The organism is Thalassospira sp. A40-3 (genome assembly GCF_015871485.1).
Lineage (GTDB): Bacteria > Pseudomonadota > Alphaproteobacteria > Rhodospirillales > Thalassospiraceae > Thalassospira > Thalassospira tepidiphila.
Window position 1 is genome coordinate 1,503,358 of sequence record NZ_CP065428.1, and the last position, 54,143, is coordinate 1,557,500.

Here is a 54,143-nt window from a genome sequence, read left to right on the forward strand (position 1 = left end):
TAAACGCCAAGGTCGCTATAGGTCTGCCCATGGGTCGGGAATTTGCGGATCGCGGCAAACAGGATTTGCTGAACGAGATCATACCGGCCTGCACTGGCAAAAATGCCGGCAAGTTCACGGAAATAGTCAATTTTACTGTCAGGCAGATTGCAGGCGGATTGCAGTAACTGTGCGGCTTCGTTCAGATTGCCCGTTGCGCGGTGGATTTGCGCCATCATCATCAAGGCTGGGCCGTAGCCTGGCGCGGTTGACATCGCCTGCTGTGCGCGTCCCTTGGCATCTGCGGCGTTGCCTGATGCAAGGGCGCTTTGCGCGGCCTGGATCAGTTTGTCAGCCTTTTGACGGTTGCGCTTTTCGGCGAAACTCGATGGTGATGCTGGCTTGGTCATGAAGCTGATTTAATCCCGATGCGAAAGGTAAGGTCAAGCTTAGCGGCAAAGGGGTAAGCAAACTGTTAGGGCAGGGACGGTGAAACGAAAAACGCCCGGCCAATCGGCCGGGCGTTTCGCGTAAGCAATGTCTTCCGGATGGAAGATTAGCCGCTGTAGTACATGTCGAATTCGACCGGGTGCGGAGACTGTTCGAAGCGAACAACTTCTTCCATTTTCAGGGAGATGTATGCGTCGATCAGGTCGTCGGTCATCACATCGCCTTTTTTCAGGAATTCGCGGTCTGCATCAAGGCTGTCGAGAGCTTCGTGCAGCGAACGGCAAACGGTCGGAACTTCTTTGAGCTCTTCCGGCGGAAGGTCATAGAGGTTTTTGTCCATTGCTTCGCCCGGGTGGATCTTGTTCTCGATACCGTCAAGGCCAGCCATCAGCATTGCGGTGAATGCAAGATACGGGTTGGCAAGCGGATCCGGGAAGCGGATCTCAACGCGTTTGCCTTTCGGAGACGCGGTGTACGGGATACGGCAGGAAGCAGAACGGTTACGGGCAGAATATGCCAGCAGAACCGGTGCTTCGAAGCCCGGGACCAGACGTTTGTAGGAGTTGGTCGTCGGGTTGGTGAAAGCGTTCAGAGCTTTGGCGTGCTTGATGATACCGCCGATATAGTACAGAGCGGTTTCAGAAAGGTCAGCATAGCCGTTACCTGCGAACAGCGGTTTGCCTTCGTGCCAGATCGACTGGTGCACGTGCATGCCCGAGCCGTTGTCACCGAAAATCGGCTTCGGCATGAAGGTTGCGGTTTTGCCATACTGGTGTGCAACCATGTGGATGCAGTACTTGTAGGTCTGAACAGCGTCAGCATGTTCGATCAGGGTGCCGAAAGCGATACCCAGTTCGTGCTGCGACGGAGCAACTTCGTGGTGGTGCTTTTCGCAACGCACGCCCATTTCGTTGATGTAGTTGACCATTTCGGCACGGATGTCGTTTGCCGAGTCAACCGGCGGTACCGGGAAGTAACCACCCTTCGGACCCGGACGGTGGCCGCGGTTGCCGCCTTCGAATTCGGTACCGGTGTTGTACGGACCTTCTTCGGAGTCAAGCGCGTAGGCCATGCTTTCCTGCGAGGTGCTCCAACGAACGTCGTCGAACATGAAGAATTCCGGCTCTGCGCCGAAATATGCGGTGTCGCCGATACCGGCCGATTTCATGTATGCCAGTGCGCGTTTCGCGGTCGAACGCGGGCAACGCTCGTAACCCTGGCCGGTGGCCGGTTCGATAACGTCACAAACAATGATCAGGGTCGGCTGTGCTGAGAACGGATCAACAACGGCGGTCGACGGGTCCGGCATCAGGATCATGTCAGATTCGTTGATTTCTTTCCAACCGGAGATCGACGAACCGTCGAACATGATGCCGTCAACAAAGACGTCTTCGTCGATGGTGCAGATATCCTGTGCGGTGTGCTGCCATTTACCTTTGGTATCGGTAAAGCGCAGATCGACAAACTGGATGCCTTTTTCTTTGATCAGATTAAGTACAGAAGCAGCGTCAGACATGATGCAACCCTTTAAAACTCATAAACAGTTACCGTATGGTGTTCAACGAAAGGCGTGACCGATCAGATCGCGTCGTTACCCCGTTCACCAGTACGAATACGGATCGCGTCCTCAAGTGAGGAAACGAAAATTTTACCGTCGCCGATACGCCCGGTATGAGCGGCTTGCTGGATTGCCTCAATCGCACGCTCTACCAGCGTGTCCTCGACGACGATTTCCAGCTTTACCTTCGGCAGAAAGTCCACAACGTACTCGGCGCCGCGATACAGCTCCGTATGACCTTTCTGACGTCCGAAACCTTTGGCTTCGGTGACGGTAATCCCTTTGAGACCAATCTCTTGAAGGGCCTCTTTTACCTCGTCAAGCTTGAACGGCTTGATGATGGCTTCAATTTTTTTCATTAGCGCCCTCTGCTTTTTGGCGAGAGTTGCGTTGAACTCTGTAAAGCGTAATGCTTCGCCCGCTGACTATTGCACGGACCATGCCAGTTTTCACCGGCAACGGCATTCTAAGGATTCTCTGTGCGAAAACCCAGCAAAACCCATGAAATTTTTAAGATTTTCTGGTTTGCTGGTGACTGTGTTTTAGGCAAGATGTTCAAAAAATATGCAAACACCCTGTTTGAAGGGCAGGCAGGCCGCATCAAACCTCTCCGGGCTTGCCATTCCGGGGCCATCATGCGACAGGATTTGCTATGCAAGGGTGTTGTCGGGCACAAAAATTATACCCGATGACCGGGACTCGACTGACCATGATACGACCGGGGGCCACCATCCGGTGAACGACCATAATATAAAGGACGCCTCATGACCGAATTCGTCGGCAATCCGCTTTTCGCTTCGGGCGGGATCACGATCTTCGAAGTGATGAACGAACTGGCCCAGAAACATAAGGCCATCAATCTGGGGCAGGGTGCACCGGATGAAGATGGCCCGGCTGATATTCGCGAAGCCGCCGCCAAGGCGACAATGGAGCTGTCCAACCAGTATCCGCCGCTGGCAGGTGTGCCCGAACTGCTTCAGGCTGTTGCCGACCATAACAAGCGATTTTATGGCATCGAGGTTGATCCGAAAAAAGAAGTGCTGGTCTCTGTCGGGGCGACCGAGGGGTTGGCCGATGTGATCCTTGGTCTGGTCGCGCCCGGCGATGAAGTCATCCTGATCGAGCCACTTTATGACAGCTACCTTCCGATGGTGAAGCTGGCGGGCGGCATTCCCAAACTGGTGCGCGTCACCCCGCCGCACTGGGAATTGCCACGCGAAGAACTGGCGGCGGCCTTTTCGGAAAAAACCAAGCTGATCCTGCTGAATTCGCCGCAGAACCCGTGCTCGAAGGTTTATGGCGATGACGAGCTGCAATTCATTGCCGATCTGTGCATCAAGCATGATGTGATTGCACTCTGTGACGAGGTTTATGAGCATCTGGTCTTTGACGGGCGCAAGCACAAACCGTTGATGACGTTCCCGGGTATGCATGAGCGCACCGTGCGGATCGGATCGGCTGGCAAGACCTTCTCGCTGACCGGCTGGAAGATTGGCTATATCACGGCTTGTGCAAAGCTGATGGAGCCGATCAAGAAGGCGCATCAGTTCCTTGTCTTTACCGTCGCACCCGATCTGCAACATGGTGTCGCCTATGGGCTTAACAAGGATGATGCCTATTTCGAAAACTTCACCGCCGAAATGCAGGCCAAGCGCGACTATCTGATGAAGGGACTTAAGGAGGTCGGATTTGACGTCCTTGATTCGCAAGGCACTTATTTCATCACCTGCGATTTCCGTCCTCTTGGCTATGATTGCGATGATGTCGAGTTCTGCCAGATCATGATCAAGGAAGCCGGCGTGGTCGCCATCCCGGTATCGGCCTTCTATCAGGGCGAAGACGGTGGCGTGCGCAACTTTGTGCGGTTCTGCTTCTGCAAGGACGAAGCCAAAATGGCCGAGGCGATTGCGCGGATGAAAAAGGCGTTTGCCAAGTAAGCCGTGGGCGCAAAACAAGGCATTTGAAAGAGCATCGGGCCGACATGTAAATGTCGGCCCGTTTTGGTTGCGCGAGGGCGATAGTGTCAGGCTGTTTGTTCAAGTGTGCCCTGTCCCTGGAGCGGCAGGCCCGCCTCGCGCCAGTCATTCTTGCCTTCGTGATAATCGCGCACATTGTTGTAGCCAAGCTTGGTCAGCGCCATCTGGGCAATGCCGGAATTCTTGCACGGGCCGCTGGCGCAATAGACAACAATCGGTGCATCCAGATCGGGCAGGATCTGTTTGATGCCCTCATCGATGGCATCATGGGGAATGTTGATCGCACCGGGCAGGTGGGCATCAACATAATACCGCGCCGGAAGTGCTTCGATCAGGGTCGGGGCATTGGCGGTGCCAAGGGCCGCTTTCAGCTCGTCACGGGTAATGGTTCTGGTCATTTTCCAATCTCCATCAGAAATATCGTTGGTTGATGGGATCAGTATCGATGTGCATCCGTGCGAAGTAAATTTGCGATATATCGAATAGTATGTGCAATAATGCGAATGAGCAGAAGGCGCGTTCGGAGGATTGCACATGCTGGAATGGGATGATTTGAAACTGGTGCTGGCGGTGGGGCGGGCGCGCAGCATCACGCAGGCGGCCAGACAGACCAGCATTCACCATTCCACGCTGTTTCGCCGCATGGCAGATATTGAAAGTCGTATCGGTGCCAAGCTGTTTGAGCGACAGCAGGGTGATTATCAACCAACGCCAGCGGGATTGGCGGCCATCGAAACCGCCGAGAAGCTTGAAGCCGAAATGGCCGTGCTTGCCCGAACGCTGGCCGGACAGGATATCCGGCCAACCGGCACGCTACGCCTGACCACGACCGACACATTGCTTCATGCCGTGCTGGCAGATGATCTTGCGGCGTTTGCGCAGGCCTATCCGGAAATCACCGTGCAGGTCGTGACCGATAACCGGTTTTATGATCTCAACCGTCACGATGCAGACATCGCCATCCGGCCCAGCAATGCGCCGAATGAAAATCTGGTCGGACGGCAGATTGCCCCGATCCGATCGGTGGTTTGTGCCGCAAAGGGCATGGGTGATCCCAAGGATGGCGATGGGCCATGGATCACCTGTGATGAAAGCCTTGCCCATATCAAGGCCGCCCAGTGGCGCGACAAACATTTTCACGATCAGCATGTCGCGATGCGCAGCAATTCACTTTTGAATGTGGCGCGGTTGGTCAATGCCGGGGCGGGTTATGCGGTCCTCCCGATGTTTCTTGCCGGGGCATTTGACAATATCGCGGTCCTTGGTAATGCGATTGACGGGCTTGATAATGATCTTTGGATGCTGATGCACCGCGATCTTAAAGCTGTGCCGCGCGTTCGGGCCTTCAATGACTTTATTTTCCCGCGGCTCAAGGCTAAATCCGCCCTGTTTGCCGGCGCGTGATTGGCCAAAGAAAAAGCCGGGTTTCCCCGGCTTTTGTGCAGTTGAGTATCGGCAATACGTTGATCAGGATTTGACCATTTCCCAGCTGCCGGTTTTGGCAGAGCGGGCAAATGCATCCAAAATCTGCATATTGGCAATTGCATCTTCAATCGGATAATCGACCGGGCTTTCACCGGCAAATATCGCTGTCGCGGCTTCACCCTGCAGGGTGTATTGGTTGCAGACCGGGAACTTGATTTCGCGCGCGTCGTCAAAGCCCGGCTGTTTCTGACCGGCAACGCGAATGATCGCTTCGTTTTCCGGCACGGGATTGAACGGCATCAGGATTTCAATCCGGCCCTCGGTGCCCAGAATATGCACACGCTGTACCGCGGCGGATTGTGTGCCGCACACAAAGCTTGCCTGCAGGCCCGAACCGAAATCAAGCATGCCAGATACCAAACGGTCGGTTCCGAATTTCGGGTCCTTGTCCATCAGCGACACCACGCGGACGGGTTCCTTGCCGGTGATAAAGCGCGGTCCGACAATGCAATAGCACCCGATATCAAGCAATCCGCCGCCGCCAATGTCCTTTTTATTGCGGACATTATTCGGATCGGCATTGAAATAGGTAAAGATGCTTTGCACCGTGGTGAGCGTGCCGATCTGACCACTTTCGACGATTTTGCGGGCTTCCAGCCATTGCGGATGATGGCGGACCATAAAGGCCTCAAGCACCTGCTTGCCGCTTTTGTCGCGGGCGCTGATTAGGCGTTTGGCATCTTCGGTATCAAGGCCGATCGGCTTTTCACACAGCACATGCTTTCCGGCCTCAAGCGCCTTGATCGTCCATTCGACATGCAAATGGTTGGGCAGGGGATTGTAGATCGCCTCGATTGACGGATCAGCCAGCAGTTCTTCATACGAACCATAGGCGCGCGGAATGCGCATGTTTTCAGCGACCTCACGGGTCTTTTCAAGATCACGACCGGCAATCGCCAGGATTTCAAGCTGTTCGCTTTCCTGCATGGCCGGGATGACCTTTTCCGTGCCGATCTTGGCGGTGCTAAGGATGCCCCACTTCATTCCGATACTCCGTCTGTTTTTCTATTATTCGGCCGTTTCCATGCCAAGACAGGCAAGCAACCCTTTATATATGGTGTCTTGGTAACCTGCATTTGTGGCAATAGCCTGTTATTGAACCAGATTAGGGTCTGAAATCTACTGAATGCTTGAAATGGTCGCGAGGCATTTGTGCGGATATCAGGAGCTTTACCGCAGAAAGGCTCACTGCCTTTCAAGGTGAAGCGACGCAATAGCCCGTGCAAATGCCTCCGATCCGAAGGACATCAGAACAATCTGCGACCTGCCTCGTCAATCACCTTGCTCGGGGATGGCCCCGCGCTTCGGCGATTTCCTTGCATTTCTTGATCGTTCTGATGCCATTACAAGCATTCAGTAAATTCAGACCCTAATTAAGCCATGTGAGCATGGATGCAAGATGTTCAGACGGGTGGGGTGCCCAATTTACGGATAGGAAAGGACAAAGAATCCCGATCAGGATTGCTCAAGCCCGCAAAAATCGGTGCTTTGAACAACTTGGCGGAAATCGGGCTAAAAAATTGAAAATATGCGCTTGACGTTGCGGGCCTCGGGCCATATAAACCGCGCCACACGATGGCGGGTGTAGCTCAGGTGGTTAGAGCACCAGTTTGTGGCACTGGGGGCCGTGGGTTCAAGTCCCATCACTCGCCCCATTTGTGAAAAGGTCAGGCAGAAATGCCTGGCCTTTTGTCTTTTACGCGCATTTTTGCCGCGGCCCCGGTTGCCTTTGGCGGGTGATCGACTAGACTGCCCGAAAATATCAATGTTCGGGGCGATATGGGGCGGCATGGCGAAGCTCAAAGTTGATCAGGCAATGAAGCGCGCAAAGGCGCATATGCGTAAAGGCGAAATGGCCGAGGCGCGCGCACTTTATGAAGCCATCCTTGCCGATTATCCCAAAAACGAACGGGTCAAAACGGCCCTTGCCGAACTCAGCGGCCCAGTGAAGGTTGCAGCGCCTGCAAAGGGGGCTGCGTCTGGTGCGGCAGAGCCACCGGCCGAGGTGTTTGTCAAACTTTCGCAAGCCTATCAGGCCGGTCGTTTGCAAGATGTGCATGCCATGACCGGCCAGCTTTTGGGTCAGTATGGTAATTCCGGCAAGCTTTGGAACTTCCGTGCCGCGGTGAGCAGCAATCTGAACCTGCTTTCCGATGCCGAGCAGGCCTTGCGAAACGTTGTCCGCCTGCAGCCCGATATGGTGGCGGCCAAAAGCAACCTTGGGGTCATTCTGGAACGTCTGGGCAAGCTGGATGAGGCAGAGGAATGCTATCGCGCGGTGATCGCGCGCACCCCCGAATTTGCCGAGGCGCATAACAATCTGGGCAATATCCTTAAGAGTGCCGGCAAGCTTGCAGAGGCGCAAGCCTGTTACCTGAACGCCATTGCGCGCAAGGCCGATTATGTTGACGCGCACTATAACCTTGCCAATACGCTGCGCGAACGTGACCTGCTTGAAGACGCCAAGCAGCAATATTTCAAGACGCTCAAGCTGCAACCGAAATTGGCCGAGGCCTGGTACGGGCTTGGTCAAACCATGGCCGCCCTTAAATCCCTGCCAGAGGCGGTTGAGGCCTATCAACGCGCACTTGCGGTCAAGCCGGGCTATGTCCCGGCCATGGTCGAACAATTGCGCGAACAAAGCCATCTGTGCGACTGGCGGGCGTGTGATCTGTTTGCGCAACATGCCGCTCAGCTTGGCATCACGGGCGATGCGGCCCTGCCATTCCCGCTTCTGCCGTTTGAAGATAACCCGGCCCATCAGCTTGCCCGGTCGCGCAACTTTGCCAAAAGCCTGTTGCCGCCAGCAGCCCCGGTTTCAACGATCAAGCCAACTTCGCCAGAAGGCCGCAAAATCCAGCTTGGCTATTTCTCGGCCGATTTTCATGATCACGCGACCATGTTCCTGATGGCAGGCATTTTGCGCCATCATGACAGATCAAAGTTCGAAATCTTCGTGTTCAGCTATGGCAAGAACAAGGATGGCGCACAGCGCGATCAGGTGCTTGATAACGTTGATCAGTTCTTTGACGTGCGCGATATGTCCGATGGCGATCTGATCACGCTTGCGCGGGGGCAAAACCTTGATATCGCCATTGATCTCAAGGGCTATACCCGCGATAGCCGTCTGGAGCCGTTTGCCGCCCGTCTGGCACCGCTGCAGATCAGCTATCTTGGCTATCCCGGTACGCTTGGATGCGATTTCATCGACTATATCGTCGCCGACCCGGTGGTTGTTCCGCCCGAACAGCGCAGCGGCTATCACGAGAAGATCATTTATCTTCCTGATTGCTATCAGCCCAATGACAATACCCGTGAAATTTCGGCAAATGCGATGACGCGCGCGGAGCTCGGCCTGCCCGAGGATGGCTTTGTGTTTTGTTGTCTCAACAACAATTACAAAATCATGCCAACTGAATTTGCCATCTGGATGCGGGTAATGGCGAAGGTTGAGGGCAGCGTGCTCTGGCTTTGGTGCAATAATGATGTCGCCAAGGAAAACTTGCGCGCGGCGGCGGAAAAGCAGGGTATCTCGGGGGATCGGTTGATCTTTGCCGGTTACATGCCGCAATCCGAACATCTCGCTCGCCTGCGCCATGCCGATCTGTTTATCGATACCTTCCATGTCAACGCCCATACGACCGCCAGCGACGCGCTTTGGGCCGGATTGCCGGTGGTGACACTGGCCGGGAAACAGTTTGCCGCCCGCGTTGCCGCCAGCCTGCTTTCGGCTGTTGGCCTGCGGGAGCTGATCTCCGAGACGCCAGAGGCCTATGAGGAACTCATCCTCAAGCTCGCACAAAATCCGGACATGCTGTCCGATATCCGCACCAAACTTGCCGCCAACCGCCAGATCAAGCCTCTGTTTGATACCGAGGGCTACACGCGCGGGTTTGAGCAGGGGCTGGAACGTGCCTTTGCGCAAAGACTGGCAGGCGAAGCATTTTCGGATATTGCCGTGAGTGTCTAGGTCCTGACCCTGGCTCATGGCCCTGGCTCTGGCTCTGGCTCTGGCTCCTGGCTGGGGGGCTTGTCCGATTGTGATCCGATGTCACATTCCTGACGAATTAATTCCAGATAAGGAATATGTCTTCTGGCTTGCTTGGCTGGAAGGTTGAGTACGCATGTGATCCCGACCGCCAAGGACTGATGGATATGCCAAGCGACAGACGCCATCCGATGCTGACCCGCCGTGCCTTCTCAGTGACCCTTCTGGGTGCTATGGCCACTCCCTTTGTGGCCAGGGCCTTCGCACAAACGCCATCCGACATCCGGTCGCGAATTGCGAACATGTCCCAGCTTCATGCGATCCTGGTCCAACGCGGTGACGAGGTCATCGTTTCTGAGTCGCCGCGTGGGCCGGGCCTGGATCGGGTTGCGAACATCAAGTCCTGCTCTAAAAGCATCATCGGTCTGCTGACGGGCCATGCGATTGCACAGGGCGCGATCCCCTCGGTCGACGCCACCATCGGCGAAATCGCGCCGTCTATCATTCCAGCGGACGCCACCCCTGGTGTGGAAGATCTGACCATCGAAGATCTGGTGACGCTCAGGGCCGGGCTCGAGGGCACCTCAGGGCGTAATTACGGCGCGTGGGTCAATTCCGATAACTGGGTTTCCTTTGCGCTGCGCCGCCCGATGGTCGCAACTCCCGGCGGGCGTATGATCTATTCCACCGGTACGACGCATATCCTTGGTGCGGTGCTTGCGGTTGCAACAGGAAAAAGTCTGCTTGCGCAGGCGCGCGATGTTCTTGGTCAGCCGCTCGGCATTGAAATTCCGGCTTGGACACAGGATCCGCAAGGCTATTATTTCGGCGGGAACCAGATGGCGATGACACCGCGCGGGATGTTGCGCATCGCGACCCTCATGCGGGACCAAGGCCGGTTCGATGGCGATCAGATCATCCCGGCCGACTGGATAGACCAGTCAACCCAAACCCACACACGATCACCTTATTCGGGTCTTGCTTATGGCTATGGCTGGTTCCTGAGCCGCAGCGGCTTCATTATCGCACGTGGCTATGGTGGCCAGATCATCGCGGCACATCCGCAAAAGAACCTGGCGGTGGCCATCACCTCTGACCCGACGTCACCCGCACGATCCGGCGGATATTTTGGGGACTTGACGGATCTACTTGAGGGGGCGGTACTTTCACTGGCCTGACAGAAGCGATAAAGAGCATGTGAAAAGCGTGGCGCGCAGGGCGGGCAGAAAAATAAATTTATCCCCTTCTCCCCATCACTCGCCCCAGTGTGAAAAGGTCAGACAGAAATAGCTGGGACTTTCGCGTTTCTGATCTGGATTAATCCAATTTGATCTTTGAGCCATATTTCTCTAGTTCGGTCTGAAGTTGAAGGGCATTGATAATTCCTAACTCCAAGGCATCGGCCAGTACTTTCCTATGAATTTGGGTGTCTTGCTCTGAAATTGAGATCGGAGTGCTGATGTTGACCTTAAAAACCTCCATTCTGCTGTAGGCTTGAATGATCTTAAGTGGCAGGTCATCGGTGACTTCAGGCAACATCCTGTCTAGATAACCGATTAATTCTCGATCTATTATCGAAGGCTGTTTTTGGCCGTTTTTTAACGCAATGAGCTCATTTTGCATTAGCCGAATAAGAGGGGAAAGGGACGCTCTAGAAAACTCGTAGAACTTGAACGTCGCGATTTTTACTCTTTGTTGCCTTTCCCACCGTGCAGCCAACAAGGCGCACGCTCCGCCAGCTAAGCCAAGGAAACCAGCAAAAATTGTAGACCAGTTAATTTCCTCAAATCTTTGGCCGTAGAGCGCCCCTGTTAGAAAGGAGAAAAATAGGAGGCCGGTTAGTGCGACTAGGTTTGCAATTGGCTTTAGTGATTCCAATTAGGCCCTCCAGTATTTGTTGGTTTTTGATTGAGATTGTGTCCGGTGAATCAATCATAGAGGGTTGTTAGGTGGTCGGGAAAGTTTCAATGAGCAATTCCTTTAACATTCCCAATTCCGCGCCAATCTGCTAGGTAACGCTCCATATTTCCCAAACGGATTCATTGCTTGCCAGGAGATCGCCGCATGTCGACCAATCGCATTACCCTTCGCCGTCCTGATGACTGGCATTTGCATTTGCGCGATGGCGAGATGCTGAAAGGTGTGATTGGCGAGACGTCCGAACATTTTGCCCGTGCGATCATCATGCCCAATCTGGTACCGCCGGTGGTCAAGACCGCCGATGCGGTGGCCTATCGCGACCGGATTACGGCGGCCATCCCGTCGGGCCACGATTTCACGCCGCTGATGACGCTTTATCTGACCGAGGGCAGCAATCCCGATGATATCGAGGAAGGCTACAAGGCCGGTGTGATCACCGCACTCAAGCTTTATCCGGCAGGGGCGACCACGAACTCGGACAGTGGTGTGCGCAATTTCGATAATGCCATGCCAGCGCTGGAGCGTATGGCAGAGCTTGGCATTCCGCTGTGTGTGCACGGCGAAGTGACCGATCCCGATATTGATATCTTTGACCGTGAAGCGGTGTTTATCGACCGGGTTCTGGATCCGCTGCGCAAGCGGTTGCCGGAGCTGCGCGTTGTGATGGAGCACATCACGACCGAAGACGGTGTCGAGTATGTCAAAGCCAATGACAAGAATTTGGGGGCGACGATCACAACGCACCACTTGATCATTAACCGCAATGCCATTCTGGTCGGCGGCATTCATCCGCATATGTATTGCCTGCCGGTGGCCAAGCGTGAAAAGCATCGTTTGGCGCTGCGTGCAGCCGCCACATCGGGTGATGTGCGTTTCTTCCTGGGCACGGATTCAGCGCCGCATACTGACGAGCGCAAGGAAAGCCCGTGTGGCTGTGCCGGGATCTTTACCGCCAACAACACCGTGCAGCTTCTGGCCCACGTGTTTGAGGAAGAAGGGGCGCTGGACAAGCTCGAAGGCTTTGCGTCGATACATGGTCCGCAATATTACGGCCTGCCGATCAATGGCGATCAGATCACGCTGGAAAAACGGGCGGAGCCGGCCAAGTTCGCCGAGAAGATCGAAACCGGCGAAGGCCCGGTCACGGTGTTTAATCCGGGCTTTGATGTGTTCTGGCATTACGCCTAAGCGCAAACGCACGACAAAACAAAAGCGGCTCCATCTGGGCCGCTTTTTTTGTTGGGCTGTCGTCATTCCAAACGGCGCGCAGCGATGGTCCGGAATCTTTATGTCGTGGCCGATAATGGATTCCCGTACCCGCTTTCGCGGGCACAGGCTCTGTGCGGGAATGACGGGGGAGGTGGTTCGGATGCTAACCGCTCAGATCCACTTTGCCCGGCGCAGCATTCAGGCCAAGGGTCATGCGATAGCTTTCTGCCGCCGCACTGGCCTGTGAGGCGATCATTGCCGAGATGTTCTTTGATGCGCCCTTGGCGACGTTGAAATCAGCCGCCGAACTTCCGGGCACCGATGCCGCGCGCGATATCGCGGCCTGATTGGCGATGGCTGCCGCACCATCAAGCCCCTGAATGGGGCGGATGCTTACTTTGCCGCCGGTGGCATAAAGCCGCCCGTCGGGGCCTGCGGTATAGCTATAGCTGATCATGCCGGCATTGGCACCGGCAAGGGTTTGGTGGCTTTCTTCCTCTGTCCGGACAATCGCATCGCGGGCACTGAGTTCACGAACGATCTCGCGTTCCGACGCGGTCAGAAGGGCCGGGTTTGAGGTGGGCTGGCGCGCGTTTTCCGGGGTGGCTTCGCGTTCTTCCTGCTGGCGCTGTGTCGGGCTTTGGGTATTCGCATCGTCCGGTGCAGCACCATGAATATCGCGCGGATCAAGCTGTTGGATGATCGTAACCACCGAGGCCGCACTATTGACCGGTGCGGATTGCGCAGGCGCAGGTGACGGTGGCGGTGCCGGTTGGCGCTCGCCCGTGCTGGAGGATTGCGACGGGGTTGGTTGCTCTGTCCGTGCCGAGGGTTCGTTTGCCGGGGCTTGTGTGGCGGCGATGGTGCTCGAAAGCGGGACAAGCGCAACGGCGGCTGGCAATGTTTGCGGCGCAGACGCAGCTGTTCCGCCCGACCCGTTGGTCGGCGGTTGGCTCCCGGAGCCGAGCAGGGCGCGTGTGGCAATAATCTGGCCAAGTTGCCCGCCACTGCCGGGGATAACCTGTATTGCACCTGCCTGTATCATGACGTCCAGTATAACCCAACTTGGGGTTAAATGTATATAAGCCGATCAAGGAGATGACCGGGCGTGATGAGAGTGATCACGCCGGTTTGATGCGCCGGTTTTGCCCGCAGCGGGTAAGGTGGGATCAAATATGTCGAAATCTGGTTTGGTGATCATGCGTGCGTTGAGTGTTGCCCTGTCCTTTTTGCTGATTGCTGTCGCGGTTGTTGTGTCGGTGCGCCCCGTGCACGCTGCGCCGGATGCCGATTTATGGCCGGATTGGCAGGCCCATGATCCGAGCAGTACGGTCGAGATTGACCATGGCGATTGGCAGGCGGTACTGGATCGATACGTGACCCAACATGCGCCCGGTGTGACCAGCTTTGATTATGCGGCCGCCAGCCGTGATGGCGGGGCGGGGATGGTCGCGGGCTATGTCGATGCCATGACCAAGGTCAATGTCGATGCGCTTAACCGTGATCAACAATTTGCCTATTGGGTGAACCTGTATAATGCGCTGACCGTCAAGGTGGTTCTCGATCATTATCCGGTCGACAGTATACGCGATATCGATATTTCGCCGGGGCTGTTCTCATCGTTGCTGTCATCTGGCCCATGGGGCAAAAAGCTGATCACGGTCGAGGGCCGAACACTTAGCCTTGATGATATCGAACACCGCATCCTGCGCCCGATCTGGCGCGATGCGCGTATTCATTATGTGGTCAATTGTGCGTCGATCGGTTGCCCGGCATTGGCACCGGAGGCCTTTGACGCGGATAAGCTTGAAGCGCAGCTTGATCAGGCGGCGCGTGAATTCATCAACCATCCGCGCGCGGTGCGCATCAACGCCGATGGCGGGTTTGTGCTTTCAAGCCTGTATGACTGGTATAGGGATGATTTCGGGAAAAGTGATGCGGCATTCATCGCGCATCTGAGAAAATTCGCCGGGCCGGAGCTGACGAAAGCTCTGGGCGATATCACGGAACTTGATATCGCCGACTATGAATATGACTGGGCCCTGAACGCCCGATAGCACCGCCAAGGTGGGGCAGGTGCGTTACGCCGCTGTGTTGTGCAGTCCTGGTTTGACAGGGGTGGTGGTTGCCCATGCGTCGGCATGTGCGCCATCCACCGGATTTTCCGGCCGATTCTGATTTACCTGCTCGATCGTGTGACGAACATCACTGGCAGAGACGCCATCATAGCGCATTAATGTCTGAACGATCGGGTCGGCAAGCATGTCTTCGACCGTCAATTCCTGATCAACATAACTCATCATCTCATATCCCGATTTTTTTGTTATGCGTAATGTAATGCAATTGCAATTCATTCGCAACAACTATTCTATGTCGATGGTGACTTTTTTTCATTTTTATCTCTGAAACGCTTTGATCTGCCTTAAGGCAGGGCATCTATGCGAGAATTTCGCAAACTGCATTCAGCGGCCTGCAGCGTGCTGTTATTGGGGCAAAATCTGTGAAAAGGTATTTCCTTGATTAAAAAGCGTATGGGTCTTAACGCTTGATCTGGTCTGTTCGTCATCGCGATAAGGCCCAATAAGTATGGCAAAAATGGGCTGATAAAATGAAACGTCCGGGAATTCGCGAATATGGCTTGCTGTTGCTGCTGGCATTGATGTGGGGAAGTTCATTCACCTTCATCAAAATCGGCGTGCATGCCTATTCGCCGCTGGTGGTGGCCTGTGGCCGTCTGTCCTTTGCCGCCCTTGTTCTGTGGTGTTTCGCTGCTATTCGTAAATCCGAACTGCCCAAGGGGCGGGGTGCCTGGATTTCGACCTTTATGGTCGCCCTGATTGGCAATGCCATTCCGTTCTTTTTGATCAGTTTTGGCGAAACACAGGTCGATGCCGGATTGGCCGCGATCCTGATGTCGACTGTGCCACTGACCACGGTGGTGCTGGCGCATTTCTTTACCCATGATGAAAAGCTTTCGACCGGCAAGGTCGTCGGGGTTATTTTGGGAACGATTGGCGTGATTGTGCTGGTCGGGCCGGAAACACTTTCCGGGCTGGGGGGCGAGTTCCTGTTCCAGTTGGCCATTCTGGTTGCAGCAATCGGTTATGCGATCTCGTCGCTTGTGGCGCGCAATCTGCGTGATCAGCCGCGCATCGGATCGACGGCCGTGATCCTGACATTTGCCGCCTTGATGCTGATGCCCTTTACCCTGATTATCGATCAGCCTTGGACAATGGACTGGGACCCTGAAGGCGCACTTGCCATCATGTATCTCGGCATGTTTCCGACCGGTATTGCCATGTTCCTGATTTTGCAACTGATTGCGGTGGCCGGGGCCAGCTTCCTTGTGTTTAACAATTATCTGGTGCCAGCCGTTGGTGTGGTGATCAGCTTTATCGTGCTGGGCGAAGTGCCGCAGCCCAATGCATTGATTGCCCTGGCGGTCATTCTGGGCGGGATTGCCGCATCACAGATGCGTTTTGGCCGCAAACCGAAGGATGTCGCGGGGCAGGTTTTGAAGTCTGATCCGATGACACCGGTGATGGAAGTTCCCAAAGGCGACAAATCGGGCGGGAAGTGACGGTTTTATATACCGGAAAATCCGCGAATTTTCGCGAAATTTTGAACTTTATTGCCCAACCTTGCGCGATAGGATTTGTCAATATTGTTTGTGCGGGACAAACCTGATACTTTCCGCCTTTCTGGTCCGGCATGTGCCTTCAAATAGGTGTATGTCACGCCGATTGAATCATTTCTGATCAAGCGTTTAAGAGGTCACGGCCTTTGTCCACCAAAGAGACCAATCCCGAGAACCGCGATATCTTCCCGGTTTCCATCGAACAAGAAATGCGCCGCAGCTACCTCGATTACGCGATGAGCGTGATCGTCAGCCGCGCACTGCCTGACGTCCGAGACGGTTTGAAGCCGGTACATCGTCGTATTCTGTACGCCATGCACGAGAACGGGTTTGAATATAACAAGCCGTTCCGCAAATCGGCCCGTGTGGTCGGGGACGTGATGGGTAAATATCACCCGCACGGCGACAGCGCGATTTACGATGCCATGGTCCGTATGGCGCAGAATTTCTCCATGCGCCTGCAACTGATTGACGGGCAGGGCAACTTCGGGTCCATGGATGGCGACAAGGCCGCCGCCATGCGTTACACCGAGGCCCGCATGGCCAAGGCCGCGCACTTCCTTCTCGATGATATCGACAAGGATACGATTGATTTCCGCGATAACTATGACGAAACCACCAAGGAACCGTCAGTTATCCCGGCCCGTTTTCCGAACATGCTGGTCAATGGTGCCGGTGGTATTGCGGTTGGTATGGCAACCAACATTCCGCCGCACAACCTTGGCGAAGTCATTGATGGCTGCATGGCCTATGTCGATGATCCCAACATTTCCGTCGAAGGTCTGATGGAATTTGTCCATGGTCCGGATTTCCCGACCGGTGGCCTTATTCTCGGCCGTTCGGGCATCCATTCGGCCTTCAAGACCGGTCGTGGTTCTGTCGTCATGCGGGCACGTACCCATGTCGAGGAAATCCGTGCCAACCGCGAAGCCATCATCGTGACCGAAGTTCCCTATCAGGTGAACAAGGCGACCCTGATGGAAAAAATCGCCGAACTGGTCCGCGACAAGAAGCTCGAAGGCATTTCCGATCTGCGTGACGAGTCTGACCGTTCGGGCGTGCGCATGGTGATCGAGCTTAAGCGTGATGCCAATGCCGATGTTGTCTTAAACCAGCTGTTCCGCTTTACAGCGCTTCAGACCTCGTTTGGTGTCAACATGCTGGCGCTGAACCGTGGCAAGCCGGAACTGATGAACCTGAAGGAAATCATTCAGGCCTTCGTCGAATTCCGCGAAGAAGTCATTACCCGTCGTACCATCCACCTTCTGAAAAAGGCGCGTGATCGTGCCCATGTCGTGGTGGGTCTGGGTATTGCGGTATCGAATATCGACGAAGTCATCAAACTGATCCGTAATGCAGCCGATCCGACTGTTGCGCGTGAACAGCTGATGGAACGTGATTGGGCGGCGGGCGATATTGTTCCGCTGATCGAACTGATTGCTGATCCGAACCAGGTTGGTTCAACAGATGGCATGTATCGCCTGTCCGAAGCACAGGCACGTGCGATCCTTGAGCTGCGTCTGCATCGCCTGACCGGTCTCGAACGCGACAAGATCGCGGGCGAATTGACCGAGTTGGGTGAGAAGATCAAGGACTTCCTTGATATCCTTGCCTCGCGTGAGCGCAAGTTGACCATCCTCAAGGATGAACTGACCGAAATGCGTAATGAATTCGCCGACCCGCGTCGCAGCGAAATTCAGGAAGCAGAATTCGAACATGACATCGAAGACCTGATTGCCCGTGAAGACATGGTGGTGACCGTGTCGCACAGCGGCTATATCCAGCGTGTTCCGCTGTCGACCTATCGCGCACAGCGTCGCGGTGGTAAAGGCCGTTCGGGCATGGCAACCCGCGAGGAAGATTTCGTTTCCAAGCTGTTTGTTGCCAATACCCACACCCCGGTTCTGTTCTTTAGCTCCGAGGGGATGGTCTACAAGATGAAGGTCTGGCGCCTGCCGATGGGTACGCCGCAATCACGCGGCAAGGCGCTTGTGAACCTGTTGCCGCTGTCAGAAGGCGAATATATCACCACGGTCCTGCCGCTTCCCGATGAAGAAGAATGGCCGAACCTGCATGTGATGTTTGCCACCTCGACCGGTAACGTCCGCCGTAACAGCCTTGCCGATTTCGTGAATGTGAAATCAAACGGCAAGATCGCCATGAAGCTTGAAGAAGAACGTGGTGACAAGCTGATTGCGGTTCAGACATGTACCGATGATGACGACATCCTTCTGACAACCCGTCAGGGCAAGTGCATTCGTTTCCGTGTTGGTGACGTGCGCGTCTTTACCGGCCGTAATTCGGTTGGTGTGCGTGGCATCCGTCTGGCCGATCAGGACGAAGTCATCGCGATGTCGGTTCTGTTTGGCAACCATGTTTCGATGGAAGAGCGCGGTGAATACCTCTCTATCACCGGCAAATTGCGTCGCGAGGAAATCACGGCTGATAACCTTCCGCTCGAACTGCTGTCCGAAGAACGGTATCAGGAAATTCTCAGTGGCGATCAGATGATCCTGTCGGTCACTGAAAACGGTTATGGCAAACGGACGTCTGCCTATGAATATCGTGTGACCGGCCGTGGTGGTCAGGGCTTTGCCAATATCGAGATGTCGGAACGTAACGGTAACGTCGCTGCGTCCTTCGTGATTGAAGAAGGCGACGAGCTGATGATGGTCACCAATGGTGGCAAGGTCATCCGTATGCCGACCCATGACATCCGTATTGCCGGGCGTAAGACCCAGGGTGTGACGCTGTTCCGTACTGCCGAAGACGAACAGGTCGTCGCAGTCGAACGTCTGTCAAACCTTGGTGATGAAGATGATGAGATCATCGATGGCGAGGAAGGTGTGATTGAGGGTGCCGAAGGTGCCGTTGAAACCGCCGACCAGGCCCCGGAAGCATCTGATGAGGATGCGTCTGAGGTACCGGCATCTGATGAAGCGGACCGCGACGAATAACGGGAAGTTCGATGACTGAAACGTCTTCTACCGTATCGCGTATCGGGATTTATCCGGGCACCTTTGATCCGGTAACCCAGGGGCATATGGATATCATTCGTCGTGCGACCCGGATCGTCGATCAACTGATTGTCGGCGTTGCGATCAACGCCGGCAAAGGTCCGATGTTCGGGGTCGATGAACGCTGTGCACTGGTTGAAGGTGCGCTCAAGGCTGCGGGCGGTGAAGTTGCCGCCCGTACCTCAGTTAAGCCATTTTCATCGCTTCTGATGCAGTTTGCCCAGGAAAACGGATCCAGCACGATTATCCGTGGTCTTCGGGCGGTATCGGACTTTGAGTATGAATTCCAGATGGCCGGGATGAACGCCCGGCTGTCGCCGGAAGTTGAAACCGTCTTTTTGATGGCATCAGACAAACAACAGTTTGTCTCTTCGCGTTTTGTGAAGGAAATCGCCCGTCTGGGCGGGAATGTCACTGAATTTGTGCCGGCAAACGTGCTGAAACGGCTGCACGAAAAGCTGGCAGAAGAAAAGGAATAACGCAGGCCATGCGTCTTTTTCGTCTATTTTCAATTATCGCTCTCGTACTAGGATTTATAACCATGTCCAATGGAAACGACGCAGTCGCTCAGGATCTGGAAAACACGCTTTATCTTGACCTGAAAGATGGCCGCGTTGTGATCCAGCTTCGCCCGGATCTGGCACCGAAACATGTTGCCCGGATCAAGGAACTTACCCGTGAAGGCTTTTACGATGGGCTGAAATTCCATCGTGTGATCGAAGGTTTCATGGCGCAGACCGGTGATCCCAAAGGCAACGGAACCGGTGGTTCCGGCCAGAAGCTTGATGCCGAGTTCTCGAATGAACGTCACGTTCGCGGCACCGTTTCCATGGCCCGTTCGGCCAACCCAAACAGTGCGGATTCCCAGTTCTTCATCGTCTTTGCAGATGCACCGCATCTTGATGGCCAGTACACCATCTGGGGCGAAGTGACTGAGGGCATGGAATATGTCGACATGATCAAAAAGGGTGCGCCCTGGGCCAATGGCAGTGTTGCCGACCCGGATCAGATCGTCAAAATGCAGGTTGCTGCCGACGCGCAATAATCGCGATATTCGAACTATTGCAACCGAAAGCCGTCCCTTCATGGGGCGGCTTTCGCGTTTTTGGGGCTGAATGCGCAAAAAGAGCCAAAATATGGAAAACAGGTGTTGACCGATGCCGCCTGTGCCATTAAAACGCGCTTCACCAACCTTGAGGGCCCGTAGCTCAGTTGGTAGAGCAACTGACTTTTAATCAGTTGGCCACAGGTTCGAATCCTGTCGGGCTCACCAATAAGCCCCTGAAACCCAACCGGTTTCGGGGGCTTTTTATTTGTCCGGATTCTCCCTGCAAATCGCGATCTTTTCTGACGCCAGAACCCGTCTTGCCATTGGCGATATTTCGCTGTCCGCAAAGGCACATTCAGGCATGCGATTGGCATGTATTTTTCACCATTTGACGTCTTTTCATGGCTGATGTGCATCTTCGCATAAAAAGGGGGGTTGACCGATCCCGTCTGGCCCATTAAAACGCCGCTCACCAACGTTGAGGGCCCGTAGCTCAGTTGGTAGAGCAACTGACTTTTAATCAGTTGGCCACAGGTTCGAATCCTGTCGGGCTCACCAATTCAAAACCCCCGGAACCCAGAAGTTCCGGGGGTTTTGCATATCTTGGTTTTGGCCCTAGCTTTTGCCATCGTATTTCCCAATCAATCACGCAAACCCTGTCCCGCCCTGAATGACCTGCTCGGTACAGGGGATCAGCATGAAAATGTATTTCGGCCTGTTGGTTGCGATTGCATCGCAATTCTATTTCCTGTAAAGAATGCAAATCAGTTTCAAACGCACCAGAGCAGGACGTCTGGTGGTGATCAATTTTGTGATCGGGAAAGTTACATGTCTGACCCTGTGAATTCATCAGCCGCATCTTCGGATGCGCAAACGCCGCTTTCTTCCGATGGCGCACTCGTCCCGGTGGGGGCTGACTCTGCGACCGGAAACCTTAATGCGGACGGTTCTGTCATGGTGGACCCCAATACCGGGCTTGCCATTGATGCGACGGCAACGACCCAGTCGAACGGTATGCTCGATGGCTTTGTTGGTCTTCCGGTGATTGAACAGGTCGACCGGGCTGGCGTGGTTGGCTGGGTGCTGGCCGCGATGGCCCTGATCGGGCTTATGGTGTTCTTCTATAAGCTGGTCGGTTTCCTGCGCCGTGGTGTTTTTGCCGATGGCTTTGTAAAGGATATCGAACGTCACCTGTCATCGGGTGACGAGCAGCAGGCGGCCGAAATTCTGGCACGCCGTCGCCATCCGGCCGCGCGTATTGCCCTGTCGGGCATGATGCTTCCGGTAAGTTCGTCTGAGGAACGTGAAGCAGCATCGGATCTGATTGCTTCGCGTGCGCGCAAGGAAATCGATGGTCTTAATGGTGGTCTGCGGATCATGTCGGCCATTGCCGTGCTAAGCCCGCTGTTGGGGCTGCTCGGCACCGTCATGGGCATGATCGAGGCCTTCCAGCGCATGGAAGGGGCTGGCAGCCGTATTGATCCGTCTGTGCTGTCTGGCGGTATCTGGCTGGCACTTCTGACAACTGCCATCGGCCTTGTGGTCGCGATCCCGGCAACCGCGTTTCATATGTGGATGCAGGGCGTGATTGGCCGTGCCGCCGCCACGATGGAAGATGTTTGTACCCTGGTGGTCAATCGCGGTGAACTGGCCCGCAAGACGCTTAGCCTTGCATCAAACATTTCCGAACTGCGCCACGCCGCCGAATAAAACCCGTTTCCGAAAGTCGCCCCATGCAGCTGCGCGAACGCAACAGCGGTTCTACACCGATGATCGGTCTGACCCCGCTGATTGATGTTGTCTTTATCCTGCTGATCTTCTTCATGCTGGCTTCAAGCTTCCTTGACTGGAAGGGCTTTGAGATGTCGGTCAGCATCACCGATGGTCGCGCCACCAGCCAAAGCGATACCCGACCGGTCACGGTCGAGGTCGATGTGAATGGTGGCCTGTCGATCAATGGCAATGCGATTGCGCTTTCGAATCTGGCGCCGACGCTTATGCGCGATCATGACGGATCACCCGTTCGCCTGCGGCCGATCAATGGTGCCAATCTGCAACGACTGGTCGAAGTTATGGATACGCTGGGCCGCGGTGGTGTCACGGATGTGGAGTTCATTGAATGAAACGCCGCATCCAGATTGCCGAGGATGGACCGGTTCAGGAACCGATGTTGCCTTTGATCAACATCGTCTTCCTGCTTTTGATCTTTTTCATGATTGCCGGAAGCCTGCAAAAACTCGGTCCCTTTGAAGTTGATCCGCCCGCCAGCCAAACGGCCGAAGGCCAGCCGGAAGACACCATTGTCCTGTGGTTTGGCAGCAATGGCGAAATCGGGATTGATGATCTGACGGGGGGACTTGACCGCCTGTCGTCGATGTTGCCAGCCGATTATATCGGCCGTCCGGTCGAAATCCGGGCCGACCGCGAAGTCGAAGGTGCCAAGGTCGTGACCCTTTTGGCGCGCCTTCAGGAACTTGGCATCGAAAAGGTCCAATTGATGACGGCCATGCAGCCGGGTCAGGAATAGCATGTCCAAACGCGTTGATCTTTTGATTGCAACCGGGCTGACCGGTCTTGTCCTGACTGGCGGGATCGTGCTTGCCATGCCCGATCCGCAGCCATCGGGTTGGGGCGGGGCAGGGGCCGTACAAAGCATCAGCATTTCGCTGGGTGCCGGGCAGGCCGAAACCGGCGAGGCCGAGACAGACACCCAAAGTGCCGACGCCGTCGACAGCATGGCCGCCGAAGTGCCCGAAGAAATCGTCGAACCGGATCCGGAACAGGAAACCCAGCCTGAACCGATCCCAGAGGAAGTGGTCGAGACGGAACCAGAGCCTGAGCCGGAAGTTCTCCCAGAACCAGAGCCGGAAGTCGTCGAGGAACAGCCAGAACCCATCCCGGAACCAGAACCGGTCATTGAACAAGTCGCCGAACCGGAGCCTGAACCTGTGCCCGAGCCGGTTGTCGAACAGCAGCTGGCAGAGGTCCTGCCGGTGCGCATGAAGCCCAAACCACCCCTAGAGCAGGCAGAGGCCCCAAAGCCGACCAAGGCGCCAGAGCCGGTCGCAAAAGCCGCCCAGCCAACGCCACAGCCCTCCGGGCTGACCAACTCTGTCAAGTCAGAGGGCACGACGGGTGAAACCACCCAAAGTCAGGCGGCCAGTTCATCGGCTGGTAGTGGTGGTGGTGCGGCAAGCCAGGCCAAGATGGTTGATTATCAGGCATCGGTTCTTCAAACACTTGCGCGTTACCGCGAATATCCCGAACGCGCCATGCGTCGACGGATCGAGGGCGAAAATCGTATTCGCCTTGTCATTGCGCGCGATGGCACGGTGCTTGAGGCCAGTATGGTCAGTTCAAGCGGATCAAGCATCCTTGATCGTGAAACCGAACGCCTGATCGAACGGGTGCGGAAATTCCCGCCATTCCCCGATGAGATGACCGAACAACAAGTCGTCTGGACCGTGCCGGTCGCCTATCAGCTTCACTAGAATGACAAACGCCAGCCCATGAAGGCTGGCGTTTTCGTTTGCGTAAGGCGCGTTTAGGCATCAGGCGTTTCGCCGTCCTCCCAGTGATAATCAAGTGGTGCCTCGCGCCAGGCGAATTTGTCGAGATGGACGATAATCACACCCTTCATGCTCTCGATACCCTCGGGCTTGTGTGACTGCCCGTCAAAGGTCAGTCGGTCCTCATGGGCGGTAATGACGCACGGCCCCATGGGAAATGCCACATTGCCGGTGGTTTCGCCCAGATCGACTTCGACCTTGTGGGCGAAATGCTTGCACAGCTGGACAAGATACTTGGCGGCCTTATCGGTTTTGACCGATCCCTTTGTGGTAAACATCTGGCGATCTCTCTGTTTGTGTTTGCGGGGCTGGGTCGGTTTATGGCGACGGCGCGTCGTTCAGGCCGATCCAGTACACGCCATTCAGATCAACCGCCTGAAAGTGCTCGAAAAATGTTGCCAGTTCGGCGTCGGGATCAAGGTCGGCATAGATGTCGGGATGGAGCCACTTTGCCATCGCCTGCAGGGCAAACACATTGATCGGATTGTTATAAATGTGATGCCAGACGGAATAGACCTTCCTGTTTTTGACAGCACTCAGAAGCGGCAGGCCGGTCCGTTCCATACTGCGTGCCAAGGACGCACGTGCCTGATCGGCATTTGTCTTTGCACCCAGAACAATGCGCCGCGCATTTGTTTCCGCATCCAGCCCGGACGATCCGATGGCCGTGGTGATATAGACGTCCGGGTCGGTGAAGATCACCTGTTCGACCGATATCTGGCTGATTACGCCGGGAACGGTATCGGCAAAGATGTTTTTACCACCAGCCAGGGTAACGAACTTGCCGATCATCTCGTTGCCCATGGCTTCGCAGCAGTTCTCGGCAAGGCCGACACGGCTTTCAAGGAAGACACTGGGTTTTTCGGTTGTCTCTGTGGCGCGTGAGGTCACCTTTCGAAGGTTCTCCTCATAGAATTTCACAAAGGCTTCTGCCTGTTCTTCCTTGCCCATCAGCTTGCCGAGAAGACGGATGCTTTTGGGGGTGTTTTCAAACGGCTTGGCCCGAAAATCGATCATCGCCACCGGGATATCTGCCGCCCCCATGACTGACAGAACTTCGTGGCTGGTGGAACCGGGCCCATGGCCGCCCGACATGCCGAAAATTGCCACGTCGGGTTCGACTGTCACGGCCTTTTCAACAGAAAACGTTTCTTCGTTCTGACGACCAACCAGCGGAATATCATCAATCTCGGGAAATTTTTCGCGATATTGCGCAAAGGATGCCGGATCAAGCGATTTGAAGTCGCCCATCATTCCGGCAATCCAGCGCACCGGATTTTCCGGATCGAGAATACCGATGGACGGCAGGAAACGCCCTTCGCCAAGGATCATGTGTTTGACCGGCACCTCGACGGTGACTTCACGTCCGGCAATATCAGTTAGTGTGACCGTTTCACCAGCGGACGCGTTTGCACTCCAGATCAGTGTCGCCGCAGCAAGGGCAAGAAGATTGCGAATTTTCATGTCAGGTTATCCTGAAGGTTTGTCTTTTCGTGCATTTCAAACGCCAAAACGGGCAGCACCTGATGTGCTACCCATTTCGGTTTGAAGTGTGTTTCTTCGCGTCCTAGAAATCGACCTTCGCCGAAATCAGGAAAGTGCGTCCGGGTTCGTGGAACGGCTCGCTAATGCGCGTGCTGTCATAACCGGTTGTTGCGCGGTCGATGTAATCGCGATCAAGGATGTTCAGCGCGTCCACACGCAGGGTAACTGCATCGTTCAACACTCCGGGGACCCATTCGGCATAGAGATTGGCAACGAAGTAGCTATCGAGTTTTTCGTTGCCACGTTCTTCGGGGCTGTCATCGGCAAGGGCGAATTCCGCATTGCCGCCAACGCGCAGCCCATAGCTATCAAAGCTGTGACCGGCATCGAAGTTGAACATGTCACCCATGATGACGCCCTGATAGGAGGCCTCGGTGCTCAGCGGGACGCCGCCGTCGGTTTTGACGTTGGTGTGTGAGTAGGTCAGGCGCGCAAACCCCGGACCATAGGAATACATGGCAGACAGATTGACACCACGGGTATCGAGATCGACGGTCGAGTTACGCGTTGCACTGGACAGATCGTGGGATTCATCGATCAGGTTGTAGAAAAGGTTTCCATCCAGCGTCCAGTCATCAAGCGCAAGGCGCGAACCGACCTTTGCGTTATAGGACCGCGAAGGGGCAAAACCGTCATAATTCCAGTTGCCACTGAATTCATAAATTGCCGATTCACCAAGCGGGAGGCCACCAAACGTCGTCCCGGCACCACCATAGACCATCAGCTGTTCGGTCAGATCATATTCGGTGTTGGCATTGCCGCTTAGTCCGAATTCGGAAAAGTCTTCACCGGTCAGGCCTTCGAACCATTGCTGATCGGCACGGCCGCCGAACGACACGCGCCACTGATCGGTCAGGGACAGGCGAGCTTGCGAGAATGCGCCAATATCGGTCGAGGTTTCCGAATAGCTACCGTTGCGCGGGGATCGGTTGTGATATCCGGTTGCCTCATCGCGATAGAAATCAATCCCGGCGGTGATGACACCGTTATCGACTTCAAAATTGTTGGCGACCTTGCCGTTGATGGACTGGATATCGGATTTGACGTGATAGAAGTTCGCACCACCCTGAAGGGCCGGAATGTTCAGAACCGTGCGGCTGTATGCCAGACTGAATTCCGGATCGAACTGGCCAGACGGCATTTCATCGACATAGCTCACCCCAACCGACGTATCGCGATAGGACAGCCATTGTGGCGCTGCGCCGTTGGCCAGAACCGCATAGTTCGGGCGGGACGGGCGGACACCTTCATCTTCAAGATGGCTGGCAAACGCTTCGAAACGGCCACCGTCATTGCCGGTAAAGGCAAACTTGCCCAGTCCGCTTTCGCTGCCATCGGCGGTGCCAATCGCCTCATCACCGTCGCCGTCTTTGTAATTGCCCTGATTGCTGTTTTTCAGATACGCCAGCGCTTCAAACCCGTCTGACTGTCCGGCAACGGTCAGCCATTCGGCAAAGCCCTTGGTGTTTGAGTTGTACTGCAACTTGCCCCAGCCACCGAACGTGTCACCGGCTTCAAGAACGTCCCGGGCATCACGGGTTTCATAAGACATCGATCCGCCCAAGGCATGTGGCCCGGCATCCGCCGGGGCGACACCGGATTCAACATTAACCGATTTCAGCATCGCCGGATCAATGATCGCTGTTCCGATATGGTGGAAGCTTGAATCTACCTGACGGGCGCCATCAACCTGAACGTTGAGCTTGGTATTCTCGATACCCTGCACATAGACCTTCTGAACGATGGCGGTCGGCCCGCCGACTTTAACCGACGCGTCCGATGAAAAGACATCCTTCATGGTCTGCGGGTTTTTGCGATCCAATTCTTCCTGGCCAATCGAAACGCCACCCGGAAGGCCCTGTGCCGATTTGGCCGATGCGGTGACTTCGAGGGGCTTGGTCACGGTTTCATCGTTGTTGGCCTGTTGGGCAAAGGTGATTGATGGCAAAACCGCAAGCGAAAAACCGGCAAGAACGGTTGTGCGCAAAAGGGCGCTGATCCGGGGCGACGAGGTTGGCGAGGGTGACTGTGGCATGTTCATTTCCTGAGAAATATAATTGCAAATGCGAATGATTGTGAATATTATTTTCGCAGGCGGGGATGCAACAGGAATGATGTTTGCCAAATCGCCGGACATGTTTGCGAAATCGTCAGCATGTCTTTGCAAAGGCCGTTCGGCGCCGATTGCATGTTCAAAGATGCTTTGTGACTTCAAAATGATGCAGGAGAGGTTTGTGGGGGTAACAGCACACCGGCAAATAACGCGGCGTGACTCTATTACCAGGAGCCATCTGGAAAAACGCGGCACCCTTATCCAGGAAACAGGCGAGCTCGGCAACGCCTTGGCAAGTCGCGGCGCGTTGATGAGCGGGCGCATGTCATTTAGCGATACGCAGTCGTTTCTTGATATTCACACATCTGACACGATGGAGATGAAGGATGCCATCGCCGACTATCATGTCGGGGCGGCGGTAAAGGTCGCCATTATGCTGAAGGGACGGCTGCAGGCCGAGTTTGACGGCGTGCCGGTTGACCTTGATGCGCGGGATCACCCGGTCGGCTTTATCTGGGCGGTGCCGCAGCCCTCGAAGGTCAGGCGTTATATCCACAAAGGCAGCGAAATCAGCAAGGTGATGATTTCGGCACAGTTTGACTGGGTCTTGCGCCAGCTTGGCAAGTCACCGGCCCGCTATCGTGAAATCGCCGATTTTTTCAATGCTGGCATTTCTGTGCGCAGCTGGCGGCCGTCACGCCGGGTACTCGCACTTGCTGATCAGTTGATCTATCCGCATGCAACGGATCCGCTTATGCGCGAGCTGTATGAAGAAAGCCGCGGGTTGGAGATTTTTGCCGAGGCACTATCCGCCATTCAGAACGGTAAGGACCAAACGGCAACGCTTGGCAAAAATTCCGGCCCGGATGCGCTAGATCGCCATCATCGTGCACAGGAAATCCGTGATTTCATTCTGGCCAGTGACCCGGAACAGCAAACCCTTCCGACCATTGCAGCCGCCATCGGGATCAGTGTCACCAGCATGCAGCGCATCTTCAAGGATGCCTATGGCATGACGGTAAAGGATTTCATCCGTGAAAGCCGCCTCGTCGCGGCCCGCGATGCCATGGAAAAGGACGGCCTGACGATTGCACAGGCCGCCTGGGCAGCGGGTTATAAAAGCCCGGCCAATTTCGCAACCGCCTTCAAGCGCGTCTTTGGTATCACACCGTCCGAGGCACGCGACCGCTAGCAACGGGCTTAAGCAGCACGGCCTCGGGGGTGAAGGCGGTGTTTGATCCTATGACGTCAGCTTCGTGATGAAGGCATCAACATCGGACCGCAGTTTTTCGGAATTCTGCTTAAGCATGCGTGAGACGTCCGAGACGTTTTGCGCCACCGTGCTGGTGCGTTGTGCGGTGCCATTGACGGTTTCCAGGCTGCCGTTCACATCGCGATTGGCCGAAGACACCGCGTTGATATTGCCACTGATTTCCGTGGTGGCGGCGGCCTGTTGTTCGACGGCTGCTGAGATGGCGGTAACGGAATCAACGATGTTGCTGATCTGGCCGGCGACCCCGTGAATTGCATTCACCGCGGCAACCGTGCTTTGCTGCACATTGTTGATCTGGGCGGTAATGTCACCGGTGGCCTTTGCGGTCTGATTGGCAAGGTTTTTGACCTCGCTTGCGACCACGGCAAAGCCTTTGCCCGCTTCGCCGGCACGGGCCGCCTCGATCGTGGCGTTCAGGGCCAGAAGGTTGGTTTGGCTCGCGATCTTGTCAATCAGGTCAACCACAGTGCCGATTTGCTCGGCGGCGGCATTGAGGGTTTCGATCGTGTCTGATGTTTGTTGTACAGACACTTCCACTTCGTTGGAAATTGTCGAGGCCCGCGAAACCTGGCTCGAGATTTCGCGAATGGAACTATCAAGTTCTTCCGCCGCACCGGCAACGGTGGTGGCATTATCGGCAGACAGTTCAGCAGCGCCACGGGCCTTTTCAACTTCGCCCTGGGTTTCTTGCATGCTGGCCAACAGGGTTTCAGATGCCTGTGACATGTCTTCGGCCGAGCTTGAAACAGCGGAAACAACCGTTCCGATGGTTTTTTCAAACTCGTCGGACATTTGCTGAAGTTTGTCGGCATAGGTCTTTTGCGTTTCTTCGTAATAGACCGTAATCGCCATTTCGACATCGATCAGCAGCGCATTGGTCGAGCCGATGATCATCAACGGCAGTTGTGAATCACGATTGAAATTTTTGCACAGCACGGCGGTGATTTCGCCAAGCATGAAGTTATAGGCCGAAACATATGCCTCGGGCGTCAGGCCAATGCGTTCGTGAGCCTTACCGATGCGGCGCACGTCGTCGTAAAAGGATTGATCGAATGCGCCGTCAAAAAGTTTGGCCCAGTGTTTGGCCTGGGCATTCTTCAGGCGATCAATGTTTGACGGATCACCGACAATTTTTGCCAGAGCCGCGTTATTCATCACCTTATGGTAAAACTGATCAAGCATGCCCGGCAGGTTTTTTTCAATCACGGGCCATGCGCGTTTGAGCTGTTTTATTTTAGGTTCGTCCAGTCCGATGAAGTCGAGACGGCTTTTAAGTTCAGGATGTACCACGTTTGATCCCCCGAGAAACAACAAGCAATGTGAACACTTAAAAGATGCTGTTTCTTTAAGTTGGACCTTGGTGGTCTAGTTTAACTATCCAAAAGGTTAGCATGATGCAATTTTATGTAATTAAAATACTGTTTCCATGTGTTAAATTGCGCGGATAAAGAGAAAAAACAGAAAAGATTTCTCATTTCCCGATCTGCTGCGTCATAGGGGTCCTTATACCATTGGTCGAATGGAGGCTCCTATGCCAATCAATGCCACGCAGCTTCGCACCCTTGTCGTCAAACCGGTTCTGGCGGCTCTTGGATTGCCTGCATCAGACGTCGCGGAAAACCTGATCATGGGTACAGCCGCCCATGAAAGTCATTTGGGAGATTATATTGAACAGGTCGGAGGTGGTCCGGCGCTGGGAATTTTCCAGATGGAACCGGCAACCCTGCATGATTGTTATGAAAACTATCTTGATTACCGGGCGGACCTCAAGGCCAAGGTGGACGGGTTTCTTGCCCCGCAACCAGCACAAGCAGACGGCACGCCCGACAAGGATGCACAACTGGCGACCAATCTGGCCTATGCCACGGCGCTTTGTCGCATTCGCTACTACCGGGCACCAGCCGCGATGCCGACCGATCCCAACGACGTCAACGGGCTGGCAGCCTATTGGAAGCAATATTACAACACGCCGCTTGGGGCGGGCACGGTTGAACAGTTCGTCGCCGATTACAATCGCTACCTTGGGTCGTAAGACACTGTTGGCGGACTGAAGGCCAGCATTCCGTAGCGGCAAGAAAAAATATTTCCTGATTTCGGCAAAAATAGTGGAAAAGGACAGTCGTTTTCGACAAAATTCCCCTCCGCAAGTTGGTGGTTGCGCAAAAAACCACCAAAACACAAGAATTTAAGGGGATCGGAATGAAACGTCGTCAGTTTCTAAAAGGGGCCGGACTGGGCGCGGGTGCGCTTGCTGCCTCGGTTGCAGCACCGGCTGTTGTATCCGCACAGGAAACGCTGAATTGGCGCATGGTAATGCCATGGCCAAAAGGAACCCCGGGACTTGGCACCAATGCCGAAAAGTTCGCCGCCATGGTCAAGGAGATGTCGGCTGGTCGCCTGAACATCACCATCTATGGTGCGGGTGAACTGGTGCCGCCGTTCGAATGCATGGATGCGGTCGAGCAGGGTGTCGCCGAAATGGCGCACGGTACCCCGTATTACTGGCAGGGCAAAAACCCGGCCCTTAACTTCTTCTCGACCATCCCGTTCGGTCTGACTGCGTGGGAGCTTTCAAGCTGGATCCGCTTTGGCGATGGTCAGAAGCTTTGGGAAGAAGCTTACGAAGAATTCAACGTTGTGCCGTTCTATGCCGGTAACTCTGGCATGCAGGCCGGTGGCTGGTTCAACAAGGAAATCAATTCGCTTGATGACCTTCAGGGCCTTAAAATGCGCTATGCCGGTCTTGGTGGCGAAGCCATGCGCCGTGCCGGTGCCAACGCGACCATGATCCCGCCGGGTGAAATCCTGCCGGCGATGCAGTCGGGCGCAATTGACGCGGCCGAATGGGTTGGCCCGTGGAACGATATGGCGTTTGGTTTGTATCAGGTTGCCAAATACTACTACACCCCGGCCTTCCACGAACCTGGCCCGGGTCTTGAGATCTTTGTTGGCAAGGACAAGTTTAACGCGCTGACACCGGATCTGCAGGCGATCATTCGCTTTGCCGCACAGGCGATTGCCGAAAACACGTTTGCCGACTTCACCTTTAACAACATCCAGTCCTATCAGCCGCTGATCGACAAGGGTGTCGAGGTACGTCAGTTCCCCGACGAAGTCATCATGGCGCTGGCCGAACATTCCAAGGCCGCTGTTGATGAAATTGCTGGCCAGAACGACCTCGCTGGCCGAATTGCTGCAAGCTACCTTGACCTGGTTAAGAAAGCTGCACGTTACGGCAAGGAATTCGAGGCAACCGGTCTGATGCACCGTGCAAAGGTCTGGGGCTACTAAGACCGGGCTAGAGCACGTCGCGTTTAATCTGCACCATTTTGCCGGAGACAGTCTTCTGTCGCACTAGGAAAGATCCGCAAAGCGTAGCGGGGCTACGGTCAAGGATCCTGACGCAGTGGGGCGGAAGGCTGTCCCGGCCCGAAGGGTTTGATTTTGGCGACGTTTCGCGGCGTTACATCGTTTGACCGATGCGCCGCATCGCTCTGCACGCTGTGCCTTGCCAAACAGTTCGCCAAAAACAAACAAAATGATACAGATTAAACGCGACGTGCTCTAATATCTTTATCGGACCTTCGGTTCGATCCCCGATCAGGGACTGCCATTCTGGCAGTCCCTTTTTGTTTGGCTCTATGGTTGAAAATTTATCGACGAAATGTCGATGTCATGCGCTCAGTGCGATGCTGCATCCCGCAATCGTTAATTGTTGCTTGCGCCAAAAACCGTAACTTTGGACCCAAACAAGGTTACGAAATTATCTTCGTGAACTTTTTACGCAAAATTTTACCAATATTGGGAGCCCCACAATGAAACGTCGCGCGTTTCTGGGCGGTGCAGGCGTTGCCGCAGGCGCATTTGCCGCTACTGCCGCTGCACCATCAATCGTCAAAGCAAATGAAACCATCAACTGGCGCATGGTCATGCCCTGGCCGAAAGGAACACCAGGTCTTGGCGCGAACGGCGAACTGTTTGCCGAACGTGTCAACAAGATGTCGGGCGGTCGCCTGAACATCACCGTTTACGGTGCGGGTGAACTGGTCCCGGCGCTGGAATGCATGGATGCGGTCGAACAGGGTGTTGCTGATCTTGCGCACTCCACCCCGTATTACTGGTTTGGCAAGGACCCGGCTGTTTCATTCTTTACCACCATTCCGTTCGGTTTGATGGGCTGGGAGCTTTCCGGCTGGCTGCGCTTTGGCGGTGGTCAGGCGCTGTGGGACGAGCTTTATGCCCAGTTCAACGTCAAACCGTTCCTGGCCGGTAACACGGGCCTTCAGGCAGGCGGCTGGTTCAACAAGGAAATCAACTCGGTTGACGATCTTAAGGGTCTTAAGGTCCGTTATGCCGGTATCGGTGGCGAAGCCATGCGCCGTCTGGGTGCGACCCCGTCGCTTCTGCCGGCCGCCGACATCCTGCCTAGCTTGCAGTCGGGTGCGATTGACGCAGCCGAGTGGGTTGGTCCGTGGAACGATTATGCCTTTGGCCTCGCATCGGTTGCCAAATACTACTACACCCCGGCATTCGCCGAACCGGGTTCGGGCATCGAAGTCTTTATCAACAAGGACAAGTTCGCTGAACTGCCCGAAGACCTTCAGGAAATCGTCGCGGTTGCCGCACAGGCCAATGCCGAACAGACCCTGTCGGACTTTGCGTTCAACAATATTCAGTCCTATCAGGCGATCCTTGAAAAAGGCACCGAGATCCGTCACTTCAATGACGATCTGATCAATGCCTTTGCCAAGGCCTCCAAAGAGGCGCTTGAAGAAATTGCTGCGAAGAACGAACTCACCGGTCGCATTTATGCGTCCGTGATGGATTTCGCCAAGAAAGCCGCCCCATACGGCAAGGAATTCGAGGCAACCGCGCTGAACCAGCGCGCCAATGTTTTTGCCAACGGCACTTACTAAGCGCCAAGGCAACTTAAATGAAAAAGGCAGGCACCTTCGGGTGTCGGCCTTTTTTGTTGTCGGGTCTTCGCTGCTACAAATGGCTTAGTGCACGGTCGGCGCTTTTGGTGCTGCGGGCAAATCGAACGTGAACCTGTCCTGATCCTTGAGCTCCTCATTGGCGGCCCGTTTGACCAGTTCGGCGGCGAGGACCAGCGACGTTTCAATCGCCCATTTAAGCTGTTCGACCGCGCCCTCGTTTCCGGCATTCAGTGCCTCTGGCAGGATGCGTTCCTGAAGGAACTTGGCGACACCTGCAAAGGCGCGTGCTGCACTTTCGCAATTGTTGCGTTCGACCATGAAGCGACCGCTTTGTTCAATCGCATCGGCAATCCCGGCCAGATGGCCCATCATGATGCGAATTTCGGCGTCATCTGTTTCGGTCTTTTTTGCGACGAACCGCAGGATACCGGCGTAAAAGCCATAATCAGAAGCCATCTGAACCACGCTTTCCTTGATCTTTGGTCTCAAATCGATTTGCGCCGTTTTAGACAATTCACCCGCCGTGGTATAGTCCCCGATAACAGATAATTGTGACCGCCTGAATGGGCGGCGATAACAAGGGCGTTTGCGTCGATGCTTCAGGGCGGACTGATCTTTATTGTTGCCATGACCTATATCGGGTTGTTGTTTGCCATTGCCCATTATGGCGACAAATATGCCGACAAGTGGCGCGCATCCAGATTAAAGCCGACGATTTATGCCCTGTCGATGGCGGTCTATTGCACAAGCTGGACCTTCTTTGGCTCGGTGGGCTCGGCGGCCACCGGGGGATGGGCGTTCCTGCCGATCTATATCGGGCCGATTTTGGTGATGATTTTCGGTTTTGGCATCATGACCAAAATCGCCCGGGTCTGTCACAAGCAAAACATTACCTCGATTGCTGATTTCCTTGGCTCGCGCTATGGCAAAAGCCAAAGTCTGGCCGCCCTTGTTGCGCTGATCGCGGTGGTTGGCGTGCTGGCCTATATTTCGCTTCAGCTCAAAGCGGTGTCGATGTCGTTTGATGTGCTGATCGGCGATCTTGGGCAACAGGTTGTCCGCCATTCCGAAGGCCATTTTTCCAAGGATACGGCGTTTTACGTCACCATCCTGATGGCTGTGTTCGCGATCCTGTTTGGCGTGCGTTATATCCACGCATCCGAACATCATGACGGCCTGATTCTGGCGGTGGCGTTTGAAAGCCTGATCAAGCTTGCAGCCCTTTTGATGGTCGGCTTCTTTGTCGTTTACGGGATGTTTGACGGCTTTGTCGATATCAATCAACGCGCCCTGTCTGATCCCACCGTGCGGCAGATGTTTATTCCCGATACCTGGCTGACATCAAACTTCTTTATCGCCACCATGCTGGCGGGGTTTGCCATTTTCTGTCTGCCGCGCCAGTTCCATGTCACCTTTGTTGAAAACGATGACAGCCGCAACCTGACCAGCGCCCGCTGGCTGTTCCCGGCCTATCTGGTTGCGATCAATATCTTTGTCGTGCCGATTGCGATTGCCGGTCTGTTCATGTTTGGCCATAACCCGGCGGTCAATCCCGATACCTTTGTTTTGACCTTGCCCTTACTTGGCGGGCAGAACTGGCTGGCGGTATTTGCCTTTATCGGTGGGTTGTCGGCCAGTACCGGGATGGTAATTGTGTCCTGTGTTGCGGTTTCGACCATGGTCTGTAACGATCTGGTCATGCCGCTTTTGCTGCGTTCAGAACGCCTCCAGAAACGCATGTCTGGTGATGTCAGTCAGGTGTTATTGAAAATTCGCCGGGCCGCCATCATTGCCATCCTGTTTCTGGCTTATGGCTTCTATCGGTTTTTGGCGGAAAACTATGCGCTGGCGGATATCGGGATGCTGTCCTTTGCCGCCATGGCGCAGTTCGGCCCAGCTGTTCTCGCCGCGATCTATCTTAAAAACATCAACCGGACGGGTGTGCGGCTTGGCCTGACGTCGGGCTTTGTGCTTTGGGCCTATACGCTTTTGATGCCGGCCTTTGTACAGGGCGGGTTGTTGCCATCCTCGCTCCTGACCGACGGGCCGTTTGGCATTGGCATTCTGAACCCGCAGGCCCTTTTGGGTGTGGGGATTGAAGATCATCTGACCCACGGGGTTGTCTGGTCGCTTGGCGTGAATTTCGTTTTGATGTTTGTCGGCTCGGCCGTTGGGGTGCAGGGTGTCACCCAACGCCGTCAAGCGCAGGTCTTTGTCGATGTCTGGCGCAAGGATACCAAGGCGCGCAACGATACCTGGCCGGGCCGGGTGACGCTGGGCGATCTTGAAGATCTTGCGGCAAGGTTCCTTGGCAAGCATTGGGCGCAGCGCGCCTTTCGCAATTACCTGCAATCGCGCGATGGCGAAACCAAGCGATCCGATCTTGCCGATGTTGATGCCGCCAATTTTACCGAACATCTGCTGTCTGGTGCCGTCGGCGCCGCATCCTCGCGCGTTGTCATGGCTCTATTGCTGCCCGACAAGGCCGTATCACGCCGTGATGCGATGGAACTGCTGGATGAAGCGTCCGAGGCCATCAAGTTCAACCGCGACCTTTTGCTCAACACGCTTGAAAACATCTCGCAAGGGGTGGGGGTGTTTGACCAGAACTTGCGCCTCGCCACCTGGAACCACCGTTTCATTGATTTGCTTGGCATTTCAACAAGCGACATTCAGGTCACCCTGCCGCTGTCGGAGCTTGTCCATATCTGCCGCGATAACGGCAACCGGGCAGTCGATATTGATATTCTGCTGGGGCGTAATGCCGCACCCCAGATGCGCCGACTGCCCCACACCTATGAGCGCAAGCGTGCTGATGGCATGGTGCTCGAAGTTCGTACCAACCCGATGCCTGATGGCGGCTTTGTTGCCACCATTGCCGATATCACCGCGCGCGTGCGCACTGAAGAAGCCCTGCGCGATAGCGAACGTAACATCCGGATCTATACCGACAACATTCCGGTGATGATTGCGTACGCCGATAAAAATCAGCGCCTGCGCTTTACCAACCGCCCGTATGAGCGGATGTTTGGTCTGCGTCGGGTTGAGGCCCATGGCATGTCCGTCCGCGAAGCAGTGGGCGAGGAACGCTATGTCCATCTCGCCCCGATGATCGATCTTGTTTTGCAGGGCTACCGCCAGAGTTTCGAGATCGAATTCCCCGCCATCACGCGCAACCGCAATGACGAACGCGCCACCCTTGGCGTGCGCGAAGGCCGCTATGCCGAAGGCACCTATATCCCGCACTTTGACGAAACCGGCGAAGTGCTGGGCTATTTCTGCATCTATCACGACATCACCGAACGCAAGACCGCCGAACAGGCGCTGAAAGAAGCCAACGAAGGCCTCGAAGCCCGCGTGACCGAACGTACCCATGCGCTGGAAGTGCTGAACTCAGAGCTTTCGGATGCCAAGGAACAGGCCGAAACCGCGAATGATACCAAGACCCGCTTCTTTGCCGCCGCCAGCCACGACCTGCTGCAACCGCTTAATGCCGCGCGCCTGTTTACGGTCGCACTTGGTGGCAAGCAGGGGCTGGCGGATGACATACTTGATTTGGTCGGCAAGGTGGATCTGTCGCTCAAGGGTGTTGAGGAGTTGCTCAACGAACTTCTCGATATCTGCAAGCTGGACGCAGGTGCCATGCAACCGACCATTCGCGACTTTGCCATCAATGATGTGCTGGGCGCGCTTGAAACTGAATTCGGCCCGATTGCCGAAAATGCGGGGCTGAGCTTCAAGGTCCATAAGCGTGATCTGTGGGTGCGCAGTGACAGTCGCTTGCTTAGGCGTATTCTGCAAAACTTCATTTCCAACGCCATGCGCTATACCCGCACCGGCGGGGCGGTGGTCGGCTGCCGCGTGCGCGGTGACACGCTGAAACTCGAAGTCTGGGACAGCGGGCCTGGCATCCCCGAAGACAAACTGAAAATCATCTTCCGCGAATTCCATCGCCTGGAAGGCCCGGAAACCACCGATGTGAAGGGGCTTGGTCTTGGCCTTGCCATCGTGGATCGCCTTGGCAAATCGCTCGGCCATCCGGTTTCGGTGCGCTCACGCCCCGGTCGCGGCACCGTCTTCTCGGTCGAAGTACCACTGGGCGTTGCCGATACAGCCGCCACGCCCAAACCCAAACGCCGCATGGCGGGCGAGTTGGGCGGCCTTCGCGTGCTGTGCCTTGATAACGAACCGGCGATCCTGGATGGCATGCGGGCCATGCTCGAAAACTGGGATTGCGTCGTGGTGACAGCCCAATCCGGCACGGCTGCCGAAAACCTGCTGACCCAGGAAAATGACGGCAAAAAGCCGTTTTCCCCGGACATCATCCTTGCCGACTACCACCTTGATTCCGGCCAGACCGGCCTTGATGTCCTGATCCGGCTTCGTGATGTTCACGGCGTTAACGTGCCGGGCGTCATCATCACCGCCGACCGCGCGTCCGAGACCGCAGACCTGATCGCCGCCCAGGGCTACTCCCTGCTCAACAAACCGCTCCGCCCGGCCAAGCTGCGCGCGCTAATGACACGCGCGCTTAACCGATTGGGGAGTGATGCGGCGGAGTGAAAATAAATTTCAATTTTACATAGTTGATAGTCTCGAAATATAGTTGGGTGTAAAGTAGGAATTCTATTAAAAGTTTCATTTGGTGATTGGGAATATTCGACGTGTCTTTGCAGATTGTTGTTACTTCAAACCGATGGAAGAATGATCCGATAGCCAGAGAGGTTGTTGATTATCTGCAAGCAAATGATGCAGCATTGCATATCGACAATGCGATTATATATTACGATTTTCCGTCATACTCTGACTATGAGACATCAGTGTTTAGACCAGATTTGCTGCTGTTTTCTCCAGAGCACGGATTTGTTCCTCTTCGCTTTTGCGACAAGACCCTGTTTCAGAGGTCGCCTGACGAAGTAGATGAGTTAGCTGAGGACCTTGATGACTTCTCGGGTAACCTACATTCGAGGCTGGTACGAAGCCGTGTGCTTCGAAAATCGAGAACAAGTACGATTGTAGATATAAACCCAGTCATTCTATCTTTAGGTGTTGATGAGCCTAATGATGACGATGATATCGACTGTACTGTATGCAACAGTTTGGACAGTTTTGCGCAGTTCCTACGAGATATTCGTCATGAGCAACTAGCAGCAAATGTTGTCAGAGAAGTTCGGTCCATTGTTGAGGGTGCCAAGGCACTGGCAAGGACATCTAAGAGGCGTGTTGAAGATCGCGATCGTGATGTTTTGGCCGCAGCATTGTCCGATATTGAAGGGCAAATAGCTAATTTCGACGAAATTCAACGACATATTGCGTTAGTTGATGTTGGTGGACCAGCCCGTATTAGGGGACTTGCAGGTACTGGGAAAACAGTGATCTTAGCCATGAAGGCCGCTCATCTACATCTGAATGATCCAGAAGCAAAAATCCTATTTACATTTTATACAAAAAGCTTGCGAGCGACGATCAAAACCCTAATCACAAAATTTTTTCGTTTGTACTCCGACGAAGATCCAAACTGGAAAGTTGTTCATGTCAGACATGGGTGGGGTGGAAGTAGTTATCCGGGCGTTTACTCAGATGCCTGCCGGAGAGCAAATGTCATTCCAATGAGCTTTGGGGCAGCGCAAAGGGCTGTTGGCTTCGGGGAAACTCCTTTTGGCGCAATTTGTCGAAAGTTAATGGATAGTGAGGAAATAGATCAATTCTACGATCATGTTTTGATCGATGAAGGACAGGATTTCCCTGACAGTTTCTATCAATTAGCTTTCAAATTGACTAAAGGGGAGCGAGATAGAAAGAGCATCGTTTGGGCCTACGACGAACTTCAAGACATCATGAATATCCATTTGCGCCAGCCACGTGAGTTGTTTGGCGTTGATAGAGATGGGCAGCCTAATGTTGATCTAGATAGAACTCTCGGAAACGTTCCACCCGGGGCAACTAACGATGCAGTTTTAAAGCGAGCATACAGAAATCAGCTTGATGTTCTAGTCTCGGCACATGCTTTGGGATTTGGAATATATGGCGAGATTGTACAGATGGTTGAGAGTGCAGACCATTGGCAAGACTTAGGTTATCAGGTGAATACGGGTGAACTGGTTATTGGAGAGAATGTAGAGGTCACTCGACCGGCGGATAATAGTCCATTGAGTATTCCTCCCGTAGATGGGGTTGCTATAATTGATTACTTCGCCGGAGATAGCTTTGACGAAGAAGTCGGTTGGTTGGTTCATGAAGTAGAAAAATTCCTCGATGGTGGCTTAGAGGCAGAAGATATTGTCATCGTGACTCTAGATGATAGGCACGCAAAAAGTTACTTTAAAGCACTTTCGTTGGCTTTGGCTAAAAGAGACATTGCAACTAACAATCTTAGCGCTGACCCGTATAATGAACCACCATTTTCAATTGCCGGTAAAGTCACATTATCAACGGTTTACAGGGCGAAAGGCAACGAAGCCCCTGTAGTGCTGGCCATTGGTGTGGATGCTGTTGAGCTTAAGTCAAGAGACGGTAGAAACAAAATATTCACAGCATTCACTAGAACCAAGTGTTGGTTGCGAGTTAGTGGCGTGGGAGACAAAGCTAGGAAAGTTCTTGATGAGTTAGAGACAGCAGTCGAGCGCTCGCCCACTATGACGTTCGTTATGCCTGATCCGAAAAAAATTGACACTATTCAGCGTGGGTTTAGTCGTCGTCAACAGGCGATAATTCGTGCTCGAGAACAGTATATCGAAAGGCTCAAAGAAGCAGGCCTGAGTCCTGAAGAAATTGAGGAGGAATTGAGGGCTGGAGAAGGCGATGAATGAACGCGAATTGTCGAGGAGTATTTTGGCATTTTGGGATGCTGTAACTCGTGCGGGAATATCCCTAACAATATCAAATTCTAGTTCTTTGACCTGTTCAGAAGAGTTCATTGCAACAGCAATGTTAAAAGATGTCTCAATGGAAGAGTTATATTTATGCGGTTTACGGAACTCAGATTATAATGTGCTGCTCAAGGACCGTTCATTCTTTCAGTTTACTATTAAGAGACGCGGAGGTCTAAGGTATGCCTACTACCCAAATCCGTTTTTTGGTGCTGATGAGAAGCGTGTCTCTGAACTAGAAGGAATGGATGAATATGTTCAAGAAGGCCTGCTTACTCAGGAAGAATTCCTAGCTAAAATAGCGGAGTTACGGGCCAACATGTTGCCACCTGTTTTGCGCTTCGAGTATGATCCTCAAGATTATGTAGAGATGGTGCATCCATCCTCACACTTTCATTTAGGCTTCCATTCAGAAAACCGCTGGGCAGTCGAGAGAGTCCTGTCACCGCTGGCTTTTGGGCTGCACGTAACAAAAATGTATTATTCCGCTAAGTGGTCAGAAGCGGAAAATAAAAATGTTGGCGGTCAGGAAATCACAGTTGACGATGAGCTAATCAATGCGAAGGCAAGTTGTCCGGTAGTTCCAGAAGAGCTATTCTCACAAAGAGAGCGAGAACAGTTCTATTTTGCTTAGGATGATACATCCTTTTTTTGCCAAATTTTTCAGTTTTATTTAATCAGTTTCTGATCTCTAAATTTCACAGTTTTTTTCTCATTATGATTGGTGTTAGTCTTTTCGTTAGTGTCTCAAATAAAATATTAAAATTATTGTTATCGTATCTAGAAAATTTCTTTAACTCCAAAAATTACTGACTGACTCCGGTAGAAAACCAGTCTTAGGGTTCGGATATGGCAAATATCATTGTCAATGGATATCTGGCTTTTTTTGTTTACGTGCAGTGTCGTATTAAGTGTATTTGGACTAAGCGAATTGATGTCGAAAGGTGGGGAAGAAGTCTTTCGGTTCAAGAGTGATGCCAGAGGGGCCTATGCTAACGATCCGTTAGGGTCAGCTTGATGCCCATCAGCACGAAAGCCCCCGCAAAGCTTTTGTAGATCCAAGCCATGACCTTCGGGCGTTCGATGATGTGGCTGCGCAATGCGCCCGCAAAGCAGCCATAAATCACGAACACCGTAAACGTCATCGCCATGAAGATCAGGCCGAGCAGGGTCATCTCGAGCGTTGTATTGGGCGTGTTAGCGCTAACAAATTGCGGCAGGAAGGCGAGGAAGAAGACTGATAGTTTGGGGTTCAGCAGGTTGAGCAATATGCCGTCGCGGATGATTTTAAGAATGCCCGTCGTGCTTTCATTGGCGGTGACTTTCATCGCACCGGTCCCGTGCCACATGCCCCATGCCATATACAGCAACCACGCGACACCGAGATACCGCACGATTTCAAAAGCAACTGCGCTGGCATGGAGCAGGGCTGCGAGGCCAAGGATGCTGGCGGTCATATGCGGGACAATGCCAAGCGTGCAGCCAAAGGCCGCCCAGATGCTGGCCTTCATGCCGCGTCCCAGTCCAAGTGCCAGGGTATAGATCACACCCGTGCCGGGCAGGACAACGATGATAAGCGAGGTTATCAGGAAATCGAGGCTGATCATTTTGTATCCGTTCGTTGAATGTTGTTGCCCTCAATCTACGGATGGCGAGCCAAGCATTCTTGAACGGAATTGCAGGATATGAGGATTGCTCAGTTTCCGCGAACGGCGCGGGCATAGCGGCCCGGTGTCAGGCCAAAGGCGCGGACAAAGTGGCGGTTCAGATGGCTTTGATCGGCAAAGCCCGCGGCACTTGCGATATCAGCAAGGGTTTCGCCGGATTTGATCCCAGTTCTAATCAAAGTGCGTGCAAGATCAATGCGCCGCTGGATCAGATAGGCGTGCGGGGTGAGGCCCGTCGCACGGGTAAAGTCCCGCAGCGTCTGAAATTTGCTTAAGCCCGTTGCGTTGGCGAGGTCATCAAGGCTGTGGCTGTGTGTCGGGCAGTCATCGAGCAACGCCTTGGCGCGCTTGATCCGGGCATTGGCAACAGCCGTTCGGGCGTTTGAGTGCGGGGTGGGTTCACCGGGGCCGATCATGGCGTGATGGAGCATCATCAGCAGCATTTCTTCACGCCGGAGCCGTGCGCTTTCTTCCGATCCGTTGGTGATGGCATCAAATAATGCGCCAAAGCAGTGCCGGACAGTCGGGCTATCCATTACGGGGCGGGTGAATTCATACTGATCGGTGGCGGTTTCAGAAAGGTCACTTGCCGCATGTGCAATCAGATCCGGGTCGAAATACAGCATGTTCCAGCCGCGCGGAGCATTGCCAATCGGATGGCCATCATGCACTTCGCGTGGATTGACCGTGATGATGTTGCCAGCCCCGGCCTCGACCATGCCGCGCCCGGAGGCGGATTTTTGCGCGCCGGAATACATGAAGCCGATGCCAAATGCCTCATGCGTGTGTTTGGCAAAGGAACGGCGTGTTTCGGCCATGACGGCTTCCACACCCAGACAATCATGGGCAATGATTTCGACCTTGTTCATCGCACAAAACTGGCAGTGTTTGCAGATTTTGGCAATGGCGTAGGGTGTGGTGCTGGCTGATAACGCTACTTGCTGTTTGCCGGAATCGAGCGGTCGGGATTGTTACTGGCTGCATGCGGGCCAAGAAGTTCACGAAGCCCGCCCAGGCCTTCGACGTGATTGGAAATAACGCTGGCAACGATCAGAAGCGGGACGGCAACCAGAATGCCGACAAAGCCCCAAAGCCAGCCCCACAGTGCAATGGCAAGCACAATTGCGACCGAGTTGATTTTAAGCCGGTTACCAATAAGCATCGGCGTGATCAATTGGCCTTCAAACACCGTGCAGGCCAGGTAAAGTGCCGGCGCAATCAGGGCCTGTCCGGTGGTTTGCATCGACACAAGCGACACCACGCCAACAATCACCACACCGGTCATCGCCCCAAGGATCGGCACATAGTTCAGCACCGCCGCCGCGATCCCCCAAAGAACAGGGTTGGGCAGGCCGATAATCGCCATCAGCGTGCCGATCACAATGCCAAGCAAGATGTTGATTGCGGTAATGGTTGCGAGATAGCGCGAAACTTCGCGTTCCACGTCATGGGCGATGCGCAATCCCTTGCGCCGGTCGCCAAAGGTCGGAAGCGAGCGGATCAGTTTCTGATAAATCCGATCACCCCCCGACAGGATAAACAGCAACAAAACAAGCATCAGTGCAATGCCCGCCAGAATATCAGGCGCGCCTTGGGCGGCCTGGCTGATCAGGTTGGGTTCGGCAACCACGACCCTTTGGACGTCTTCATCGCCATTATTCTGATCGGTGGCCTCGGAGACCTGCTTTTGGGCTTCGCGGAGTTTATCAAGCGGTTCGCTGAGATCGGCAAGGCGCAGACGCAATTGGCGTTCGATATTTGGCGCTTCATCGATCCAGCCCGATACCGGGCCACTCAGACCATAAATTCCGGCAATCACAGTCGCGCTGAGTGTCAGAACAATGGCAAAGGCCGTAACGGCATTGGGGATGTAAAATTTCGCAAAGGTGCGGACAACCGGCGAAAACACAAGCGACAGCAAAAACGCCAGAACAACCGGCAGCAAAAGACTTTGCGCGACGTAAAGACAACCCAATGCCAAAACCACAAATGTGCCGATCACCGAAATCGTCCGCGCCCGGCGGTACACCCGCGCACGCGCATTGGTGCGGCGTTCCGCATCACTGGGAACAGTCGCATCCGTTTCTGCCGCCGTGCCATTGGCGGGCGGATTGGCGTCCGATGTTTCGGACGCATCAGGTGTTTCTGGCGAATGCGCGCCGCATCTGGTCGACATACAAAGGACTCCCGACAGGAGGGCAGGGCAACCGCCTGCAAACGTGTTTTTATCTGGATGTATGGATTAAACGGCTGAGCGGCGGGGAAGTTCCGCGGGCTGAAACCCCAAGGTGGATTTAGCCAAATTCGACCAATCAGGCCTCGATCGCCGGTTCCTGCAACTGCAATTCGCGCGCGATGATCACGGCCTGTGTCCGGCTATGGACCGAAAGCTTGCGCAGGATGGCCGATACATGGGCCTTGACGGTCGCCTCGGTGACATCAAGCTCATAGGCGATCTGCTTATTGAGCTTGCCTTCGGTCAGCATGTTCAAAACACGCAATTGCTGCGGAGTAAGCTGGCCGATCTTTTCGGCCAAACCGGTGGCTTCGTCATCGGCCGGGCCGTTTTCCATGGCCTCGCGCGCCCAGTCGGGCATCCACATGCCACCATCGAGCACGGTCTTGACCGCAAGCCCGATCTGATCGACCGGGGCTGATTTCGGGACAAAGGCCGAGGCGCCATATTCAATGGAACGGCGCACGACAGGCAGTTCCTGACTGGCGGAAACGATGGAAACCGGAATGTCGGGATAGGATGCACGCAGGGTAAACAGGCCGGTAAAGCCGTTCATGCCGGGCATATGAAGATCAAGCAGGACAAGATCGATATCACCCTTGTGGGCTTCGATCTGATCAATGGCTTCATACAGGCTGCCGGCTTCAAGGACCGATACGTTTTCCAGTTCCGAGCTTAACGCCTGTTTGAGGGCTCCGCGCACTAGCGGATGGTCATCGGCGATCAGAACCTGGAACGTTTCGGACATTGGCGATTTTTCCCCTGAAAGTTATCATTCCCCGACAGGTCGCAATTATTCTATCCCGTTCAAGCGGAACTCACAAATTATTAGGTGAGAAAAGGATGGGATATTTTTGATTTTGGTAGGGTGCGACCCGGTGGACGCCGATCTGCATGAGAAGGTGTTTTGTCTGGAAAACCGGCAGAAAGGTTGAGGGAAACCAAAGATCACTCTCGCCCCACGAAATGTGAAACTTTGGCCCCCCTCGCGCCACCGTTTGAGAGTATGCCCATTAAAATCGGCGCCGTAAACTCCGCATTTGAGGAAAAATGAAATTTATCCTATCAGTGTTATCGCTGACCGAAATTCAGTTCTGAAACACCACACTGCATTGCGAAATTGGCGATTTTATACAATCCGTTCCAAAACCGCGCAGCCCAAGGAAAAAAGGACCCTTAAATGTCTGAACAGCCGCAAGAGATTCGTCGCGAAGACTATAAGGAACCTGACTTTATTGTCGAAAAGGTCGAACTGGTTTTTGACCTTGATCGTGACGTGACAAATGTCAAATCGCGCCTGTTTATGGCTGCGAATCCTGTGCGCGGTACCGGAAAGGGGGACGAAGTTTTCCTCCATGGTGAGGATATGAAGCTTCTTTCCGTCACCCTTAATGAAACCCGCCTGGCGTCCAGCGATTTCACGGTTGATCAGGAAGGCCTGCGCTTTAAGGCACCGGGGCAAAACTTCATTGCCGAACTTGAAACCCAGATTTCGCCGGCCAACAACACCCGGCTTGAAGGCCTTTATGTTTCGCAAAGTGCCTTTTGCACCCAGTGCGAGGCCGAAGGGTTCCGACGTATTACCTATTTCCCTGATCGCCCGGACGTCATGGCGACCTATAAGGTCACGATCAATGCGAACAAGGAAAGCTGCCCGGTTTTGCTTTCGAACGGCAACCTGATCGACAGTGGCGATCTTGACGGCGGCCGTCATTTTGCCGTGTGGGAAGATCCGTTCCCGAAGCCATCCTATCTGTTTGCGCTGGTCGCCGGTGATCTGGCTTGTGTTGAAGACAGTTTCAAAACCATGTCGGGCCGTGATGTGGCGCTGCGCATCTTTGTCGAACATGGCAATGAAGATCGCTGCGATTATGCGATGGACAGCCTGAAACGGTCGATGAAGTGGGACGAGGAGGTCTATGGCCTCGAATACGATCTGGACCTGTTTAACATCGTTGCCGTTTCCGACTTCAATATGGGTGCGATGGAAAACAAAAGCCTCAATGTGTTCAACGCCAAATTCGTTCTGGCCCGCCCGGATACCGCGACCGATGGCGATTATGAACGCATCGAATCCATCGTTGCACACGAATACTTCCATAACTGGTCGGGCAACCGTGTCACCTGTCGCGACTGGTTCCAGCTGTCGCTCAAGGAAGGTCTGACCGTATTCCGTGATCAGGAATTCTCGGCCGATCAGCGTTCCCGCCCGGTACAGCGGATCAAGGATGTCAATGCGCTCCGCGCCGCCCAGTTCCCCGAGGACGCAGGTCCGCTGGCCCATCCGGTACGCCCGGACAGTTATATGGAAATCAACAATTTCTATACCGCGACGGTCTATGAAAAGGGTGCTGAACTGATCCGCATGATGCATACGTTGCTGGGCCCGGATGGCTATCGCAAGGGCATCGACCTTTACTTTGATCGCCATGACGGGCAGGCGGTGACCTGTGATGACTTCGCCAAGGCGATGGAAGACGCCAACGGTATCGATTTCAGCCAGCTCAAACTCTGGTATTCGCAGGCTGGCACCCCGAAGCTCAGCTGGCAGGGCGACTATGACGCGGATGCCAAGAAGTACCGTCTGACCATTTCGCAGAAAACCGACCCGACCCCGGGGCAGCCGGACAAGAAACCGTTGCACATGCCGATTTCAATCGGGCTTCTGGGCGCGGATGGTTCAGACCTCGTCGCCAAAACGGTTGAACTGACGGAAGCCAGCCAGGAATTCATCTTTGATGGTGTGACTGACGCGCCGGTGTTGTCCTTTAACCGGGGATTCTCCGCACCGGTCAACATCACCACCGATCAGCCGGATCACGAACTTGTCTTCCTGATGGGCAATGACAGCGATGCGTTCAATCGCTGGGAAGCCGGGCAGAAATACGCAACCCGTTTGATGTTGTCTGCGATTGCCGCTTATGAGGCGAATGGTGGCGATGTCGATGCCGCCTTTGCCGATGAACAGGCCCGCGTTGATGCCTTTATCGCGGCAATGCGCGCGACACTTACCAATGATGATCTTGATAAGGCGTTCCGTGCCGATGCGCTTGTCCTGCCGGGTGAGGCGTTCCTGTCTGAACAGCGCAAGCCCGCCAATCCCGAGGCGATCTATCAGGTGCGCACGGCCTTGCGCAAACGCATTGGCCAGGCACTTTCGGATGATTTCGCCAACACCTATCACCAGAATGCCTCAAACGCGGCCTTTACGCCTGATGCGACGTCGGCGGGGCAGCGTGCCTTGCGGGCAACGGCCCTTGCCTATCTGGTGGCAAGCGGGACGGATGAATTTGCCGACGTGGCAGTCGCGCAGTATGGCACGGCTGATAACATGACCGATCAGATGGCCGCCCTTTCGGTGCTGAATAACCTTGATCATCCGGGCCGTGAAACTGCATTGGCCGATTTCGAGGAACGCTTTGCCAATGATGCTGTTGTTCTCGATAAATGGTTCTCCTTGCAGGCGATGTCATCGCGTGAGGATACCCTGGCGCGGGTCAAGGATCTGATGAGCCATCCGGCCTTTACCATGCGCAATCCCAACAAGGTGCGTGCGCTGATCGGGGCGTTCGCCATGGGCAATCCGCGTCATTTCCATGCCAAGGATGGTTCGGGTTATGCGTTTTATGCCGATCGCTTGATAGAGCTTGATGACATCAACCCGCAGGTTGCCGCACGCCTCTGCGCCCCGCTTGGCAAATGGGCAAAATACGATGCGGATCGTGCGGACAAGATGAAGGCCGAACTCAACCGTATCCTCGCCAAGCCGGAAATCTCGCGCGATTTGTATGAGATTGCGTCGAAATCCGCAGCAAGCTGATCACGCGACCATATCTGTTGAAATGACGAAGGGCGGCACCTTGCGGGTGCCGCCCTTTGCGTTGGAAAATGTCACAAAGCCGATCAGGTCAGCTTCATCCGCTCGCTGAACTCACGCATTTTCTCTGACAGGTTGCGCGCCACTTCCGAAAGGTTATGGCTGGCGGTGTTCAGATCATGTGCGCTGCGACCGGTACTTTGTGCGCCGTCATTCACAAAGGTGATCATTTCGTCCATCGATCCCGCACCAGCCGCGATGCGTTGAACGTTTTCGGAAATCTCACCGGTGGCACGGCGTTGCTCATCAACCGATTGGGTGATGGTCGACTGGATGTCGTTGACCTGATGAATAACTTCGCCAACCGTGCTGATCGAATGGGCCGCCTTTTGCACTTCTTCCTGAATGGCGGCCGTCAGGTCACCAATCTGGCCGGTTGCACTTGCGGTCTGATCGGCAAGCGATTTGACCTCGTTGGCAACCACGCCAAAGCCCTTGCCGAGTTCACCGGCACGTTCGGCTTCAATCGTCGCATTAAGCGACAAAAGCTTGGTGCGATGGGCAATGTCGTTGATCAGATCAATGATCGATCCGATCTCGGAGCTGGCCTTTTCAAGCGATCCGATATTGCGCTGGCTTTCTTCGGCTTCTTCACGTGCCCGTCCGGTCACGGTGGAAGCCTCGGTTGCCTGGCGGTTGATCTCGGCGATGGAGGATGAAAGTTCCTCAACCGCGGTGGCGACATTGCGGGTATTTGATGCCGCCTCGCGCGAGACATCCAGTGCACCACCCGATTGCTGCACCGTGTTTTCCGACTGGTTTGTCAGTTCACTGGCAAGGCTCAGCAACCCTTCGGATTGCTCGGTCACGGATTGGGCCACACGGGCAACCTCGGCCATCAGTTCGGTGACGGCGATCTTGCTTTCCTCACGCTCTGACACGTCGTTCCAGGCTAGCATGGTGCCCAAAAGGACATTGTCCTTGTCGCGCACCGGAGCAGCAAGGATATCAAGATAGCCACGGTCGGTCTGGATGATCTCGGTAAAGGGCAGGTTGTTCGGATTGGCAAGCTTGGCCTGGAAGTCCGATCCGAGGTTAAGGAAATCACCCGAAATCGTTGCCGTAGTGCCGCCAAGATAGTCTTGCGCACTGGCGTTAAGGTAGCGGAGCTTACCATCAGGCAGGATCATCGCCGTCATGGTCGGGGTATTCTCGACCATGTTTTGCAAGATCAAGGCCTGACGCACCGACTCACGCAAGGCAATCAATGCCTTTTTCATCTCGCCGATTTCGTCATTGCCAACATTGGGCAGATTGACGTTGGTGTCCCCGTTCGAGATTGACGTCATCGCACCGGCAAAGGCGCGCAGATTGCGCAGAACCGTGGTGCGCAACAGGATCCAGCCAACAATCCAGGCCGCCAGAAGCACGCCAACGAGGATTTCAATCGACAGCAGGCGCAGGCTATCGGTCTGGGCATAGAAATCAGACACGTCGCGGTCAAACCGGGCCTCGGCCCAGACGCCGCCACGGCCATCACTGATCATAACCTCGACTGCCGCGCGGTGCGTATCACCTGCCTTGGCGGTTTCGGGCGCTGGCACTTCACTGCTGGGTTGCGGTGTTGCATCCCCGGCATTTTCGGTGGCGGCATCGCCCTCTGCTGCCGGGGCAGCGTCAGCTTCTGCCTCAGCCGGGGCCTCAAGGCTTTCAAACAACACGTTGCCGGAATTATCAAGAATCTGGAAGTTGCCGCCCAAAACCTTGCCAATGCCCGCAAGCTGGGGCAGGGGATCGGTGATGACTTCAAGGAAGCCAACAGCACGGAACCCGCCAACCGGCAGGATCAGGCTAAAGACCGGACGTCCATCCGGGGTTGCCCACATAAAGCTTGCCGGTTTACGGGCTTCGGCCTTGTCGCGACCGATCAAATAGGCTTTGACGTCCGGATCATCAGTGACGCTGGCGCCAAGATTGGCTTCGGACGTCGCCAGTTGATTGAATTCCTGATCATAGGAAATTGCCGCAATCAGGTTTACATCGCCCTGAACCACTTCGCGTGCGTTCGACAGGATGTTGAGTTCGGCTTGCATGCGCGTCTGGTCATTTTCCTGATAACTTTTGACCAGGCTGCCAAGCCGCGACCATTCATTGGCAATGGGGGTAATTTTGTCGGCATAGTCGGTGGCAATACGCGACCCGACAAAGAAATTGACTGTACCACTGACCGAATTGTTCAGTGTTTCAATCGCAAAGTTGCGATAGGTATCACCGGTCCAAAGAAGCATCCATGTCACTGCACCTGAAACCAGTAATCCTGTTACGAGCAAAATCCGTCGTAACGTCAGAAGGCTGGTAGCGCCTCCTGCAATAGCCGTCTTCGCGGCCTTGTCTCCCGTCATTTTTGTCACTCCAGAGCAAACCAAGTTTATTTTTTGTCTTTGGTCATATTGGCTCGCGTCTCTCCCGCTCACACCTCTACTTCTCAAGAGTAGTTGTTCTGATCCAAGCAGAGCTTGGTTTGGAACACAATCCCTTATTTCTCGATTTCCATAGGATTGCTGCGGCACACAGCCAGGTTGAAGTGGTCCGAAATCTGGAATTTCTCGTTTTGGTTGGGGGGCTTAGCCCCGATTTACGCGCGCGATTTCGACGCATTGAAATTTTTTCTGCGAATGTGTGTGATAATCGTTTGCAATTGCAAAAACGATGCTCTATGACTGTGTTTGTCAAATGCAGACGACAACGTCGTTTGTGACCGGCCATCGGGCCTACATGGCGTGCCTGATGGCTTCTATCTTCGGGACTCTCTCTCCCCGAAGGTCGATCTCTCTCACTCGAGGGGGCTGGTATCCGGATCATTGTGCGGGACAATGCCGGAATTCATACCAGTCCCCCTTTTTTTATCCAAAACACATTGACCCATATCGATCTTTGGCACGCTGCCTGGTTGTATGTGCGCACGGCTTTAGCGTTTTATAAAGGTGCTGTTGGTTACAAAAGCAGGGTAACTTTGATGTCGTGAAGGATGGCCAAGTCCATGGCTGGCGAAGACAACACCAACAAACCCGATTTGCGCGCAACCCCGGAACCGCAGACTGATCCGGATGCCGGGCAAAAGGATGCACCGCTTCCGGCCTTTATATATGGCCGGGACGGGCATGGTGATGGCAGCGCACGTGGGGCAGAACGCTCCGGTGATCGGCAAAACCTTAATGCACGGATAGCGGATATGGATCGCAAAACCCTTCTTGGCCTGGTCACAGGCGCAGGCATGCTCGGCCTTGTCTTGTTCTTTGCCGGAATGCTGGTCGGCGCAGGCTTGTTCATGGATTCTGAAGACGGTGCGCGCACTACCCAGACAGAGCAGCCGCAGGTCGAAATGCTGGCCTCCACCCCGGAAGAACCAACTGAAATTCCCGATGCCACGCCTGAGGCAACCGAGCCGGCAGCAACAACACCAGCACCGGAAATCAGCGCCGATAGCGAAGACCCGGTCGGCGATCTGATCGCGCAGCGTACAGAGGCACTTTCGGATGATGCCACGGCTGGCAGCGAAGCCGCATCGGAAGCAACTGAAACCGAAGAAGCCGCAGAAGCCTCAGGTTCGGAAGAACAGGCGATTGCGGCGCCGGAAATTCGCGACGTAACCGGCGATACCGATGCGCCAGCTGCACCAGAAGCCCCGGCAGTTGAAGAGGCACAAGACAGTGCTGCGACCGCGGCTGCGCCAACCACTGAACAGGCAACTGCGCCAGAGGCATCCGAACCAGCGGCTGAAACCGCCGAAACTACGCCGGAACCAGCACCAGCAGCCCCGGCATCAGATGCCAGCAAGCCTTTCTCGGTTCAGGTCGGTGCCTTCAAGGTGCATGAAAATGCAAGCCAGCGTGCTGAGGAACTGCGCAGCAAGGGACTTGAAGTCGCGGTTGTCGTGCGCGGGCCAGAGGACGAAGGGGCTTGGTACTATGTCCGGATCGGGTCCTATGCCAATCTTGCAGCGGCACGCGATGATGCCGCCAAAATCAAGGCGGATCATTCGATTGACGGTTTCCCGGTTCGTGCAGAGCCCAATGACCGCGTCGTAGACTGATCTGATCGGGGGCGCATCCCGGGTACGGTGAAGGCGCACACTATATATATAGATGTAACACTGCAGAGCGGGGTGGTCTTATGAACCACCCCGCTTTTCTATTGGGCTTGGCGCATTCAATTGCCAAATTCATGTCATCGGGTTTGTTTTTGTCCTCTGATTGGGGCATTCTGCTTGCCATCTTTGGGTAAAGGCGCTACGCGCTAGGTTCTCAAACACCAGACCGGCAGCCGCTTGATTGGAACGGCTGCAAAGCAAGACAGGATGGCCGATAGCACATGAGCACGCACAAGGATTTCCCGAACCTTCATATTCTTGATCATCCGCTGATCCAGCATAAGCTGAGCCACATGCGCAAGGTCAGCACTTCGACCAAGACCTTCCGTCAGTTGCTCAAGGAAATCGCCCTTCTCATGGGCTATGAAATCACCCGCGAGCTTCCTGTCAGCTATGAAGACATCGAAACGCCGATCTGCGCGATGAAGGCACCGGTCATTCAGGGCCGTAAACTGGCGGTGGTTCCGATCCTGCGTGCCGGTTCGGGCATGGCCGATGGCCTGATCGAATTGATGCCGTCCGCGCGCATTGGTCATATCGGCCTCTATCGCGATCCGGAAACCCACATGCCGGTCGAATACCTGGTCAAACTGCCCGAAGTCGAAGGCCGTACCTTTATTCTGGTCGATCCGATGCTGGCCACCGGGAACTCGGCAGTGGCGGCGATCGATACGCTCAATAAATACGGTGTTGCCGACAAGGACATCCGCTTCATGGCGCTGGTTGCCGCCCCCGAAGGGGTCAAAGTCTTCCAGGATGCCCATCCGGATGTGCCGATCTATACCGCCGGCCTTGATGAGAAGCTCAATGAAAAGGCCTATATCGTTCCGGGCCTTGGCGATGCCGGCGACCGACTGTTCGGTACGCGCTAGGTCGATCTACCAGCCATTGCGTTTCGCATTAAAAAAGGGTGCCGTTTGGCACCCTTTTTGTTTTCGAAGTTTTCGTCTGCTTGGTTGGGCAGGCAATCAGCCCTTTGGCGATACCGTGATATCGACCACCGACCCGCTAAAGGAGCCACCGGTCAACTTGATGGTCGCAACCCGGTTTTCACGGTCATAGACCAGAACCGAAATATCAGCGCGGACCACCGTCACCTTGCTCCAGCCGAAGTTTGGCATTTCACGTTCATAGAAATCATACATCTGTGCTTGCGATCCGCCAGCATTCAGGACAAGCCTTCCGTGCCAGGCATCGGATGCGCCAAAGATGATGCTTCTGTCCATATCGAGTGACGAATTGGACGGCATCGGAATATCTGTGAACTGGGTGAAAGACGGACCTGGTTGGCCACCTTTGCCTTCACTGCTGCCCGGGCCCGTATTGGGCACAAGATTGGTGCCAGAGCACCCGGCAAGAGAGAGCCCCGCAAAGGCGGCGGCACATATAAGATATTGTCGCAGTCTCATCATCTTCCTTCGGTCCCCTGATGCCCGTCTTATAACGAGGGGTATGGATATCTCACCCTATCATCGGGTCATAATGTAAAGGAAAGGTTCACATATTTGCTTTTGCGCCATTTTGCGGCCTTGCCCGGATGATATGTCCTTTTGGAGCAAATTGGCGGAACTATCACGATTAATATGACCGTGCGCATTGCATCACATCAAACGGGTTGAACCGGACTTTGGGCCTATAGGGCGAATCAACGGCCAGTAATCTTGGTTTTTTCGAATCATTTTGATCCGGCGCAATGTTTTTTGCCCGGCAAAAGCCCAGTCTTTGCGGGTCTTTTTCAGGACCTTTGCGGGATTTTTCAA

At 54.5% G+C, this 54,143-nt stretch carries 43 protein-coding genes and 3 tRNA genes (1 of these 46 running past the window's edge); 27 read left to right on the plus strand and 19 right to left on the minus strand.

Translation table 11 applies throughout. From position 1 onward, the window contains the following. The 3 genes from IT893_RS06720 to IT893_RS06730 all read right to left on the minus strand — a co-directional run. Positions 1-389, minus strand: the 5' portion of a protein-coding gene (locus IT893_RS06720; RefSeq protein ID WP_197147269.1) for a tetratricopeptide repeat-containing sulfotransferase family protein. The gene continues 1,375 nt to the left of window position 1, outside the view; the window shows 389 of its 1,764 coding nt (coding positions 1-389); its start codon is at positions 387-389; the stop codon falls past the left edge of the window. 146 nt (positions 390-535) lie between these two features. After that, on the minus strand, positions 536-1,945 hold the full coding sequence (gene glnA / locus IT893_RS06725) for a type I glutamate--ammonia ligase (protein WP_197147270.1): 1,410 nt from the start codon (positions 1,943-1,945) through the stop codon (positions 536-538). A gap of 62 nt (positions 1,946-2,007) precedes the next feature. After that, the gene (locus IT893_RS06730) at positions 2,008-2,346 is read right to left on the minus strand and encodes a P-II family nitrogen regulator (protein ID WP_007091888.1); all 339 of its coding nucleotides are present in this window, start codon (positions 2,344-2,346) and stop codon (positions 2,008-2,010) included. A 405-nt stretch (positions 2,347-2,751) separates the two neighbouring features. On the opposite strand from IT893_RS06730, the gene IT893_RS06735 reads away from it, so the two are divergent. Then, on the plus strand, positions 2,752-3,924 hold the full coding sequence (locus IT893_RS06735; RefSeq protein ID WP_063088117.1) for an aminotransferase: 1,173 nt from the start codon (positions 2,752-2,754) through the stop codon (positions 3,922-3,924). An 86-nt stretch (positions 3,925-4,010) separates the two neighbouring features. On the opposite strand, the gene IT893_RS06740 is transcribed toward IT893_RS06735, so the two are convergent. Then, on the minus strand, positions 4,011-4,361 hold the full coding sequence (locus IT893_RS06740) for a rhodanese-like domain-containing protein (protein WP_197147271.1): 351 nt from the start codon (positions 4,359-4,361) through the stop codon (positions 4,011-4,013). Between the two features lie 136 nt (positions 4,362-4,497). On the opposite strand from IT893_RS06740, the gene IT893_RS06745 reads away from it, so the two are divergent. Beyond that, the gene (locus IT893_RS06745; RefSeq protein ID WP_197147272.1) at positions 4,498-5,367 is read left to right on the plus strand and encodes a LysR family transcriptional regulator; all 870 of its coding nucleotides are present in this window, start codon (positions 4,498-4,500) and stop codon (positions 5,365-5,367) included. A gap of 63 nt (positions 5,368-5,430) precedes the next feature. Here IT893_RS06745 and IT893_RS06750 read toward each other — a convergent pair whose 3' ends face one another. Next, positions 5,431-6,432, minus strand: coding sequence for a Gfo/Idh/MocA family protein (locus tag IT893_RS06750; RefSeq protein ID WP_197147273.1), 1,002 nt, complete (start codon positions 6,430-6,432; stop codon positions 5,431-5,433). Positions 6,433-7,026: 594 nt separating this feature from the next. On the opposite strand from IT893_RS06750, the gene IT893_RS06755 reads away from it, so the two are divergent. The 3 genes from IT893_RS06755 (at position 7,027) to IT893_RS06765 (ending at position 10,614) form a co-directional block, all read left to right on the plus strand. Next, positions 7,027-7,103: transfer RNA gene (locus IT893_RS06755), tRNA-His, on the plus strand. A gap of 134 nt (positions 7,104-7,237) precedes the next feature. Continuing rightward, positions 7,238-9,418 carry a tetratricopeptide repeat protein gene (locus tag IT893_RS06760; protein WP_167549075.1) on the plus strand — a complete coding sequence of 727 codons (2,181 nt, stop codon included), beginning with the start codon at positions 7,238-7,240 and terminating at the stop codon, positions 9,416-9,418. 116 nt (positions 9,419-9,534) lie between these two features. Further along, complete coding sequence (locus IT893_RS06765) at positions 9,535-10,614, plus strand: serine hydrolase (RefSeq protein ID WP_197147274.1); 1,080 nt, start codon at positions 9,535-9,537, stop codon at positions 10,612-10,614. Between the two features lie 139 nt (positions 10,615-10,753). Here the strand turns inward: IT893_RS06765 and IT893_RS06770 are convergent, their stop codons facing one another. Further along, entirely contained in the window at positions 10,754-11,314 is a 561-nt protein-coding gene (locus IT893_RS06770) for a hypothetical protein (protein ID WP_008890696.1), read from the minus strand. Positions 11,315-11,500: 186 nt separating this feature from the next. Between IT893_RS06770 and pyrC the strand changes: the two genes are divergently transcribed. Next, positions 11,501-12,544 carry a dihydroorotase gene (gene pyrC, locus IT893_RS06775; RefSeq protein ID WP_008890697.1) on the plus strand — a complete coding sequence of 348 codons (1,044 nt, stop codon included), beginning with the start codon at positions 11,501-11,503 and terminating at the stop codon, positions 12,542-12,544. Positions 12,545-12,728: 184 nt separating this feature from the next. Here the strand turns inward: pyrC and IT893_RS06780 are convergent, their stop codons facing one another. Further along, a complete protein-coding gene (locus IT893_RS06780; RefSeq protein WP_008890698.1) occupies positions 12,729-13,610 on the minus strand; it encodes a putative metalloprotease CJM1_0395 family protein in 882 nt (293 codons plus the stop codon). Between the two features lie 130 nt (positions 13,611-13,740). Here IT893_RS06780 and IT893_RS06785 point away from each other — a divergent pair, with 130 nt between their 5' ends. After that, positions 13,741-14,622 (plus strand): DUF547 domain-containing protein, encoded by an 882-nt coding sequence (locus IT893_RS06785; protein WP_197147275.1) that lies wholly within the window; start codon positions 13,741-13,743, stop codon positions 14,620-14,622. Between the two features lie 24 nt (positions 14,623-14,646). On the opposite strand, the gene IT893_RS06790 is transcribed toward IT893_RS06785, so the two are convergent. Then, entirely contained in the window at positions 14,647-14,868 is a 222-nt protein-coding gene (locus tag IT893_RS06790) for a hypothetical protein (protein WP_197147276.1), read from the minus strand. A gap of 305 nt (positions 14,869-15,173) precedes the next feature. Here IT893_RS06790 and IT893_RS06795 point away from each other — a divergent pair, with 305 nt between their 5' ends. The 10 genes from IT893_RS06795 (at position 15,174) to IT893_RS06840 (ending at position 23,758) form a co-directional block, all read left to right on the plus strand. Further along, positions 15,174-16,145, plus strand: coding sequence for a DMT family transporter (locus IT893_RS06795; protein ID WP_197147277.1), 972 nt, complete (start codon positions 15,174-15,176; stop codon positions 16,143-16,145). 203 nt (positions 16,146-16,348) lie between these two features. Next, positions 16,349-19,159, plus strand: a complete 2,811-nt coding sequence (gene gyrA, locus IT893_RS06800) for a DNA gyrase subunit A (RefSeq protein ID WP_197147278.1) — start codon at positions 16,349-16,351, stop codon at positions 19,157-19,159. A gap of 11 nt (positions 19,160-19,170) precedes the next feature. Further along, a complete protein-coding gene (gene coaD, locus IT893_RS06805; RefSeq protein ID WP_008890703.1) occupies positions 19,171-19,698 on the plus strand; it encodes a pantetheine-phosphate adenylyltransferase in 528 nt (175 codons plus the stop codon). Positions 19,699-19,760: 62 nt separating this feature from the next. Then, a complete protein-coding gene (locus tag IT893_RS06810; protein ID WP_063088087.1) occupies positions 19,761-20,264 on the plus strand; it encodes a peptidylprolyl isomerase in 504 nt (167 codons plus the stop codon). 152 nt (positions 20,265-20,416) lie between these two features. Next, a tRNA-Lys gene (locus IT893_RS06815) sits at positions 20,417-20,492 on the plus strand. A gap of 257 nt (positions 20,493-20,749) precedes the next feature. After that, positions 20,750-20,825: transfer RNA gene (locus IT893_RS06820), tRNA-Lys, on the plus strand. Between the two features lie 270 nt (positions 20,826-21,095). Continuing rightward, on the plus strand, positions 21,096-21,977 hold the full coding sequence (locus IT893_RS06825; protein WP_197147279.1) for a MotA/TolQ/ExbB proton channel family protein: 882 nt from the start codon (positions 21,096-21,098) through the stop codon (positions 21,975-21,977). Positions 21,978-22,000: 23 nt separating this feature from the next. Next, positions 22,001-22,390, plus strand: a complete 390-nt coding sequence (locus IT893_RS06830) for a biopolymer transporter ExbD (RefSeq protein ID WP_197147280.1) — start codon at positions 22,001-22,003, stop codon at positions 22,388-22,390. After that, entirely contained in the window at positions 22,387-22,794 is a 408-nt protein-coding gene (locus IT893_RS06835; protein WP_008892304.1) for a biopolymer transporter ExbD, read from the plus strand. The genes IT893_RS06830 and IT893_RS06835 overlap by 4 nt, the downstream gene beginning before the upstream one ends. Before the next feature lies 1 nt (position 22,795). Next, positions 22,796-23,758, plus strand: a complete 963-nt coding sequence (locus IT893_RS06840; RefSeq protein ID WP_197147281.1) for an energy transducer TonB — start codon at positions 22,796-22,798, stop codon at positions 23,756-23,758. Positions 23,759-23,811: 53 nt separating this feature from the next. Here the strand turns inward: IT893_RS06840 and IT893_RS06845 are convergent, their stop codons facing one another. The 3 genes from IT893_RS06845 to IT893_RS06855 all read right to left on the minus strand — a co-directional run bounded on the left by IT893_RS06845 (position 23,812) and on the right by IT893_RS06855 (position 27,416). Continuing rightward, entirely contained in the window at positions 23,812-24,114 is a 303-nt protein-coding gene (locus tag IT893_RS06845; RefSeq protein ID WP_064790820.1) for a DUF2218 domain-containing protein, read from the minus strand. A 40-nt stretch (positions 24,115-24,154) separates the two neighbouring features. Then, positions 24,155-25,300, minus strand: coding sequence for an ABC transporter substrate-binding protein (locus IT893_RS06850; RefSeq protein ID WP_197147282.1), 1,146 nt, complete (start codon positions 25,298-25,300; stop codon positions 24,155-24,157). A 103-nt stretch (positions 25,301-25,403) separates the two neighbouring features. Next, on the minus strand, positions 25,404-27,416 hold the full coding sequence (locus IT893_RS06855) for a TonB-dependent receptor domain-containing protein (protein ID WP_197147283.1): 2,013 nt from the start codon (positions 27,414-27,416) through the stop codon (positions 25,404-25,406). A gap of 340 nt (positions 27,417-27,756) precedes the next feature. On the opposite strand from IT893_RS06855, the gene IT893_RS06860 reads away from it, so the two are divergent. After that, on the plus strand, positions 27,757-28,626 hold the full coding sequence (locus IT893_RS06860) for an AraC family transcriptional regulator (RefSeq protein ID WP_252724101.1): 870 nt from the start codon (positions 27,757-27,759) through the stop codon (positions 28,624-28,626). A 48-nt stretch (positions 28,627-28,674) separates the two neighbouring features. Here IT893_RS06860 and IT893_RS06865 read toward each other — a convergent pair whose 3' ends face one another. Beyond that, positions 28,675-29,997 carry a globin-coupled sensor protein gene (locus IT893_RS06865; protein ID WP_197147285.1) on the minus strand — a complete coding sequence of 441 codons (1,323 nt, stop codon included), beginning with the start codon at positions 29,995-29,997 and terminating at the stop codon, positions 28,675-28,677. Between the two features lie 241 nt (positions 29,998-30,238). Here IT893_RS06865 and IT893_RS06870 point away from each other — a divergent pair, with 241 nt between their 5' ends. The 3 genes from IT893_RS06870 (at position 30,239) to IT893_RS06880 (ending at position 33,623) form a co-directional block, all read left to right on the plus strand. Continuing rightward, entirely contained in the window at positions 30,239-30,739 is a 501-nt protein-coding gene (locus IT893_RS06870) for a hypothetical protein (RefSeq protein WP_064782520.1), read from the plus strand. 167 nt (positions 30,740-30,906) lie between these two features. Further along, the gene (locus IT893_RS06875; RefSeq protein ID WP_197147286.1) at positions 30,907-31,998 is read left to right on the plus strand and encodes a TRAP transporter substrate-binding protein; all 1,092 of its coding nucleotides are present in this window, start codon (positions 30,907-30,909) and stop codon (positions 31,996-31,998) included. Positions 31,999-32,522: 524 nt separating this feature from the next. Next, on the plus strand, positions 32,523-33,623 hold the full coding sequence (locus IT893_RS06880; RefSeq protein WP_197147287.1) for a TRAP transporter substrate-binding protein: 1,101 nt from the start codon (positions 32,523-32,525) through the stop codon (positions 33,621-33,623). A gap of 84 nt (positions 33,624-33,707) precedes the next feature. On the opposite strand, the gene IT893_RS06885 is transcribed toward IT893_RS06880, so the two are convergent. After that, positions 33,708-34,100 (minus strand): hypothetical protein, encoded by a 393-nt coding sequence (locus IT893_RS06885; protein ID WP_008892314.1) that lies wholly within the window; start codon positions 34,098-34,100, stop codon positions 33,708-33,710. Between the two features lie 138 nt (positions 34,101-34,238). Here IT893_RS06885 and IT893_RS06890 point away from each other — a divergent pair, with 138 nt between their 5' ends. The 3 genes from IT893_RS06890 (at position 34,239) to IT893_RS06900 (ending at position 41,147) form a co-directional block, all read left to right on the plus strand. Continuing rightward, the gene (locus tag IT893_RS06890) at positions 34,239-38,207 is read left to right on the plus strand and encodes a PAS domain-containing hybrid sensor histidine kinase/response regulator (RefSeq protein ID WP_197147288.1); all 3,969 of its coding nucleotides are present in this window, start codon (positions 34,239-34,241) and stop codon (positions 38,205-38,207) included. 101 nt (positions 38,208-38,308) lie between these two features. Further along, the gene (locus IT893_RS06895; RefSeq protein ID WP_197147289.1) at positions 38,309-40,453 is read left to right on the plus strand and encodes a DEAD/DEAH box helicase; all 2,145 of its coding nucleotides are present in this window, start codon (positions 38,309-38,311) and stop codon (positions 40,451-40,453) included. Continuing rightward, positions 40,446-41,147: a DUF2290 domain-containing protein gene (locus IT893_RS06900; RefSeq protein ID WP_197147290.1), complete on the plus strand. Its 702-nt coding sequence runs from the start codon at positions 40,446-40,448 to the stop codon at positions 41,145-41,147. The genes IT893_RS06895 and IT893_RS06900 overlap by 8 nt, the downstream gene beginning before the upstream one ends. A 358-nt stretch (positions 41,148-41,505) precedes the next feature. Here IT893_RS06900 and IT893_RS06905 read toward each other — a convergent pair whose 3' ends face one another. The 4 genes from IT893_RS06905 to IT893_RS06920 all read right to left on the minus strand — a co-directional run bounded on the left by IT893_RS06905 (position 41,506) and on the right by IT893_RS06920 (position 45,164). Beyond that, complete coding sequence (locus IT893_RS06905; protein ID WP_197147291.1) at positions 41,506-42,120, minus strand: LysE family translocator; 615 nt, start codon at positions 42,118-42,120, stop codon at positions 41,506-41,508. An 89-nt stretch (positions 42,121-42,209) separates the two neighbouring features. Next, on the minus strand, positions 42,210-43,049 hold the full coding sequence (locus IT893_RS06910; protein ID WP_197147292.1) for an AraC family transcriptional regulator: 840 nt from the start codon (positions 43,047-43,049) through the stop codon (positions 42,210-42,212). A gap of 65 nt (positions 43,050-43,114) precedes the next feature. After that, entirely contained in the window at positions 43,115-44,356 is a 1,242-nt protein-coding gene (locus IT893_RS06915; protein ID WP_252724102.1) for an AI-2E family transporter, read from the minus strand. Between the two features lie 136 nt (positions 44,357-44,492). Next, positions 44,493-45,164, minus strand: coding sequence for a response regulator transcription factor (locus IT893_RS06920; RefSeq protein ID WP_064782527.1), 672 nt, complete (start codon positions 45,162-45,164; stop codon positions 44,493-44,495). Between the two features lie 432 nt (positions 45,165-45,596). Here IT893_RS06920 and pepN point away from each other — a divergent pair, with 432 nt between their 5' ends. Then, the gene (gene pepN, locus IT893_RS06925) at positions 45,597-48,236 is read left to right on the plus strand and encodes an aminopeptidase N (RefSeq protein WP_197147293.1); all 2,640 of its coding nucleotides are present in this window, start codon (positions 45,597-45,599) and stop codon (positions 48,234-48,236) included. A gap of 83 nt (positions 48,237-48,319) precedes the next feature. Here the strand turns inward: pepN and IT893_RS06930 are convergent, their stop codons facing one another. After that, positions 48,320-50,521 carry a methyl-accepting chemotaxis protein gene (locus tag IT893_RS06930; protein ID WP_197147294.1) on the minus strand — a complete coding sequence of 734 codons (2,202 nt, stop codon included), beginning with the start codon at positions 50,519-50,521 and terminating at the stop codon, positions 48,320-48,322. A 752-nt stretch (positions 50,522-51,273) separates the two neighbouring features. Here IT893_RS06930 and IT893_RS06935 point away from each other — a divergent pair. Both IT893_RS06935 and upp read left to right on the plus strand, forming a co-directional pair. Then, complete coding sequence (locus IT893_RS06935; RefSeq protein WP_197147295.1) at positions 51,274-52,326, plus strand: SPOR domain-containing protein; 1,053 nt, start codon at positions 51,274-51,276, stop codon at positions 52,324-52,326. Between the two features lie 278 nt (positions 52,327-52,604). Then, complete coding sequence (gene upp, locus IT893_RS06940; protein ID WP_008892328.1) at positions 52,605-53,255, plus strand: uracil phosphoribosyltransferase; 651 nt, start codon at positions 52,605-52,607, stop codon at positions 53,253-53,255. Positions 53,256-53,351: 96 nt separating this feature from the next. On the opposite strand, the gene IT893_RS06945 is transcribed toward upp, so the two are convergent. After that, on the minus strand, positions 53,352-53,795 hold the full coding sequence (locus IT893_RS06945) for a hypothetical protein (protein WP_231959834.1): 444 nt from the start codon (positions 53,793-53,795) through the stop codon (positions 53,352-53,354). Between the last annotated feature and the right edge of the window lie 348 nt (positions 53,796-54,143).

What these genes read in the sequence shown, in the direction of transcription:
- glnA (WP_197147270.1), bottom strand. Translation starts at nt 1,945, where the DNA reads ATGTCTGACGCTGCTTCTGTACTTAATCTGATCAAAGAAAAAGGCATC.
- IT893_RS06730 (WP_007091888.1), bottom strand. Translation starts at nt 2,346, where the DNA reads ATGAAAAAAATTGAAGCCATCATCAAGCCGTTCAAGCTTGACGAGGTA.
- IT893_RS06735 (WP_063088117.1), top strand. Translation starts at nt 2,752, where the DNA reads ATGACCGAATTCGTCGGCAATCCGCTTTTCGCTTCGGGCGGGATCACG.
- IT893_RS06740 (WP_197147271.1), bottom strand. Translation starts at nt 4,361, where the DNA reads ATGACCAGAACCATTACCCGTGACGAGCTGAAAGCGGCCCTTGGCACC.
- IT893_RS06745 (WP_197147272.1), top strand. Translation starts at nt 4,498, where the DNA reads ATGCTGGAATGGGATGATTTGAAACTGGTGCTGGCGGTGGGGCGGGCG.
- IT893_RS06750 (WP_197147273.1), bottom strand. Translation starts at nt 6,432, where the DNA reads ATGAAGTGGGGCATCCTTAGCACCGCCAAGATCGGCACGGAAAAGGTC.
- IT893_RS06760 (WP_167549075.1), top strand. Translation starts at nt 7,238, where the DNA reads ATGGCGAAGCTCAAAGTTGATCAGGCAATGAAGCGCGCAAAGGCGCAT.
- IT893_RS06765 (WP_197147274.1), top strand. Translation starts at nt 9,535, where the DNA reads ATGTCTTCTGGCTTGCTTGGCTGGAAGGTTGAGTACGCATGTGATCCC.
- pyrC (WP_008890697.1), top strand. Translation starts at nt 11,501, where the DNA reads ATGTCGACCAATCGCATTACCCTTCGCCGTCCTGATGACTGGCATTTG.
- IT893_RS06780 (WP_008890698.1), bottom strand. Translation starts at nt 13,610, where the DNA reads ATGATACAGGCAGGTGCAATACAGGTTATCCCCGGCAGTGGCGGGCAA.
- IT893_RS06785 (WP_197147275.1), top strand. Translation starts at nt 13,741, where the DNA reads ATGTCGAAATCTGGTTTGGTGATCATGCGTGCGTTGAGTGTTGCCCTG.
- IT893_RS06790 (WP_197147276.1), bottom strand. Translation starts at nt 14,868, where the DNA reads ATGATGAGTTATGTTGATCAGGAATTGACGGTCGAAGACATGCTTGCC.
- IT893_RS06795 (WP_197147277.1), top strand. Translation starts at nt 15,174, where the DNA reads ATGAAACGTCCGGGAATTCGCGAATATGGCTTGCTGTTGCTGCTGGCA.
- coaD (WP_008890703.1), top strand. Translation starts at nt 19,171, where the DNA reads ATGACTGAAACGTCTTCTACCGTATCGCGTATCGGGATTTATCCGGGC.
- IT893_RS06810 (WP_063088087.1), top strand. Translation starts at nt 19,761, where the DNA reads ATGTCCAATGGAAACGACGCAGTCGCTCAGGATCTGGAAAACACGCTT.
- IT893_RS06825 (WP_197147279.1), top strand. Translation starts at nt 21,096, where the DNA reads ATGTCTGACCCTGTGAATTCATCAGCCGCATCTTCGGATGCGCAAACG.
- IT893_RS06830 (WP_197147280.1), top strand. Translation starts at nt 22,001, where the DNA reads ATGCAGCTGCGCGAACGCAACAGCGGTTCTACACCGATGATCGGTCTG.
- IT893_RS06835 (WP_008892304.1), top strand. Translation starts at nt 22,387, where the DNA reads ATGAAACGCCGCATCCAGATTGCCGAGGATGGACCGGTTCAGGAACCG.
- IT893_RS06840 (WP_197147281.1), top strand. Translation starts at nt 22,796, where the DNA reads ATGTCCAAACGCGTTGATCTTTTGATTGCAACCGGGCTGACCGGTCTT.
- IT893_RS06845 (WP_064790820.1), bottom strand. Translation starts at nt 24,114, where the DNA reads ATGTTTACCACAAAGGGATCGGTCAAAACCGATAAGGCCGCCAAGTAT.
- IT893_RS06850 (WP_197147282.1), bottom strand. Translation starts at nt 25,300, where the DNA reads ATGAAAATTCGCAATCTTCTTGCCCTTGCTGCGGCGACACTGATCTGG.
- IT893_RS06855 (WP_197147283.1), bottom strand. Translation starts at nt 27,416, where the DNA reads ATGCCACAGTCACCCTCGCCAACCTCGTCGCCCCGGATCAGCGCCCTT.
- IT893_RS06860 (WP_252724101.1), top strand. Translation starts at nt 27,757, where the DNA reads ATGTCATTTAGCGATACGCAGTCGTTTCTTGATATTCACACATCTGAC.
- IT893_RS06870 (WP_064782520.1), top strand. Translation starts at nt 30,239, where the DNA reads ATGCCAATCAATGCCACGCAGCTTCGCACCCTTGTCGTCAAACCGGTT.
- IT893_RS06875 (WP_197147286.1), top strand. Translation starts at nt 30,907, where the DNA reads ATGAAACGTCGTCAGTTTCTAAAAGGGGCCGGACTGGGCGCGGGTGCG.
- IT893_RS06880 (WP_197147287.1), top strand. Translation starts at nt 32,523, where the DNA reads ATGAAACGTCGCGCGTTTCTGGGCGGTGCAGGCGTTGCCGCAGGCGCA.
- IT893_RS06885 (WP_008892314.1), bottom strand. Translation starts at nt 34,100, where the DNA reads ATGGCTTCTGATTATGGCTTTTACGCCGGTATCCTGCGGTTCGTCGCA.
- IT893_RS06890 (WP_197147288.1), top strand. Translation starts at nt 34,239, where the DNA reads ATGCTTCAGGGCGGACTGATCTTTATTGTTGCCATGACCTATATCGGG.
- IT893_RS06900 (WP_197147290.1), top strand. Translation starts at nt 40,446, where the DNA reads ATGAATGAACGCGAATTGTCGAGGAGTATTTTGGCATTTTGGGATGCT.
- IT893_RS06905 (WP_197147291.1), bottom strand. Translation starts at nt 42,120, where the DNA reads ATGATCAGCCTCGATTTCCTGATAACCTCGCTTATCATCGTTGTCCTG.
- IT893_RS06910 (WP_197147292.1), bottom strand. Translation starts at nt 43,049, where the DNA reads ATGAACAAGGTCGAAATCATTGCCCATGATTGTCTGGGTGTGGAAGCC.
- IT893_RS06915 (WP_252724102.1), bottom strand. Translation starts at nt 44,356, where the DNA reads ATGTCGACCAGATGCGGCGCGCATTCGCCAGAAACACCTGATGCGTCC.
- IT893_RS06920 (WP_064782527.1), bottom strand. Translation starts at nt 45,164, where the DNA reads ATGTCCGAAACGTTCCAGGTTCTGATCGCCGATGACCATCCGCTAGTG.
- pepN (WP_197147293.1), top strand. Translation starts at nt 45,597, where the DNA reads ATGTCTGAACAGCCGCAAGAGATTCGTCGCGAAGACTATAAGGAACCT.
- IT893_RS06930 (WP_197147294.1), bottom strand. Translation starts at nt 50,521, where the DNA reads ATGCTTCTTTGGACCGGTGATACCTATCGCAACTTTGCGATTGAAACA.
- IT893_RS06935 (WP_197147295.1), top strand. Translation starts at nt 51,274, where the DNA reads ATGGCTGGCGAAGACAACACCAACAAACCCGATTTGCGCGCAACCCCG.
- upp (WP_008892328.1), top strand. Translation starts at nt 52,605, where the DNA reads ATGAGCACGCACAAGGATTTCCCGAACCTTCATATTCTTGATCATCCG.
- IT893_RS06945 (WP_231959834.1), bottom strand. Translation starts at nt 53,795, where the DNA reads ATGATGAGACTGCGACAATATCTTATATGTGCCGCCGCCTTTGCGGGG.